At 64.9% G+C, this 52,470-nt stretch carries 69 protein-coding genes and 1 tRNA gene (2 of these 70 only partly in view); 53 read left to right on the top strand and 17 right to left on the bottom strand.

Features of this window, described 5'->3' with window-relative positions; translation table 11 throughout:
- On the top strand, position 1 holds a 1-nt sliver of the coding sequence (locus IQ292_RS11040) for a hypothetical protein (RefSeq protein WP_203310357.1). It extends 383 nt beyond the left edge of the window; a 1-nt sliver of its 384-nt coding sequence is all that appears in the window; its start codon lies beyond the left edge, outside the window; the stop codon is cut by the window's left edge — 1 of its three bases falls inside, at position 1.
- 12 nt (positions 2-13) lie between these two features.
- Here the strand turns inward: IQ292_RS11040 and IQ292_RS11035 are convergent, their stop codons facing one another.
- Positions 14-829 carry a MipA/OmpV family protein gene (locus IQ292_RS11035; RefSeq protein WP_203310356.1) on the bottom strand — a complete coding sequence of 272 codons (816 nt, stop codon included), beginning with the start codon at positions 827-829 and terminating at the stop codon, positions 14-16.
- Positions 830-892: 63 nt separating this feature from the next.
- Here IQ292_RS11035 and miaB point away from each other — a divergent pair, with 63 nt between their 5' ends.
- From miaB to IQ292_RS10990, 9 genes are all read left to right on the top strand, one after another.
- Entirely contained in the window at positions 893-2,263 is a 1,371-nt protein-coding gene (gene miaB, locus IQ292_RS11030) for a tRNA (N6-isopentenyl adenosine(37)-C2)-methylthiotransferase MiaB (RefSeq protein WP_203310355.1), read from the top strand.
- A gap of 129 nt (positions 2,264-2,392) precedes the next feature.
- A complete protein-coding gene (locus tag IQ292_RS11025; protein ID WP_203310354.1) occupies positions 2,393-3,391 on the top strand; it encodes a PhoH family protein in 999 nt (332 codons plus the stop codon).
- A gap of 183 nt (positions 3,392-3,574) precedes the next feature.
- Complete coding sequence (ybeY, locus tag IQ292_RS11020) at positions 3,575-4,084, top strand: rRNA maturation RNase YbeY (RefSeq protein WP_203310353.1); 510 nt, start codon at positions 3,575-3,577, stop codon at positions 4,082-4,084.
- 11 nt (positions 4,085-4,095) lie between these two features.
- Complete coding sequence (locus IQ292_RS11015; protein WP_203310352.1) at positions 4,096-5,001, top strand: hemolysin family protein; 906 nt, start codon at positions 4,096-4,098, stop codon at positions 4,999-5,001.
- Between the two features lie 170 nt (positions 5,002-5,171).
- Positions 5,172-7,388 (top strand): catalase/peroxidase HPI, encoded by a 2,217-nt coding sequence (gene katG / locus IQ292_RS11010; RefSeq protein ID WP_203310351.1) that lies wholly within the window; start codon positions 5,172-5,174, stop codon positions 7,386-7,388.
- Between the two features lie 221 nt (positions 7,389-7,609).
- Complete coding sequence (locus tag IQ292_RS11005) at positions 7,610-8,323, top strand: bacteriorhodopsin (RefSeq protein ID WP_203310350.1); 714 nt, start codon at positions 7,610-7,612, stop codon at positions 8,321-8,323.
- Positions 8,320-9,189: a Brp/Blh family beta-carotene 15,15'-dioxygenase gene (locus IQ292_RS11000; RefSeq protein WP_338057625.1), complete on the top strand. Its 870-nt coding sequence runs from the start codon at positions 8,320-8,322 to the stop codon at positions 9,187-9,189. Before IQ292_RS11005 ends, IQ292_RS11000 begins: the two co-directional genes overlap by 4 nt.
- Positions 9,190-9,212: 23 nt before the next feature.
- Positions 9,213-11,378 carry a TonB-dependent siderophore receptor gene (locus IQ292_RS10995; RefSeq protein ID WP_203310349.1) on the top strand — a complete coding sequence of 722 codons (2,166 nt, stop codon included), beginning with the start codon at positions 9,213-9,215 and terminating at the stop codon, positions 11,376-11,378.
- Positions 11,379-11,430: 52 nt separating this feature from the next.
- Positions 11,431-12,753: a PQQ-dependent sugar dehydrogenase gene (locus IQ292_RS10990; protein WP_203310348.1), complete on the top strand. Its 1,323-nt coding sequence runs from the start codon at positions 11,431-11,433 to the stop codon at positions 12,751-12,753.
- 9 nt (positions 12,754-12,762) lie between these two features.
- Here IQ292_RS10990 and IQ292_RS10985 read toward each other — a convergent pair whose 3' ends face one another.
- Both IQ292_RS10985 and IQ292_RS10980 read right to left on the bottom strand, forming a co-directional pair.
- Positions 12,763-13,281 carry a DUF1440 domain-containing protein gene (locus tag IQ292_RS10985; RefSeq protein ID WP_203310347.1) on the bottom strand — a complete coding sequence of 173 codons (519 nt, stop codon included), beginning with the start codon at positions 13,279-13,281 and terminating at the stop codon, positions 12,763-12,765.
- A 121-nt stretch (positions 13,282-13,402) separates the two neighbouring features.
- Positions 13,403-13,828, bottom strand: coding sequence for an organic hydroperoxide resistance protein (locus IQ292_RS10980; protein ID WP_203310346.1), 426 nt, complete (start codon positions 13,826-13,828; stop codon positions 13,403-13,405).
- Positions 13,829-13,936: 108 nt separating this feature from the next.
- Here IQ292_RS10980 and IQ292_RS10975 point away from each other — a divergent pair, with 108 nt between their 5' ends.
- On the top strand, positions 13,937-14,401 hold the full coding sequence (locus tag IQ292_RS10975; protein WP_203310345.1) for a MarR family winged helix-turn-helix transcriptional regulator: 465 nt from the start codon (positions 13,937-13,939) through the stop codon (positions 14,399-14,401).
- Positions 14,402-14,494: 93 nt separating this feature from the next.
- Here IQ292_RS10975 and IQ292_RS10970 read toward each other — a convergent pair whose 3' ends face one another.
- Positions 14,495-15,571 (bottom strand): catalase family protein, encoded by a 1,077-nt coding sequence (locus IQ292_RS10970; RefSeq protein WP_203310344.1) that lies wholly within the window; start codon positions 15,569-15,571, stop codon positions 14,495-14,497.
- Between the two features lie 318 nt (positions 15,572-15,889).
- Here IQ292_RS10970 and IQ292_RS10965 point away from each other — a divergent pair, with 318 nt between their 5' ends.
- The 4 genes from IQ292_RS10965 to paoC all read left to right on the top strand — a co-directional run bounded on the left by IQ292_RS10965 (position 15,890) and on the right by paoC (position 20,705).
- Positions 15,890-16,678: a Crp/Fnr family transcriptional regulator gene (locus IQ292_RS10965; protein WP_203310343.1), complete on the top strand. Its 789-nt coding sequence runs from the start codon at positions 15,890-15,892 to the stop codon at positions 16,676-16,678.
- Positions 16,679-16,873: 195 nt separating this feature from the next.
- Positions 16,874-17,506: an aldehyde dehydrogenase iron-sulfur subunit PaoA gene (paoA, locus tag IQ292_RS10960; RefSeq protein WP_203310342.1), complete on the top strand. Its 633-nt coding sequence runs from the start codon at positions 16,874-16,876 to the stop codon at positions 17,504-17,506.
- On the top strand, positions 17,503-18,489 hold the full coding sequence (locus tag IQ292_RS10955; protein WP_203310341.1) for an FAD binding domain-containing protein: 987 nt from the start codon (positions 17,503-17,505) through the stop codon (positions 18,487-18,489). The genes paoA and IQ292_RS10955 overlap by 4 nt, the downstream gene beginning before the upstream one ends.
- Positions 18,486-20,705, top strand: a complete 2,220-nt coding sequence (gene paoC / locus IQ292_RS10950; RefSeq protein ID WP_203310340.1) for an aldehyde oxidoreductase molybdenum-binding subunit PaoC — start codon at positions 18,486-18,488, stop codon at positions 20,703-20,705. The genes IQ292_RS10955 and paoC overlap by 4 nt, the downstream gene beginning before the upstream one ends.
- An 81-nt stretch (positions 20,706-20,786) precedes the next feature.
- On the opposite strand, the gene IQ292_RS10945 is transcribed toward paoC, so the two are convergent.
- Positions 20,787-22,346, bottom strand: a complete 1,560-nt coding sequence (locus tag IQ292_RS10945; protein ID WP_203310339.1) for an alpha-N-arabinofuranosidase — start codon at positions 22,344-22,346, stop codon at positions 20,787-20,789.
- Between the two features lie 317 nt (positions 22,347-22,663).
- Between IQ292_RS10945 and IQ292_RS10940 the strand changes: the two genes are divergently transcribed.
- The 17 genes from IQ292_RS10940 (at position 22,664) to IQ292_RS10860 (ending at position 32,570) form a co-directional block, all read left to right on the top strand.
- Positions 22,664-23,371, top strand: coding sequence for a FadR/GntR family transcriptional regulator (locus tag IQ292_RS10940; RefSeq protein WP_203310338.1), 708 nt, complete (start codon positions 22,664-22,666; stop codon positions 23,369-23,371).
- A gap of 251 nt (positions 23,372-23,622) precedes the next feature.
- A complete protein-coding gene (locus tag IQ292_RS10935) occupies positions 23,623-24,864 on the top strand; it encodes a tyrosine-type recombinase/integrase (protein WP_203310337.1) in 1,242 nt (413 codons plus the stop codon).
- Between the two features lie 86 nt (positions 24,865-24,950).
- Positions 24,951-25,643 carry a hypothetical protein gene (locus tag IQ292_RS10930; RefSeq protein ID WP_203310336.1) on the top strand — a complete coding sequence of 231 codons (693 nt, stop codon included), beginning with the start codon at positions 24,951-24,953 and terminating at the stop codon, positions 25,641-25,643.
- 96 nt (positions 25,644-25,739) lie between these two features.
- On the top strand, positions 25,740-25,925 hold the full coding sequence (locus IQ292_RS10925; RefSeq protein WP_203310335.1) for a hypothetical protein: 186 nt from the start codon (positions 25,740-25,742) through the stop codon (positions 25,923-25,925).
- A gap of 209 nt (positions 25,926-26,134) precedes the next feature.
- Positions 26,135-26,332, top strand: coding sequence for a hypothetical protein (locus IQ292_RS10920; protein ID WP_203310334.1), 198 nt, complete (start codon positions 26,135-26,137; stop codon positions 26,330-26,332).
- Positions 26,329-26,646, top strand: a complete 318-nt coding sequence (locus IQ292_RS10915) for a MarR family transcriptional regulator (protein WP_203310333.1) — start codon at positions 26,329-26,331, stop codon at positions 26,644-26,646. Before IQ292_RS10920 ends, IQ292_RS10915 begins: the two co-directional genes overlap by 4 nt.
- Positions 26,643-26,900, top strand: a complete 258-nt coding sequence (locus tag IQ292_RS10910; protein ID WP_203310332.1) for a hypothetical protein — start codon at positions 26,643-26,645, stop codon at positions 26,898-26,900. Before IQ292_RS10915 ends, IQ292_RS10910 begins: the two co-directional genes overlap by 4 nt.
- Positions 26,897-27,190: a hypothetical protein gene (locus IQ292_RS10905; protein WP_203310331.1), complete on the top strand. Its 294-nt coding sequence runs from the start codon at positions 26,897-26,899 to the stop codon at positions 27,188-27,190. Before IQ292_RS10910 ends, IQ292_RS10905 begins: the two co-directional genes overlap by 4 nt.
- Positions 27,180-28,199 carry a DUF7146 domain-containing protein gene (locus IQ292_RS10900; protein WP_203310330.1) on the top strand — a complete coding sequence of 340 codons (1,020 nt, stop codon included), beginning with the start codon at positions 27,180-27,182 and terminating at the stop codon, positions 28,197-28,199. Before IQ292_RS10905 ends, IQ292_RS10900 begins: the two co-directional genes overlap by 11 nt.
- The gene (locus tag IQ292_RS10895) at positions 28,196-29,722 is read left to right on the top strand and encodes an AAA family ATPase (RefSeq protein WP_203310329.1); all 1,527 of its coding nucleotides are present in this window, start codon (positions 28,196-28,198) and stop codon (positions 29,720-29,722) included. The genes IQ292_RS10900 and IQ292_RS10895 overlap by 4 nt, the downstream gene beginning before the upstream one ends.
- Positions 29,722-30,159, top strand: a complete 438-nt coding sequence (locus tag IQ292_RS10890; RefSeq protein ID WP_338057624.1) for a DUF5681 domain-containing protein — start codon at positions 29,722-29,724, stop codon at positions 30,157-30,159. The genes IQ292_RS10895 and IQ292_RS10890 overlap by 1 nt, the downstream gene beginning before the upstream one ends.
- A complete protein-coding gene (locus tag IQ292_RS10885; RefSeq protein ID WP_203310328.1) occupies positions 30,156-30,338 on the top strand; it encodes a hypothetical protein in 183 nt (60 codons plus the stop codon). Before IQ292_RS10890 ends, IQ292_RS10885 begins: the two co-directional genes overlap by 4 nt.
- Positions 30,335-30,547 (top strand): hypothetical protein, encoded by a 213-nt coding sequence (locus IQ292_RS10880; protein ID WP_203310327.1) that lies wholly within the window; start codon positions 30,335-30,337, stop codon positions 30,545-30,547. Before IQ292_RS10885 ends, IQ292_RS10880 begins: the two co-directional genes overlap by 4 nt.
- The gene (locus tag IQ292_RS10875) at positions 30,534-30,749 is read left to right on the top strand and encodes a hypothetical protein (RefSeq protein WP_203310326.1); all 216 of its coding nucleotides are present in this window, start codon (positions 30,534-30,536) and stop codon (positions 30,747-30,749) included. The genes IQ292_RS10880 and IQ292_RS10875 overlap by 14 nt, the downstream gene beginning before the upstream one ends.
- A gap of 276 nt (positions 30,750-31,025) precedes the next feature.
- On the top strand, positions 31,026-31,193 hold the full coding sequence (locus tag IQ292_RS10870) for a hypothetical protein (RefSeq protein WP_203310325.1): 168 nt from the start codon (positions 31,026-31,028) through the stop codon (positions 31,191-31,193).
- 232 nt (positions 31,194-31,425) lie between these two features.
- Complete coding sequence (locus IQ292_RS10865; protein ID WP_203310324.1) at positions 31,426-31,884, top strand: GNAT family N-acetyltransferase; 459 nt, start codon at positions 31,426-31,428, stop codon at positions 31,882-31,884.
- Positions 31,875-32,570, top strand: a complete 696-nt coding sequence (locus tag IQ292_RS10860) for a hypothetical protein (RefSeq protein WP_203310323.1) — start codon at positions 31,875-31,877, stop codon at positions 32,568-32,570. Before IQ292_RS10865 ends, IQ292_RS10860 begins: the two co-directional genes overlap by 10 nt.
- Before the next feature lie 5 nt (positions 32,571-32,575).
- Here IQ292_RS10860 and IQ292_RS10855 read toward each other — a convergent pair whose 3' ends face one another.
- Entirely contained in the window at positions 32,576-33,376 is an 801-nt protein-coding gene (locus tag IQ292_RS10855) for a PDZ domain-containing protein (RefSeq protein WP_203310322.1), read from the bottom strand.
- 69 nt (positions 33,377-33,445) lie between these two features.
- Here IQ292_RS10855 and IQ292_RS10850 point away from each other — a divergent pair, with 69 nt between their 5' ends.
- The 3 genes from IQ292_RS10850 (at position 33,446) to IQ292_RS10840 (ending at position 35,159) form a co-directional block, all read left to right on the top strand.
- A complete protein-coding gene (locus IQ292_RS10850; RefSeq protein ID WP_203310321.1) occupies positions 33,446-33,664 on the top strand; it encodes a hypothetical protein in 219 nt (72 codons plus the stop codon).
- A complete protein-coding gene (locus IQ292_RS10845) occupies positions 33,664-33,927 on the top strand; it encodes a hypothetical protein (RefSeq protein WP_203310320.1) in 264 nt (87 codons plus the stop codon). Before IQ292_RS10850 ends, IQ292_RS10845 begins: the two co-directional genes overlap by 1 nt.
- Before the next feature lie 215 nt (positions 33,928-34,142).
- A complete protein-coding gene (locus IQ292_RS10840) occupies positions 34,143-35,159 on the top strand; it encodes a HupA family protein (protein WP_203310319.1) in 1,017 nt (338 codons plus the stop codon).
- A 195-nt stretch (positions 35,160-35,354) separates the two neighbouring features.
- On the opposite strand, the gene IQ292_RS10835 is transcribed toward IQ292_RS10840, so the two are convergent.
- Positions 35,355-35,789, bottom strand: coding sequence for an HIRAN domain-containing protein (locus IQ292_RS10835; RefSeq protein ID WP_203310318.1), 435 nt, complete (start codon positions 35,787-35,789; stop codon positions 35,355-35,357).
- A gap of 24 nt (positions 35,790-35,813) precedes the next feature.
- Between IQ292_RS10835 and IQ292_RS10830 the strand changes: the two genes are divergently transcribed.
- Positions 35,814-36,089, top strand: a complete 276-nt coding sequence (locus IQ292_RS10830; RefSeq protein WP_203310317.1) for a hypothetical protein — start codon at positions 35,814-35,816, stop codon at positions 36,087-36,089.
- 26 nt (positions 36,090-36,115) lie between these two features.
- Here IQ292_RS10830 and IQ292_RS17915 read toward each other — a convergent pair whose 3' ends face one another.
- Entirely contained in the window at positions 36,116-36,628 is a 513-nt protein-coding gene (locus tag IQ292_RS17915) for an SH3 domain-containing protein (protein WP_420853680.1), read from the bottom strand.
- A gap of 143 nt (positions 36,629-36,771) precedes the next feature.
- Between IQ292_RS17915 and IQ292_RS10820 the strand changes: the two genes are divergently transcribed.
- Positions 36,772-37,401 carry a hypothetical protein gene (locus tag IQ292_RS10820; RefSeq protein WP_203310315.1) on the top strand — a complete coding sequence of 210 codons (630 nt, stop codon included), beginning with the start codon at positions 36,772-36,774 and terminating at the stop codon, positions 37,399-37,401.
- Between the two features lie 44 nt (positions 37,402-37,445).
- Here the strand turns inward: IQ292_RS10820 and IQ292_RS10815 are convergent, their stop codons facing one another.
- Together IQ292_RS10815 and IQ292_RS10810 are read right to left on the bottom strand one after the other, a co-directional pair.
- On the bottom strand, positions 37,446-37,640 hold the full coding sequence (locus IQ292_RS10815) for a hypothetical protein (protein WP_203310314.1): 195 nt from the start codon (positions 37,638-37,640) through the stop codon (positions 37,446-37,448).
- An 88-nt stretch (positions 37,641-37,728) separates the two neighbouring features.
- The gene (locus tag IQ292_RS10810; RefSeq protein WP_203310313.1) at positions 37,729-38,106 is read right to left on the bottom strand and encodes a hypothetical protein; all 378 of its coding nucleotides are present in this window, start codon (positions 38,104-38,106) and stop codon (positions 37,729-37,731) included.
- Positions 38,107-38,224: 118 nt separating this feature from the next.
- Here IQ292_RS10810 and IQ292_RS10805 point away from each other — a divergent pair, with 118 nt between their 5' ends.
- Together IQ292_RS10805 and IQ292_RS10800 are read left to right on the top strand one after the other, a co-directional pair.
- On the top strand, positions 38,225-38,653 hold the full coding sequence (locus IQ292_RS10805; RefSeq protein WP_203310312.1) for a LexA family protein: 429 nt from the start codon (positions 38,225-38,227) through the stop codon (positions 38,651-38,653).
- Positions 38,650-39,918: a Y-family DNA polymerase gene (locus IQ292_RS10800; protein ID WP_203310311.1), complete on the top strand. Its 1,269-nt coding sequence runs from the start codon at positions 38,650-38,652 to the stop codon at positions 39,916-39,918. Before IQ292_RS10805 ends, IQ292_RS10800 begins: the two co-directional genes overlap by 4 nt.
- A gap of 75 nt (positions 39,919-39,993) precedes the next feature.
- Here IQ292_RS10800 and IQ292_RS10795 read toward each other — a convergent pair whose 3' ends face one another.
- A complete protein-coding gene (locus IQ292_RS10795; RefSeq protein ID WP_203310310.1) occupies positions 39,994-40,455 on the bottom strand; it encodes a VOC family protein in 462 nt (153 codons plus the stop codon).
- A gap of 815 nt (positions 40,456-41,270) precedes the next feature.
- Here IQ292_RS10795 and IQ292_RS10790 point away from each other — a divergent pair.
- The 3 genes from IQ292_RS10790 to IQ292_RS10780 all read left to right on the top strand — a co-directional run bounded on the left by IQ292_RS10790 (position 41,271) and on the right by IQ292_RS10780 (position 43,045).
- Entirely contained in the window at positions 41,271-41,669 is a 399-nt protein-coding gene (locus IQ292_RS10790; RefSeq protein WP_203310309.1) for a lysozyme inhibitor LprI family protein, read from the top strand.
- A 753-nt stretch (positions 41,670-42,422) separates the two neighbouring features.
- On the top strand, positions 42,423-42,650 hold the full coding sequence (locus tag IQ292_RS10785) for a hypothetical protein (RefSeq protein WP_203310308.1): 228 nt from the start codon (positions 42,423-42,425) through the stop codon (positions 42,648-42,650).
- 146 nt (positions 42,651-42,796) lie between these two features.
- The gene (locus IQ292_RS10780) at positions 42,797-43,045 is read left to right on the top strand and encodes a hypothetical protein (protein ID WP_203310307.1); all 249 of its coding nucleotides are present in this window, start codon (positions 42,797-42,799) and stop codon (positions 43,043-43,045) included.
- Positions 43,046-43,466: 421 nt separating this feature from the next.
- Here IQ292_RS10780 and IQ292_RS10775 read toward each other — a convergent pair whose 3' ends face one another.
- Entirely contained in the window at positions 43,467-43,712 is a 246-nt protein-coding gene (locus tag IQ292_RS10775; RefSeq protein ID WP_238940994.1) for a helix-turn-helix domain-containing protein, read from the bottom strand.
- 135 nt (positions 43,713-43,847) lie between these two features.
- Here IQ292_RS10775 and IQ292_RS10770 point away from each other — a divergent pair, with 135 nt between their 5' ends.
- The 7 genes from IQ292_RS10770 to IQ292_RS10740 all read left to right on the top strand — a co-directional run bounded on the left by IQ292_RS10770 (position 43,848) and on the right by IQ292_RS10740 (position 46,548).
- Positions 43,848-44,234: a hypothetical protein gene (locus tag IQ292_RS10770; RefSeq protein ID WP_203310306.1), complete on the top strand. Its 387-nt coding sequence runs from the start codon at positions 43,848-43,850 to the stop codon at positions 44,232-44,234.
- A gap of 3 nt (positions 44,235-44,237) precedes the next feature.
- A complete protein-coding gene (locus IQ292_RS10765; protein WP_203310305.1) occupies positions 44,238-44,783 on the top strand; it encodes a hypothetical protein in 546 nt (181 codons plus the stop codon).
- Between the two features lie 3 nt (positions 44,784-44,786).
- Entirely contained in the window at positions 44,787-45,029 is a 243-nt protein-coding gene (locus tag IQ292_RS10760) for a hypothetical protein (protein WP_203310304.1), read from the top strand.
- A gap of 3 nt (positions 45,030-45,032) precedes the next feature.
- Positions 45,033-45,326, top strand: coding sequence for a hypothetical protein (locus tag IQ292_RS10755; RefSeq protein WP_203310303.1), 294 nt, complete (start codon positions 45,033-45,035; stop codon positions 45,324-45,326).
- 1 nt (position 45,327) lies between these two features.
- Entirely contained in the window at positions 45,328-45,558 is a 231-nt protein-coding gene (locus IQ292_RS10750) for a hypothetical protein (RefSeq protein WP_203310302.1), read from the top strand.
- A complete protein-coding gene (locus tag IQ292_RS10745) occupies positions 45,555-45,968 on the top strand; it encodes a hypothetical protein (RefSeq protein ID WP_203310301.1) in 414 nt (137 codons plus the stop codon). Before IQ292_RS10750 ends, IQ292_RS10745 begins: the two co-directional genes overlap by 4 nt.
- Positions 45,969-46,143: 175 nt before the next feature.
- The gene (locus IQ292_RS10740; RefSeq protein ID WP_238940993.1) at positions 46,144-46,548 is read left to right on the top strand and encodes a hypothetical protein; all 405 of its coding nucleotides are present in this window, start codon (positions 46,144-46,146) and stop codon (positions 46,546-46,548) included.
- Between the two features lie 20 nt (positions 46,549-46,568).
- Here IQ292_RS10740 and IQ292_RS10735 read toward each other — a convergent pair whose 3' ends face one another.
- Together IQ292_RS10735 and IQ292_RS10730 are read right to left on the bottom strand one after the other, a co-directional pair.
- The gene (locus tag IQ292_RS10735; RefSeq protein ID WP_203310300.1) at positions 46,569-47,213 is read right to left on the bottom strand and encodes a hypothetical protein; all 645 of its coding nucleotides are present in this window, start codon (positions 47,211-47,213) and stop codon (positions 46,569-46,571) included.
- 37 nt (positions 47,214-47,250) lie between these two features.
- Positions 47,251-47,451 carry a hypothetical protein gene (locus IQ292_RS10730; RefSeq protein ID WP_203310299.1) on the bottom strand — a complete coding sequence of 67 codons (201 nt, stop codon included), beginning with the start codon at positions 47,449-47,451 and terminating at the stop codon, positions 47,251-47,253.
- 470 nt (positions 47,452-47,921) lie between these two features.
- On the opposite strand from IQ292_RS10730, the gene IQ292_RS10725 reads away from it, so the two are divergent.
- Positions 47,922-48,665 carry a TIGR02391 family protein gene (locus IQ292_RS10725; RefSeq protein WP_203310298.1) on the top strand — a complete coding sequence of 248 codons (744 nt, stop codon included), beginning with the start codon at positions 47,922-47,924 and terminating at the stop codon, positions 48,663-48,665.
- Positions 48,666-48,699: 34 nt separating this feature from the next.
- Positions 48,700-49,029 (top strand): DUF7673 family protein, encoded by a 330-nt coding sequence (locus tag IQ292_RS10720; RefSeq protein WP_203310297.1) that lies wholly within the window; start codon positions 48,700-48,702, stop codon positions 49,027-49,029.
- A gap of 11 nt (positions 49,030-49,040) precedes the next feature.
- On the opposite strand, the gene IQ292_RS17805 is transcribed toward IQ292_RS10720, so the two are convergent.
- The 3 genes from IQ292_RS17805 to IQ292_RS10705 all read right to left on the bottom strand — a co-directional run bounded on the left by IQ292_RS17805 (position 49,041) and on the right by IQ292_RS10705 (position 50,461).
- Positions 49,041-49,739, bottom strand: a complete 699-nt coding sequence (locus IQ292_RS17805; protein WP_203310296.1) for a helix-turn-helix domain-containing protein — start codon at positions 49,737-49,739, stop codon at positions 49,041-49,043.
- Between the two features lie 198 nt (positions 49,740-49,937).
- Positions 49,938-50,013 (bottom strand) — tRNA-Ala (locus IQ292_RS10710).
- Positions 50,014-50,137: 124 nt separating this feature from the next.
- Positions 50,138-50,461 (bottom strand): TIGR02300 family protein, encoded by a 324-nt coding sequence (locus IQ292_RS10705; protein WP_115378913.1) that lies wholly within the window; start codon positions 50,459-50,461, stop codon positions 50,138-50,140.
- Between the two features lie 129 nt (positions 50,462-50,590).
- Here IQ292_RS10705 and aroA point away from each other — a divergent pair, with 129 nt between their 5' ends.
- Complete coding sequence (gene aroA / locus IQ292_RS10700) at positions 50,591-51,943, top strand: 3-phosphoshikimate 1-carboxyvinyltransferase (protein ID WP_203310295.1); 1,353 nt, start codon at positions 50,591-50,593, stop codon at positions 51,941-51,943.
- Positions 51,940-52,470, top strand: the 5' portion of a protein-coding gene (gene cmk, locus IQ292_RS10695; RefSeq protein WP_203310294.1) for a (d)CMP kinase. Its footprint extends 93 nt past the window's final position; only the first 531 of its 624 coding nucleotides appear in the window; its start codon is at positions 51,940-51,942; its stop codon lies beyond the right edge, outside the window. The genes aroA and cmk overlap by 4 nt, the downstream gene beginning before the upstream one ends.

Below are 52,470 nucleotides of genomic sequence, written 5' to 3'. Positions count from 1 at the left end.
AAACGGATCCGGCTCAGCGTCCGCCGAACGTATAGCTGAGGCCGATGCCACCCGCCGGCTGGCTCCGCGATCCGAAGCGGCGCGTCACGGGTGAATCCGCGTCATCGCCGACCAGCCGGTCGTAGCGCGCGTAGGTGTAGAGGCCCCATGGACCACCGATCGCGCGGAGGAAGCCCGCGGTGACGCCCACGGCCTGCACGCCGCCACCGGGCCTGTAGACCCCCAGCCCCGAACGCGCCGCATCCCCCGCCGACACGCCGAAATAGGCGCGGTCGAACCGTGCATTGGATAGCGTCACGCGCGGACCGACCGAAAAAAGCCAGCGATCGGCGTCCCGCATCACGTAATCGGCGCTGAGACTCGCGACGAACCCTCTGTGACCACCGATTCCCTGCCGCACCTCCGTCCGCAGCCGCCAGGACGGCGACACGGCATATTGGAGCGACCCGCCAAGTTCGACCGTGCGCCCGACCGTGGGCAGCAGACCGTCGGTGTCACGCGCCAGCCGCCGCCCGACGAGGTTCAGCGCCGGCCCGATCGCGAAGCCGCCACGCTGCCACAGCGCGAAACCCGCGCTTTCGTCCGGCGCCTCGAACGCGATCGGATCGTCGCCCCGCGCCCGCGACACGTCGACCAGCGGGGACAGGCGCACCCGATCGGCGCCGGGAAAGGCGGGGACGAGTTCCGGACCGAGCGTGACGCGCGTCCGCCGCGGCCCTCCCTCGGCGGTCTGCGCCGCCGCCGGCATCGCGGATAGCGCGCCCACCGCCATCATCACCGCGACCGGACGCCAGGCCCGCCAGCGAATAGCGTCGAGACGATCGTGCATTGGCGCCTTCTCCCTGCTTGCGCGATGCTGGCGATGGGACCGCAAACCCGCTATGCGGCGGCCATGCAATTCCCCGGTGAAACTCCCGTTCCTACCCCTGCCGACACGACCGGTGCAGGCGCGCCCCGAACCTTTCACGTCAAGTCGTTCGGCTGCCAGATGAACGTCTATGACGGCGAACGCATGGCCGAACTGATGGCCGCGGATGGACTCGCTCCCACGGACGATGCGCACGCCGCCGACCTCGTCGTGCTCAACACCTGCCACATCCGCGAGAAGGCGACGGAAAAGGTGTATTCCGATATCGGCCGCCTGCGCAAGGTCGCGGGGGAGCAGGGCCGCGTGCCGATGATCGCCGTCGCTGGCTGCGTCGCCCAGGCGGAGGGCGAGGAGATCGTCCGCCGGGCAAAGGTCGATGTCGTCGTCGGCCCGCAGGCCTATCACAACCTCCCCGCGCTGGTCGCGAAGGCGGCGGCGGACGGTGCTGCGGCGCTCGACACCGACATGCCCGCCCTGTCGAAGTTCGGGGCCTTGCCGGCGCGCCGTCGGGTCGGCCCTACCGCCTTCCTGACGGTACAGGAGGGTTGCGACAAGTTCTGCACCTATTGCGTCGTGCCCTATACGCGGGGTGCGGAGATCAGCCGGCCGTTCGCGGCGATCGTCGACGAGGCGAAGGCTCTGGTCGACGCCGGCGCGCGGGAGATCACGCTGCTCGGCCAGAACGTCAACGCATGGGCCCAGGACGGCCAGGATCTCGGCGGCCTGATCCGTACGCTGGATCGCATCCCCAACCTCGCTCGCATCCGCTACACGACCAGCCATCCCAACGACATGACGCAGGGCCTGATCGACGCGCATCGCGATGTCGAAAGCCTGATGCCGTTCCTCCACCTGCCGGTTCAGGCGGGCAACGACCGTGTGCTGAAGGCGATGAACCGCAGCCACGATCGCGACTCCTATCTTCGCCTGATCGACCGTATCCGCGCCGCCCGGCCCGACATCGCGCTGTCGGGCGACTTCATCGTCGGCTTCCCCGGAGAGTCCGAGTCGGAGTTCGAGGATACGCTCAGCCTGATCGATGCCGTCGGCTACGCTCAGGCCTTCTCGTTCAAGTACAGCCCCCGCCCCGGCACGCCCGCGGCGACCATGGGCGACGACATCGCCGCCGAGGTGATGGACGAGCGGCTGCAGCGCTTGCAGGCACGGATCAACCGCGACCAGCATGGCTTCAACGCCGCCAGCGTCGGGCGTGTGTGCCAGGTCCTGGTCGAACGTCGCGGCAAGCTGCCGGGGCAGATGCTGGGCAAATCCCCGTGGTTGCAGTCCGTGCACCTGATGGCCGACGCGGCGATCGGCGACCTGGTCGACGTGGAACTGGTCGCGGCCGGTCCGAATTCGCTGTCGGGATCGGTCAGACTGCGGCAGGCCGCGTAAAACGGGGCTGTCCCAAGGCCTCGCCTGCTGTCAGACTGGAATGCGGGGGCCATGGTTCCCACATCGCCGCAACACCCCTGGCCGTCCGCCATTATGAACGGCAGGGATCACGACCGCCGAAAGGACCGCATGAGCCGCAAGCCTGTCCCCGCCCAGTCCGGTGAACGCAGCCGGGTAGAGGTCCTTTTCGACAAGCCCCAGCTGCTCAGCCTACTCTTCGGCCAATACGACCAGCATCTCGTCGCGCTGGAAAACCGTTTAGGCGTCTATATCACCGCGCGCGGCAATCGCGTCGGCCTGGAGGGAACGGCCGAACAGGTCGCGCTCGCTCGCGACGTGCTCAACGATCTCTATCAGCGGATCCAGCGCGGCGAGGAGGTTGATACCGGGCTCGTCGATGCCTCGATCGCGATGGCCGCGGAGCCGACGCTCGACGGCATCGTCAGCGCCGAACGCGGTGCCGTGCCGTCGGTGATGATCCGCACGCGCAAGAAGACGATCGTGCCCCGCACGCCGGCGCAGGCGCATTACATGCGCGAACTGACCAGCCACGACATGATCTTCGCGCTCGGCCCGGCCGGCACCGGCAAGACCTATATCGCGGTCGCGCAGGCCGTCGCGCAGCTCATCACCGGCTCGGTGCAGCGACTGATCCTTTCGCGCCCGGCCGTGGAAGCCGGCGAGAAGCTCGGCTTCCTGCCGGGCGACATGAAGGAGAAGGTCGACCCCTATCTGCGCCCCCTTTACGACGCGCTGCATGACTGCCTGCCGGCCGAGCAGGTCGAGCGACGCATCGCGAGCGGCGAGATCGAGATCGCGCCCATCGCCTTCATGCGCGGCCGCACGCTCGCGGACGCGTTCGTGATCCTCGACGAGGCGCAGAACACGACCCCCGCGCAGATGAAGATGTTCCTCACCCGCTTCGGCCAGAACAGCCGCATGGTGATCTGCGGCGACCCCAATCAGACCGACCTGCCCGGCGGGGTCGCGGCCAGTGGCCTCGCTGACGCGACCTATCGGTTGGAAGGCGTGGAAGGCATCTCGATGTGCCGCTTCACCGCCGCCGACGTGGTCCGCCACCCGATCGTCGGCCGGATCGTCGAGGCTTACGAGGGACCGGCCGGTTGAACATGGGTGCCGATGGCGCGCGACGATGCCGGTCGTGCGCTGGCGGCGCGCGCCGCGATAAACGATTTCGGTCGGAACGCTGGTCGGCCCATCGCGCATTGCCGTTCGTCCGTATATGCGCGCGCATCGACGACGCCTGCCGCCTTTCCCGCGCGACTCCTTCAGCCTGACGGACCCAGCCCGATGATCCAGATCGAACTTACCCGCGAAGATCCCTGGCCCGACGCGGACTGGGACGGCGTCGCCACGCGCGCCGCCCGTGCGGCTATCGAACGCACCCCGCACGGCGGCCTGCTGACCACCCCGGCCGCGGTGGAAATCTCGCTCCGCCTCACCGCCGACGACGAGGTGCACGCGCTCAACCGCCAGTATCGCGGCAAGGACAAGCCGACCAACGTGCTCTCCTTTCCCATGGTGCAAGCCGACCTGATCGACACGGTCAGCCAGAATTCGGACGATGGGGAACTTCTGCTCGGCGACATCGTCCTCGCGCATGGCGTCTGCGTCGCGGAGGCTGCCGAGCGGGGGATCAGCGTCACCGATCATGCCACCCATTTGATGGTGCACGGCGTCCTGCATCTGCTAGGCTATGACCATATCGAGGATGACGAGGCGGAAGGCATGGAAGAGATCGAGCGACAGGCGCTCGCCGCGCTCGGCATCGCCGATCCCTATCTGATCCAAGAGGACTGACACGAACACCGATGGCCGAAGACCGAAGTAGCGCCGCGCAGGGCGGCGAGCAGGACAGCAGCCTCTGGCGGGTGCTGAAGGGATTCATGTCGGGCGGGCGCGTGGAGGACTCGCTCCGTGCGCAGCTGGAAGAGGCGATCGACCGGCACGAGGGCGATCCGACCCCCGACGTCAAGGGCGACCTGACCCCGCTCGAGCGCCAGATGGTGCGCAACCTCCTGCATTTCGGCGAGCGGGACGCGGGCGATGTCGGCGTGCCGCGCGCGGACGTCATCGCCGTCGAGGAGCAGACCCGCTTCGACGATCTGGTGCGCATCTTCGCGGAAGCCGGCCACAGCCGCCTGCCCGTGTACCGGGGCGAACTCGATACGATCATTGGCATGGTCCACATCAAGGACGTGTTCAACATCCTGGCGACCGACGCGCCGCGGCCGGACAGCATCGCCGCGCTGATCCGCGAGCCGCTGTACGTCCCGATGTCGCGCGGTGCGCTCGACCTGCTCGCCGACATGCGCGCAAGCCATGTCCACCTCGCCGTCGTGCTCGACGAATACTCGGGCACCGAGGGGCTCGTCACGATCGAGGACCTGATCGAGGAGATCGTCGGCGACATCGCGGACGAGCATGACGAGACGCCGGAGCAGCTGCTCGTGCCGATTGACGGCGGCGCCTGGGACGTCGACGCCCGCGCCGAGCTTGAGGACGTCGCCGAGGCGATCGATCCCCGCCTGGGCGAGGCGGACAGCGACGTCGACACGGTCGGCGGCCTGGCCGCGGTCCTCGCCGGCCATGTCCCGCATGTCGGCGACTGCCTCGACCACCCCAGCGGGTGGAAGCTCGAGGTGCTCGACGCGGACGAACGGCGCATCCACCGGCTGCGCCTGCACCCACCGGTGCCCACGCCCGAGGACGCCTGATCGGCTGATCGGCTGATCGGCTGATCGGCTGTTTCGATCACAACTTTCGCGATTACACGTTTCTCCGATCAGACGGCCTGCGCTACCACCAGGCATCGCCGAGGTGGTGGCGCGCGTTGTGCTGCGCGCGACGCAGGCCCGCGACAGGAATTTTCGAGGAGAGATGCGACATGGACGCCATTACCGAAGGCAGCCCGATCAACGATCCCAAGAAGCAGCCGGCCGCGATGCGCCGCCTGCTCGGCCAGACCGCCAAGGACTGGTGGCCGGAATCGCTGTCGATCGACATCCTTCACCAGAAGGGCGTCAGCGGCAATCCGATGGGCGACGACTTCGACTATCGCTCGGAATTCCTGACGCTCGATTATGATCAGTTGAAGGCCGACCTGACCGCGCTGATGACCGACAGCCAGCCTTGGTGGCCGGCCGATTACGGGCATTACGGCCCGTTCTTCATCCGCATGGCGTGGCATTCGGCGGGCACCTATCGCACCGGCGACGGGCGCGGCGGCTCGTCCGCGGGCCAGCAGCGCTTCGCCCCGCTCAATTCCTGGCCCGACAACGGCAACCTCGACAAGGCGCGTCGCCTGCTCTGGCCGATCAAGCAGAAATACGGGCGCAAGCTGAGCTGGGCGGACCTGTTCATCCTGGCGGGCAATGTCGCGATCGAATCGATGGGTGGCCCGACCTTCGGCTTCTCCGGCGGACGCGAGGACGTGTTCGAGCCGGAAAAGGACGTCTATTGGGGCACCGAGGAGGAATGGCTCGGCCAGACGCGCATCGACGAGGAAGCGGGCCTGGCGCTCGAAAGCCCGCTCGCCGCGATCCAGCATGGCCTCATCTACGTCAATCCCGAAGGACCGGGCGGCTGCCCGATGCCGCAGGGGTCGGCGCGCGACATGCGCGAGACGTTCGCGCGCATGGGCATGAACGACGAGGAAACCGTCGCGCTGACCGCCGGCGGCCATACCTTCGGCAAGGCGCATGGCGCCGGCGATCCGAGCCATGTCGGCAAGGAGCCTGAGGGCGCCGACATCGCCAGCCAGGGACTCGGCTGGGCCTCGACGCACGAGAGCGGCATGGGTGATCACACGATCACCAGCGGACTCGAGGGCGCGTGGACACCGACGCCGACGACCTGGGACATGACCTATTTCGACATGCTCTTCGACCATGAGTACGAACTGGTGAAGAGCCCGGCCGGCGCCCATCAGTGGCAGCCCGTGGGCAATCCGGAGGACACGCTCGCCCCCGCCGCGCATACGCCGGGCAAGCGCGTGCCGACGATGATGTCGACCGCCGACATGGCGCTGAAGGTGGACCCGGCATACAACGCGATCTGCCAGAAATTCCGTGCGGACCCGGCCTATTTCGCGGACGTCTGGGCGCGCGCCTGGTACAAGCTGACCCACCGTGACATGGGGCCGAAGAGCCGCCTGATCGGCCCGGAAGTGCCGCAGGAAGAGCTGATCTGGCAGGATCCCATCCCCGCGGCCGACTATCCGCAGATCGAGGCCGAGGACATCGCCGCGCTGAAGGTGGCGATTGCGGACTCGGGCCTGTCCGTCGCCGAACTCGTCACCACCGCCTGGGCTTCTGCCGCGACATGGCGCGGGTCGGATCATCGCGGCGGCGCGAACGGCGCACGCATCCGCCTCGCGCCCCAGAAGGACTGGGAGGTCAACAATCCGGAGCAGCTAGCCAAGGTCCTTCAGGTATATGAGGGCATCAAGGCCGATTTCGACGGGAAGGGTGACCGGAAGGTCTCGATCGCCGACCTCATCGTGCTCGGCGGTTCTGTCGGTATCGAGCAGGCGGCGAAAGCTGCCGGACATGCTCTGGAAGTGCCCTTCACCCCCGGTCGTACGGATGCGTCGGCCGAGCAGACCGACGCCGACAGCTTCGACGTGCTCGAGCCGAAGGCCGATGCCTTCCGCAACTATCTGCAGGTCAAGTTCAACGTGCCGACCGAGGAGCTGATGATCGACCGGGCGCAGCTGCTCGGCCTGTCCGCGCCGGAGATGACGGTGCTGGTCGGCGGTCTGCGCGTCCTCGGCGCCAACCACCCGAAGGCGGCGCGGCACGGCGTCTTCACCGATCGGCCCGGCCAACTGACCAACGACTTCTTCGTCAACCTGCTCGACATGGGCACGGCATGGAAGCAGGTGAGCGACGAGAGCGACGAGGAGTTCGTCGGCACCGACAGGCATACGCACGAACAGAAGTGGACCGCCTCGCGCACCGATCTGGTGTTCGGCTCCAACTCGCAGCTGCGTGCGATCGCCGAGGTCTATGCGTGTGACGATGCGAAGGCGATGTTCGCCGACCATTTCGTCAAGGCATGGACGAAGGTGATGAACGCCGACCGGTACGACCTCAGGGTCTGATCGTCTCCGCCGGGGCCCGCTCCGGCCGGCAGCACGCCCGCTTCACCCTCCCCTGCCCCGAAGCGGGCGACGAGGCCGCCGACAGCGATGTCGGCGGCCTTTCTGCGTCGGGCGCCGATGGCCGCCGCCTTTGGTCGGCGGCCGGCCGGACACAAAAAGTTACAAACCACGTTAAGGCGTCGGGAGCGGCATAGAGCCGTTCCGCCCCAGGACGACACCCTATGGACCAGACCGCCTTTCTGACAGGATTTACCATCATGTCGCTGGGATCGCTCGCGATCTATGCGACGGGCAGGAAAAGCTATCCAGCGGGACACCATACGCTGCTGCACGCCAGCGTGCCGTTCATCGCGGCAACGGCCTATCTCGCCATGGCTTTCGGCATCGGCACGCTCGTCACCGTCGACGGCGCCGTGACCTATGTCGCGCGCTATCTGGACTGGTCGGTCACGACGCCGATCCTGCTCGCTGGCCTCGTGCTCGTCGCCTTCCACGATCGCGGCCGGACGGGCGAAGTCGGCGGTTATCTGACGGCGATCATCACGCTCGACGTGCTGATGATCGTGACCGGGCTCATCTCGTCGCTGGCGCAGGTTCCGCTGGTGAAATGGGTTTGGTTCGCCTGGTCGTGCGCCGCCTTCGTCGGCGTGTTGTACCTGCTCTGGGTCCCCCTGCGGACGGCGGCCAACGCCCGCGGCACCGCTGTCGGCCAGGCATATGGAAAGAACGTCACGCTGCTGACGGTTGTGTGGTTCCTTTATCCCATCGTTTTCGCCATCGGCCCCGAAGGCCTCAAGATGATCAGCGACCCGAGCTCCGTCTGGGCGATCCTGGTCATGGATGTGGTCGCCAAGGTCGCCTACGCCTTCTACGCCGCGAAGAACCTCGACGCGGCGCTGGGAGACGACGGCGAGACGCGCCGCCACGCGGCGTGATCGCGCGCGCGCCCGCGGCCGGGTGGTGCGTCCTGACGGCGGCGGCGTGCCTCGCCGCCGTCGGGCCGCTCGCCGCCCAGCTCGGCTTTGCCGTCCTTGCCGTGGGCGTCATCGGCATGGCGCATGGCGCCAGCGATCTTGCGATCGTCGCGCGTGCGCGCAGGCCCGCGTTCCTTGCGGCCTATGCCGCCGTGTCGCTGCTCTGCCTCGCCTGGTGGATCACGCGGCCCGCCCTTGCCCTGCCGCTGTTCCTCGGCGCCTCCGCCGTCCATTTTGCGATGGAGGACGCGCCGCACGGATCGTGGCGCGAGCGGACGCTACGGGGCATGAGCCTGATCGCGACGCCCGCAACCCTGCATCCGGCCCAATTGCACATGCTGTTGCACGTCGCCGCCGGCGGCGATGCCGTGTCGCCCGCGATCATTGCCGTGATGGCGACGATCGGCGGTATAGCGGCTGCGGTGCTGATCGCGACCGGCGTGGCGCGGCGCGACCTGCGGCTGGTCGGCGGGACGATGGCGCTACTGCTGTTCCCGCCCTTGATTGGCTTCGCGCTCGGCTTTCTCATCCTCCATGCGCTGCCGCAGACCAGCGTCCGGCGCGCGCGCATCGGCTGCGCCACCATGTCCGGCTATCTGCGCGCGACCGCGCCGATCATGGCGGCAGCGATCGCCGTGTTCGCATTGGTGACGACGATCGTGCTGCGCTTTGACGACAGCGGCATACGTGGATTGTTCGCCGCGATCGCGGCACTCGCCATGCCGCACCTGCTGGTGACCCCGTGGTTCTCCCAGAAGGCACACGCCCTCACGAAACACAACATGCGCGGTCACATTGCTATTGATAGTTTGTCGCAATATCACTAGCCGGGCCCCGAAAGGGATCATCCATGTCGTCTTCTCCTATTTCCAACGCGCTGTTGATCGGTGCTGCCGCGGTCGGCACGCCCGCCCTGGCCGCCGCGCAGGATCTCGCGACGCAGCGCGCGCGCGACGCCGACCGTGGCGACATCGTCGTCACCGGCCAGCAGAACTCGAATCAGGCCGCGTCGGGCACGAAGACCGCGACGCCCCTGGCCGAGACGCCGCAGTCGATCAGCCTGATCACGGGCGAGGATATCGCCGAACTGGGGCTGCAAAACCTGAACCAGTCGCTGCGCTTCGTCGCGGGCGTGACGCCCGAGACGCGCGGGGCGAGCGCGGAAGTCTACGACCAGTTCAAGCTGCGCGGCTTCGACGCCCCAGTCTTCCTGGATGGCCTCAAGCTGTTCCAGAGCCCGACCGGCTATGCCGTGCCGCAGGTCGACGTATCGCGGCTCGACCGGGTCGAGGTGGTCAAGGGGCCCGCCTCCGTTCTGTACGGCCAGTCGAGTCCCGGCGGCCTTGTCGCGGAGAGCAGCAAGCTGCCGATCGACGCCGCGTTCTATGGGGCGGTTGCCGGTACATATGGCACCTACGACCTGTACCGGATCGACGCCGATGTCGGCGGCCGTGCCGGCGCGGGCATAGCGTGGCGGCTGTACGGCAGCGCGAACGGCGCCTCCACGCAACAGACGTTCGGCAAGCGCGAGCGCGAAACGGTGTCCGCCGCCGTCACGGCGGGCGCGGGCAGCGCGACCAGCTTCACCTTGCTCGGCGCCTATTCGCACGATCCATACAACGGCACCTATGGCGTCTTTCCGACGCTCGGTACGCTGATCGCCAGCCCGAACGGGCGGCTGCCGACGCGCTTCGACGCGGGCGAAGCGGGCAACCGCTTCCGGCGGGAGCAGGCGGCGCTCACTTATATCTTCCGCCACGATTTCGGCGACGGCTGGGCCTTGCGCGCGTCAGGGCGCTATCAGCATGTCACCGCGCGGCTGGGCCTGGTCTACACCACGGGCGCGCCGCTCGATGCGGCGCTCCGCCGCTTCGGCCGCGCCTCCTACGCAACCGACGAACAGCTGGACAATTGGACCTACGACAACCAGCTGACCGGCAGTGTCCGGACCGGCGCAGTGTCGCACACGCTGCTGTTCGGCACCGATCGGCAGGTGGCGCATGCAAGGGAGGCGTTCGCGTTCGGATCGGCGACCCCGATCGACGCCTATGCCCCCGTCTATGGCACGATGCCCGTGCCGCAGACGCCGGCGGCGGTGCCAGACCCCTTTGCCGGCAACTATGTCGTGCGCCAGCGGCAGCAGGGCCTCTACGCGCAGGATCAGATCGCCGTCGGCGCGCTGCGCGTCCTGCTCAGCGGACGCCACGACTGGGCGCACGCGGAGCAGGCCGGGCTCGGCGCGAAGGACGATCGCAAGTTCACCTGGCGGGCCGGCGCGCTCTACACGCTGCCGTTCGGCCTTGCGCCCTATGTCAGCTATTCGACGTCGTTCGAGCCGCAATCGTCGCTGGTCCGCCGGGCGGACGGCAGCACCGGCATCGCCGATCCGTCGCTCGGCCGGCAGCTGGAAGCGGGCGCCAAGTTCAGCATACCGGGAACGCCAATCCTGCTGTCGGGCGCGTGGTTCCGCATCGACCAGACCAACGTGCTCACCTCGACGCCCGATTTCAGCGTGTCGCGGCAGACCGGGCGAGTGCGTTCGACCGGCGTCGAGTTCGAAGGCAGCGCGCCGCTGCCGCATGGCTTCGCAGTCCGGGCGGCCTATAGCCGGCAGAGCGTCAAGGTGACGGCGGATGCCGACGATCCCGCGCGCATCGGTCGGCGGCTGGAGACGGTCGGCCGCGGCGGCGCCTCGCTGGCGCTCGACTGGGCGCCGACTGCCGGCCCGCTGGCGGGCCTGACGCTTGGCGGAGCCGCCCGCCACGTCGATCGCATCTACGCGGGTATCTCGCCGATCGACGGCATCGCGCGCGATACGCCCGCCTATACGGTGTTCGACGCGCTCGTCCGCTACGAACTGGCCGAAGCCACGCCGTCGCTGCGCGGCGTCACCCTCGCGGTCAACGCCACCAACGTGTTCGACAAGCGGTACCTGACCAGCTGCTTCGCCAACTACAATTGGTGCTGGTACGGCAACCGCCGCACGATCCAGGCGACGATCGGCTATCGCTTCTGAACGGGGGCAGAGGCTTATTGTGTCGGTCCCGCCCCTCCCCTAGCGTGATCGCATGAAGCACCTGCTCCGCGTCGCGTTGATCGTCCTGCTCGTCGGCATCGCCGCCGTCGTCTATCTCGCCTGGCCCGACACGGCGCGCGTGCCGTTCGACGAGGTGACGGGCAAGCGTCCGAAGATCACCGATCCGCGCGACCAGACGATCCCGACCTTCAAGGTGGCCGATGCGGTCGGCTGGCGAGACGGACGCACCCCGGTGGCGGCCGCGGGGTTGAAGGTGCAGCCTTTCGCCGCCGGGCTGGACCATCCGCGCTGGCTCTATCAGCTCCCCAACGGCGACATCCTCGTCGCGGAGGCGAACAGCCCGCCGCGTGACGTCGGCGGCATCCAGGGCATGGTGATGGGGTGGCTGATGGGCAAGGCGGGTGCCGGCGTGCCCTCCGCCGACCGCATCACGCTGCTGCGCGACGCCAATGGCGACGGCGTGGCGGAGGAGCGGCACGTCTTCCTTACCGGCCTCCATTCGCCGACCGGCATGGTGCTGTTCGAGGGCCAATTGTACGTCGCCAACACCGACAGCATCGTCCGCGTCCCCTATCGCGACGGCGCGACGCAGATCGCCGCCAAGCCGGAACTCGTCGTCAAGCTCAACGGGGGCGGCAACCACTGGGCGCGCACGCTGATCGCGGCGCCGGACGGCCGCACGCTGTTCGTGGGTGTCGGCTCCTCGTCCAACATCGCCGAGAACGGCATGGCCGCGGAGAAATTCCGCGCCAACATCCTGCAGGTCTGGCCGAAGGAAAAGACGTTCCGCATCTATGCCTCCGGCCTGCGCAATCCGCAGGGGATGGCGATCAATCCCGCCAACAACCAGCTGTGGACGGTCGTCAACGAGCGCGACATGCTCGGCAGCGACCTGGCGCCCGACTATCTGACGCAGGTCGAGTTCGGCGACCAGTTCGGTTGGCCCTGGTATTACTGGGGCGGCTATCCGGACCGTCGCGTCGAGCCGGCGAACCCCGACCTGCAGCAATATTCGAAGCGTCCCGATTATGCGCTCGGGCCGCACGTCGCCGCGCTCGGCCTCGCCTTCTCGAACGGCATGAAGCTGGGCGACCGCTTCGCCAACGGTGCGTTCGTCGGCGAGCACGGGTCGTGGAACCGCAAGCCGGTGTCAGGCTACAAGGTCGTGTTCGTCCCCTTCGGCGCGCGGGGCTTCCCGGCCGAGGGCGCTAAGCCGGTCGATGTTCTGACCGGCTTCCTCGATGCGGACGGCAAGGCGCAGGGGCGTCCCGTCGGCGTGATCGGCGACCGGACGGGCAGCCTGCTGGTCGCCGACGACGTCGGCAACACGATCTGGCGCGTATCGACGAAGTGACGCGATCGATCACCGCTTCGGCGTGAGTCCGGCGGCAACCCGCCGACGGACCATTTCGGTCACGGTGCCGAAGACGAGGTGCGACGCCACGCCATAGGCGTGGCTCGACAGCGGCGACCGCCATGGCGCGTCACCCAACCCGGCCGCGGGGACGGCGGCCTCGTCGAGCACGGTGGCGGTGGTCAGGCCGAAGGCGACGCCATAGCCCTTGGTGACGCCGGGCCGCACCGCGGCCGCCATGCCATAGGCAACGCCAAGCGCGGCGCCGAGCGCGTAATGCACCGCCTGGCCGGCGAGCGGCTTGTCCCCGTCCGCGATGTCATGGCCGATGGTGGCCTTGGCGATCGAGTCGGCGGCCTTCACCGTGGCAGGCTCGCCGTCACCCTGCGAACCGCGGTTTTTGGACAAAGCGGCGATGCCCGCCTGGAACGCATCCATTGCGGCCGACGCGGTCAGTCCGCCGACGAGCCCCGCAAGCGCGCCTCCCAACAGACGGCTGGTGACGGATTGCTGCTGGTCTCGGGACATGGGGTGGCTCCGTAGCGGTGTATACCAGGGCCAACCCTCGTGCCGGGCCGGCGATCCCCCGTGCGGGACCGCCGGCCTCGTCCGTACGGCAGCGAACCGTTGAGTCGCCGCCGCGCCTCGATCAGGCCAGCGTCAGCCCGACGTCGACATTGCCGCGGGTCGCGTTCGAATAGGGGCAGATCTGGTGCGCCGCTTCCACGAGCTGCTGCGCCTGCTCCCGGTCGACGCCCGGAAGATCCACAGTGAGATCGGCGGTGATGCCGAAGCCGCCTTCCGCCTTGGGGCCGATACCTACCTTGGCCGTCACCTTGACGTCGTTCGGCACCTTTACCTTCAACTGCTGCCCGGCAACCTTCAGCGCGCCGATGAAGCAGGCCGAATAGCCCGCCGCGAACAGCTGTTCCGGGTTGGTGCCCTCGCCGCCCGCGCCACCCAATTCCTTCGGCGTCGAGAGCTGGACGTCGACACGGCCGTCTTCGGAGCGTGCATGCCCGTCACGACCGCCCGTGGCCGTCGCGCTGGTGCTGTACAGGACGCTGATCGTCATGGACTTTTCCTCTGCAATTTAGTTATCGCGATAATTGAATTAGCCGTTCGCCCGTTCATTGTCCAGATAAAAATTATCGCGAAACATATTTTGTGCTATGCCGCTGCCATGACTGCCGATCCTCCCCCCCTCCCCATCCCCCTCGACGAGCAATTGTGCTTCTCGCTCTACACCGCGACGATCGCGATCAATCGCGCCTACAAGCCCGTGCTCGACCGACTCGGCATCACCTACCCGCAGTTCCTCGTCCTCCAGGCGCTCCACGAGCAGCCCGACCGTACGATCGGCCAGATCGCGGAACGCCTGTCACTCGAGTCGAGTACGATCACGCCACTGATCAAGCGGCTGGAGGCGGCGGGCCTCGTGTCGCGCAGCCGCGATCCGAAGGACGAGCGACAGGTTCGCGTCCGCCTTACCGACCTGGGGTCGGTGCGGTGGCAGGAGACGGGGTGCCTCGGCCCGCTCATCCTGGCGCGAAGCGGCATGGATGCGGCGGAAGTTCGCGCGCTCAACGACCGGCTTCACGCGCTTAACGCCGCACTTACCCTGCCGCCCGGCGACAACGCTGGCTGATCCGCCTGGCGGCCCCGCAGCCGGGCACGGACTGCATGCGGGACCGCGTCGGCATCGGCGGATCACTCCAGGTCGCCGCTGCGACCGATGCGCTCAGTCCCCCGCCGGCTCATGATAGGGACAGCCGTTGAACCGCGCGCGGAAGTCGGCCGAATGGCGGTAGGTGTCGCGCCGTGCCCGGTTGATGTTGCCGAGCGGGCGATGCGCGGCAAGGCCCGTCCAGACGCTGAACCGCATGCGCTCGTTCACCGACTCGACGAGCGCCGGATCCCAGCTGTCCTGCGCCTGTGCCCGCACCGTCGCGACCCGGATGAAAGGCGCCTCCTTCTCATCCCACTCGATCGTGGGGTCCTCGACCGGCTGGCGCTCCAGATCGCGGCACAGCTGGACCCTGAATTCCCATTCGGCCGCCATGCCCAGCATCTCGCCTCGCACCTCTTCGCGGATGGCGTCTTCCCGCCCGTCGACCGCGATCGTCTTGCCCGTCAGCGCGACCTGCGCCGGAGCGACGGGAACCAGCGAGAATTTGGCGATATGGTCGCCGTAGCGGAAGGCGGTGGCGCTGTAATAGGTTTCGCCGAGCGGCTCGACGTTCGGTGCGCCGCCCAGCGAATCGACCGCCGGGATTTGCGTGCCGACCGCGTCCAGCATGGTGTGCACGCCGCGCAGCACCGCCGAGATGACCTTCTTGCCACCCTCCATCCGGTCGGTCGTCTTGGCGAGCAGCTTGAGGTTGCCGAGGAACTTGTCGGCGGTCCTGGCCTGGAAGACGGCGCCGTTGACCATCACGAAATCCTGCGTCCGCCCCTCGGCACCCGCAAGCCGCTCGCCGTCGACGTCCAGCACCTTCATCGCGAGGCCGCGCGGCAGGCTGATCGCGTCGGGAAGGATGTCGCCGGCATTGGTCGACATGCGGATCAGCACCCTGTGCGTGCCCGGCGTGGCGAAGAGACCCTGCGCCAGTTCGGGCGGCAGATGATCGTCGATCGTCATCTCGCCCTCGAGGATGCCATGCGATTTCGCATGCACCGAGCGCACCGCATGGCCGTAATCCTCCGCGGTCCGCTCGAGGATGGTGTCGAACGTCTCGTTCAGCTCGCGGTGCGTCTCTTTTTCCGTCGAATCGATGGTCTCGACGGAGTTGGCGTAGCGGACGGCAGCTTGGGGCATGTCTCGATTATCCTGAAGAGTGCTGGAGCACCCGACAACGAACGAGCCGTCGCATAGGCTGCCGCTTGGGTCTTAAATGGTCGGAAAACGGTTACGCCTACGGCAAAAGATTTGATCTGCATCAACTTCCAAGGTCAATACTGCTGTCCGGGTAAGCTTTGCCGCCGTATTGCCACGCATTAGCAAATTCTTGCGCCGTGGCTCCCCATTCCCAACATTCGGTAGACCGGCGTAGTTTCTGTACGAAACCGTGCAGAACGAGGCCGGACTGGACCAGATGCTGCCGCCTATTCTAGGCACGGAGCGATGAACGCCGACATGACCGATCCACGCTCAGGCCAATTCCGCATTCCCGTCGCAGTCACTGCCGATGGCATCCGCAACACCTTTCTCGCCAGCCTCGACCGCGCCGACTTCGCGGCGTTGGCGCCGCATCTCGAACGCGTACCCTTTGCGATCGGCGACGAATTGGCGACCACCGGCGCACCGATCGACTGTCTGCACTTTCCCGAAGGCGCGGTGGCCGCGATTCTCGACTCCCGGTCGGATGGCCGCCGGCTGGCGGTGGGCCTGGTCGGGCTGGAGGGCTTCACCGGATGGCCGCTTCTTCTGGGCGAGACGCACTGGCCGCATGATGTCGTGATGCGCGCCGAAAGCGGCACCGCGCTGCGCATTGGTCGCGATGCGTTCCTCGCCGCTGTTGCGCAAAGCGAATCCCTACGCGCCATGCTGTTGCGCTTCGTCGGCGTCATCAACGTCCAGATGGCGAGCACGATCGTCTCCTCGCTCGTCCATCCGGTCGAGCGCCGCATGGCGCGCTGGATCCTGCTGTATCACGACCGGATCAGCGGCGAGGACATCTGCCTGACGCACGAGGAATTCCGCCTCATGCTGGGCGTGCGCCGGTCGAGCATCACCGAGGCGCTGCACCGGCTGGAGTCGGAACAGGCGGTGCGGGGCCTGCGCGGCCGGGTCGTCGTGCGCGACCGGACGAAGCTGATGGCCATCGCGGGCGACACCTACGGGCAGCCCGAGCATACCTATGCCCGTCTGATCCTCGGCGGCGCGGATGAGGGGCGGTCTCGCGGGGCGCAGCAGAACGGCTGACCCGCGCGTCCCTGCCGGCAGCCTCGGCACTAAAGGCATCCTCCCCCGTAAGAAATCCAGGGAACGTTGCGCGTTGCAACGGAACATTCCCTGCGGCACGGTCGTTATCCCGAATCAGTCGGAGGTGCGCCTGGCCGCGTTAGGGCTGCGTGCCACATGGCCTGCATGTCGGGCCTTGCAGGGGAGCAATGAGATATGTCCTTGGGGGACGAAGCCCAGGTGTCGCGGCGCGGCCTGATCGTCGGCGGCGCGGCGTCTTGCGCATTGGCCGCAGTACCGCAGGCGGAGGCGCAGGCGCCTGCCGGGACGATGCCGTCGACCATGCCGGTGACGCTGACGGTCAACGGCCGCAAGCAGACGCTGGACGTAGACACGCGCACCACGCTGCTCGACGCGCTGCGCGAGCATCTTCATCTGACCGGGACGAAGAAGGGCTGCGATCACGGCCAGTGCGGCGCCTGCACGGTCATCGTCGAGGGTAAGCGGATCAACAGCTGTCTGAGCCTCGCGGTCCAGCATCAGGGCGATCGCGTCACGACGATCGAGGGATTGGGGACGCCCGACAAGCTGCATCCGATGCAGGCGGCGTTCGTGAAGCACGACGGCTATCAGTGCGGCTATTGCACGCCGGGCCAGATCTGCTCCGCCGTTGCGGTCCTGGACGAGATCAAGGCAGGCGTGCCCAGCCATGTGCAGGCCGACATCACCTCACGGCCCCAGGCGACGAACATGGAGATGCGGGAACGGATGAGCGGCAACATCTGCCGCTGCGGCGCCTATTCCAACATTGCCGAGGCAATGGCCGACGTCGCGGGAGGACGCGCATGAAGCCCTTCACCTATACGCGCGCCAAGACACCGGCGGAGGCGGCCGCCGCCGTCGCGTCGACGCCCAACGCCAAGTTTCTCGCCGGCGGCACCAACCTGCTCGACCTGATGAAGCTGGAGATCGAGACCCCCGCACATCTGGTCGATGTGCAGGACCTGAAGCTCGACCGCATCGAGCCGACCGACGACGGCGGCATCAGGATCGGCGCGCTGGTCAGCAACACCGCGCTTGCCAGCGACCCGCGCGTCCGCCGCGACTATGGCGTGCTGACGCGCGCGATCGTCGCGGGCGCGAGCGGGCAGTTGCGCAACAAGGCGACGACCGCCGGCAACCTGCTGCAACGGACGCGGTGTCCCTATTTCTACGACACCAATCAAGCGTGCAACAAGCGGCGGCCGGGCTCGGGCTGTGCCGCGATCGGCGGCTATTCCCGCCAGCTCGCGGTGATCGGCACGTCCGATGCCTGCATCGCCACCTATCCCGGCGACATGGCGGTCGCGATGCGTGTGCTCGATGCGACGGTGGAGACGATCGACCCCGCCGGACAGACCCGGCGCATAGCGTTCGGCGATTTTCATCGGCTGCCGGGGGATTCGCCGCACATCGACACGAATCTAAAACCCGGCGAGCTCATCACCGCGGTGACGCTGCCCAAGCCGCTCGGCGGCACGCATATCTATCGGAAGGTGCGCGACCGCGCCTCCTACGCTTTCGCCCTCGTGTCAGTCGCCGCGGTGATCCAGCGCGACGGTTCCGGTCGCGCCGCCATCGGCGGCATCGCGCCGCGTCCATGGCGCGACGAGGCGGCCGAGGCGGCGATGCCGCAAGGGGCAAAGGCCGTCACCGACCGGCTGCTCGCCGGTGCGCGCCCGACCCGCGACAACGCCTTCAAGGTCCCGCTGGTCGAGCGGACGCTCGCCGCCGCGATCCATGATGCGAAGACGATGACCCAAACGCCCGGCACGCAGGAGCGCGGCGCATGAAGTTCGACACGCCAGCAGGCACCAATCCGATCGACCGGATGCAGGTGGTCGGCAAGCCGACCGACCGGATCGACGGCAAGTACAAGACGACGGGCACCGCCCCTTATGCCTATGAACAGAACAGGGCGGCGCCGAACGCGGCCTATGGCTATGTCGTCGGCGCGGGCATCGCCAAGGGGCGGATTGCCGGGATCGACCTTTCCGCCGCCAAGGCGGCGCCGGGTGTCCTCGCCATCGTTACGGCGGACAATGCCGGCAAGCTGACCAAGGGTAATTTCAACACCGCCAACCTGTTGGGCGGCCCTGCGATCGAACATTACCATCAGGCGGTCGCCGTCGTCGTCGCCGAGACGTTCGAACAGGCCCGCGCCGCCGCCGCGCTCGTGCGGATCGACTATGCCCGTACCAAGGGTCGCTTCGACCTGGCCGCCGAACTCGATCATGCGCCGCTGAAGGGCGACGACAGCGGCGAGGGGTCGAAGGCGCCGCCGGTCGACCGGGTCGGCGATTTCGAGAAGGCCTTTGCCGCGGCGCCGGTGACGCTCGACGCGCGCTACACCACGCCGGACCAGAGCCATGCGATGATGGAGCCGCACGCGTCGATCGCGGCGTGGCAGGGCGACGAGCTGACCATCTGGACGTCGAACCAGATGATCAACTGGGGCAAGGGCGACGTCGCGCGCACGCTCGGCATCCCCAAGGAGAAGGTGCGGCTGATCTCGCCCTATGTCGGCGGCGGCTTCGGCGGCAAGCTGTTCGTCCGCTCCGATGCGATCATGGCGGCGCTGGGCGCGCGCGCGGCGGGGCGACCGGTCAAGGTGGCGCTGCAGCGCCCGCTGATCGCCAACAACACGACGCACCGCCCGGCGACGATCCAGCGCATCCGCATCGGTTGTCAGAAGGATGGGCGCATCACAGCGATCGCGCACGAGAGCGGATCGGGCGACCTGCCAGGCGGCGGTCCCGAGACGGCGGTGTCGCAGACCAAGCTGCTCTACGCCGGGGCGAACCGGCTGACGGCGATGCGGCTCGCGGTGCTCGATCTGCCGGAAGGCAATGCGATGCGCGCACCGGGCGAGGCACCCGGACTGATGGCACTCGAGATCGCGATGGACGAGATGGCGGAGAAGCTGGGCATGGACCCGGTGGAATTCCGCATCGTCAACGACACGCAGGTCGACCCGGCCAAGCCCGAACGCAAATTCTCGCAGCGCAACCTCGTCGGCTGCCTGCGCCAGGGCGCCGACCGTTTCGGCTGGTCACGGCGCAACCCGAAGCCAGGCACGACGCGCGACGGCCAGTGGCTGGTCGGCATGGGTGTCGCCGCCGGCTTCCGCAACAACATGACGATGAAATCCGCCGCGCGCGTCGGCATCGATCGCAAGGGCGTCGTCACCGTCGCCACCGACATGACCGACATCGGCACCGGCAGCTACACGATCATCGCGCAGACGGCCGCGGAGATGCTGGGCGTGCCGCTGGACAAGGTCGTCGTGCTGCTCGGCGATTCGTCCTTCCCGGTATCGTCCGGGTCGGGCGGCCAGTGGGGCGGCAACAGTTCGACCGCGGGCGTCTACGCCGCCTGCGCTAAGCTGCGCGAGACGATCGCCCAGAAGCTCGGCTTCAATTCGGCCGACGTGACGTTCGAGGGCGGCAAGGTCCGCGCGGGCAACCGCAGCGTCAGCCTTGCCGAGGCGGCGGGGGATGCCGGCCTGTCGGCCGAGGAGATGATGGAATACGGCGATCTCGCGAAGAAGTATCAGCAATCGACGTTCGCCGGCCATTTCGTCGAAGTCGGGGTCGACGCCTGGACGGGCGAGGTGCGCGTGCGCCGCATGCTCGCGGTTTGCGCCGCGGGCCGCATCCTCAATCCCCTTACCGCGCGCAGCCAGGTGATCGGCGCGATGACGATGGGCGTCGGCGCGGCGTTGATGGAGGAACTGGCGGTCGACAAGCGCTTCGGCTTCTTCGTCAACCACGATCTGGCCGGCTATGAGGTGCCGGTCCACGCCGACATCCCACACCAGGAGGTCGTCTTCCTCGAGGAGGCCGATCCGATGTCGTCGCCGATGAAGGCGAAGGGCGTCGGCGAGCTAGGCCTGTGCGGCGTCGGCGCGGCGATCGCCAACGCGATCTACAACGCCACCGGCGTGCGCGTGCGCGATTATCCGATCACGCTGGACAAGCATCTGGAGAAGTTGCCGCACGTGGCATGACGCAACGCCGGGCCCGCGCATCCGCGCGCAGGCCCGGCATCATCGCGAACCGGGAGAGGAAACCGCCCTCCCCCGCCCGGATCAGCGCAGGTCCAGCATCACCACCGACTTCGGCGGCAGGATCACCGACAGCGTCCCCCCCGACAACGTCGCGCCGGTGAAGGCCGCGGGCTTCACGGCATCCGGCGCATCGAAGGTGTTGTGCGCGTCCATCGCCGGCGCGGTCAGGATGCGACCCGACACGCTGCCGCCGGTGATGCCGTCCAGCCTGACGCTGACCGTCGCCGGACGGTTCGGGTCGACGTTGGTCAGCCCCATGTGCACGACGCCGTCCGTTCCGCGCACCGCGCTGGCGCTGACCGCCTTCAACGTCCACTCGTTCTTGTTGTACCAGTGCGACTGGACGTCGACGGGCAGGACGGCGCCGTCCTGATAGTCCTTGTACATGTCGAAGACCCAATAGGTCGGCGTCTTCACCATGCGAATGCCGTCGGTGAGCAGCATCGCCTGCAGCACGTTGACCATCTGCGCGATGTTGGCGCCGCGCAACCGATCCGTGTGCCGAGCGAAGATGTCGAAGTTCAGGCTGGTGACCAGCGCGTCGCGCAGCGAATTCTGCTGATAGAGGAAACCGGGGTTGGTACCCGGCTCGACATCGTACCACGTGCCCCATTCGTCGACGAGCAGCGCGACCCGCTTGGCGGGATCATATTTGTCCATGATCGCGGCATGGCGCGTGACGATGTCGTCCATCCGCACGGTCTTGGCGAGCGTCCGCGCCCAGCCGTCCTCGTCGAAACCGGTCGCCGCACCCTTGTGCGCCCATTCCACCGGGATGGTATAGTAATGGACGCCGATGCCGTCGAACGCGTCGCGTGCGTCGCGCATCATCACGTCGGTCCAGGTGTAATCCTCCGAATTCGCGCCGCTGGCGATCTTCATCACCCTTTGGCCTTCGGGCATCTTGATGAACGTCGAATAGCGTCGCGTCACGTCGGCGGCATATTCGGGCTTCATGTTGCCGCCGCAGCCCCACAATTCGTTGCCGAGGCCGAACATGCCGAGCTTCCAGGGCGCCTTGCGGCCGTTGGCGGCCCGCTCCTTGGCCAGGCTCGAGCCCGTCGGCGAGGTCATGTACTCGACCCACTCCGCCATCTCGTATGGCGGCGCGGACCCGACATTGCCGGAGACATAGGGCTCCGCCCCCACCATCTCGGCATAGTTCATGAACTCGGTGGTGCCGAAGCTGTTGTCCTCCGTCACCCCGCCCCAGTTGGTGTTGATCTTCACCTTGCGCTTGGCCTGGGGTCCGATTCCCTCCCGCCAGTGATATTCGTCCGCGAAACAGCCGCCCGGCCAGCGGATGACGGGCACGCGGATCGCCTTGAGCGCGTCGATGACGTCGCGCCGATAGCCGTCGATGTTGGGGACCTTGCTGCCCTTGCCCACCCAGACGCCGCGATAGATGCCGCTGCCCAGATGTTCGGCGAACTGGCCGAAAAGCCGCTTGTCGAATTTCGGCGCCGGGCGGTCGCCATGGACGACGACGCTATCGGGCGCACCCTCCGCCGGCGCGGACGCGCCTTGCGCCAGCGAGGGGGACGCGAGGACGAGCGCAAGCGCGCTCAGCAGGATACGCATGGGGCGGTTCTCCGTCATGCGGGCGCAGGCCCGCGCCAGTGGGTGGAATTCGGGTCGGGCCGGATCGGATTCGGAATGTGCGGCGAATGCAAGGCATGCCGGCCGCGGCGACGCCGCGGCGCGCATCGGGCTCGGATCGCGAAACCTCGGCTTTTCGCTCGCCATGGCGACGCGCCCCTCCCTCTTCTTCGACGCATCTTGTCGGACAATAGAAGGCAAAGTCAAGCGGGGCTTTTCAGGACAGGCTTCGCGACGAAGCGCTTGCCGCAGGCGCCGGACGCCGCCTAGGATCGATGCTCGGGAGGATCAGCGCGGCGATGGAAGACGGACTCAGGCGGCAACCCGCCCATACGCTGCTGGCGCACCGCCTGGGGGTGGCGATCGCGACGGGCCGCTATGCACCGGGATCGGTGCTGCCCGGCGAGCTTGAACTGGCCGAACAATTCGGCTTGTCGCGCAGCGTCGTGCGCGAATCGCTGCGCATGCTCGCTGCCAAGGGGCTGGTCGAGAGCCGTCCGAAAGCGGGTACGCGCGTGCGGGACCGCAGCCGCTGGGCGATGCTCGACCCCGACCTGCTCGCCTGGATGTTCGAAGGTTCGCCGCCGCTGGATTTCGTCCGCAGCCTGTTCGAACTGCGCATGATCGTCGAGCCCGCGGCGGCCGAATTCGCGGCGGAGCGCCGCGATGCCCGTCACCTGTCGCGCATGGGCCATGCACTCGAATCGATGGGCACGCATGGTCTTGCGACGACCGAGGGGCAGACCGCGGATCAGCTCTTCCATGCCGTGATCCTGGAAGCGGCCGGGAACGAGTTGCTCGCGAGCCTCTCGGGCAGCATCACCTCGGCGGTGCGCTGGACGACCTTCTTCAAATACAAGCAGAACCGCCAGCCGCGCGATCCCATGCCGCAACACCGCATCTTGTTCGAAGCGATCGCGAATGCCGATCCGGTAAGCGCGCGCGAAGCGACGGTGGAGCTGTTGCGCCAGGCGCAGCAGGATACGGAGATCGCGCTGGAGGGGTGACCGCTACGCGAGGCGCCGCGCGCCAGGCATAGCAGCCGCTGCTGCGGCCGAAGCCATTATGCCAAGATGTCGGGTTCAGGGACGAAATGGTGGAGCCGAGGGATACCTAACTCGTGACCGCTGACGTTCGCTGATGTTTACGACTCGCTGAAAAACCTCAGCTTTTCCGCCAACTTCATGCCGCCGATGTTCGTTGATGACCTCACACATCCACGTTATGGTGTGGGACACAGTGAGGGACGGACACGGCCATGGCGAAGCTGTCGGCGCTCAAGATCAAGACTGCTGGTCCTGGACGGCACCCGGACGGCGATGGGCTCTACCTGATCGTCAGGCCGACAGGATCGCGGCAGTGGATGCTGCGCATCCAAGCTGACGGGAAGCGACGCGACCTTGGCTTGGGAACAGCTGAAACCTCCCCCCGCAGCCCGGCAGAGATCCAACAGGCCAAGCTGATCCCGATCGTTGAGCGACGGTCGCTGACGCTGGCAGAGGCGCGCGAAAAGGCTGACGCCTACCGTCGAATGATCATCGCAGGTCTCGACCCCACAGATGATCGCAACAAGGCCCCTGCCCCGCCGCCGACATTCGAGAAGGCGGCACGGGCATGTCACGAGGAAATGAAGTCCGGCTGGCGGAACGAGAAGCACACGAAGGGGTGGTTGGCCTGCATGGAAACGCACGTGTTCCCCATCATCGGCAGCAAGCCCGTCGATGCGATCGACAGCGTCACCGTCCGCGACATGCTCGCGCCGATCTGGATGGAGAAGCCCGAAACGTCGCGGCGCATACTGCAGCGTACCGGCGTCGTGCTCGACTTCGCCCATATCAAGGGCTGGCGGCCCACAGAGACGAGCCTGAAGTCGGTGCGCAAGGGCCTGCCTCGCCACAAGCGCGACGACAGCCACTTCACCGCCATGCCCTATCAGAATGTGCCGACGTTTGTGGCCGAGCTGCGTTCGAAAGTTCGGACAGTCGGGCGTGACGCACTGGAGTTCACGATCCTGACTGCCGTCCGCTCGAACGAGACGCGGTTTGCCCGCTGGCCTGAGATCGACATGAAAAAGGCGACTTGGACCATACCCGGGGAAAGGATGAAGACCGGCGTCACCCACGTCGTGCCGCTGTCGCCCGCAGCCATCAAGGTGCTAGAGGGCCGCTGGGAAGGCCGAACCGAAAATGACGGCCTCGTCTTCTTCTCGGCGCCCAAAAAGCCGATGTCCGATATGACCATGACGAAGGTGTTGCGCGACATGGGCGAGGACGACGTGCACGTTCACGGCTTCCGCAGCACGTTCACTGATTGGGCGGCGGAGACGACCAGCGTGCCGAAGGAAGTCGTTGACAAGGCACTGGCCCATAAGCTGCCGGATCGGGTCGAGGCGGCATATCGACGCACCGACTTCTTTGATCGACGGCGCACACTGATGACGATGTGGGCGGACTATCTCGCCGGAGAGAGCAAGATCGTCCGGCTGGCGGCTAGATCGTGAGACAAGCAGTGCCGACTAGCGCCGCTCGCTGGGCAGACAAAGCCGCAGAAGAGATATGGCAGGTTCGCCTGCGAGAAATGATCCGGATGCGCAGAGATCTTGAACAAGGAATTGCTCAACGCGGAGATAAGCCAAGCAACAACGCGCGGCTGCAGGCGGATGAACAAGCATCCATTGAGCTAATACAAGCTGCTATAGCTTTTGTGGTAGATGTGCTTGGCCCTATACCAATTGCGTGGGGAGCCCGTATACCAAATAGTGACGATCGTGAGACGCAATTAGACGCCCTTCAAAAGCGCCTTGTATTACTTTCACCGCTACTTCGTATCGGCATTCCGGAGGTTGATTGGCACCCCTCATCTATCGATAGCGCCATCAACGAAATTCATGCCATTCGTATGGGCGACGAACCACAGCTTTTCGCACGGCTAAGTAAGCGCAAGCTCGACCATCGAGTGCGCGTCAATCAGTGGCGCGCTTTAATCCTTGATGCTTACGGCAAAGGAATGGGTCTGAAAGCGATGGACCGACAGGCAGTTATTGCCGAGGCATATTGCGAGACATGGGGCACGATACGAAAATGGAAGCGTCTACAGCCGGTCAAATCGACACCGGGAAGTTACAACCCTGATTTTGACGCTGACCTTGAGGAAGCGGAAGAGCGGGGGAAGCGGGTTTCATGGGAAACTTGGATTGAAGCAGTGCAAGAAGCGGGGCTTGCCCATCGGGAGGCAAAGCGACAGGCACGCTCACGTCGAAAAAAGTGCTCCTCCGGATAATTTGCGAGCAAAAGGTCCTTGGACCAAGCCCGAACTGCAGGACTAATCCCCCTGTTGCCCGCTGGCGTTCGCCAGCATCCATACGGAGGCAACGACGTGGACGAACCCTTCTTCTCTGTCGCCCAAGCCCGGCAGGACCTTGGCGGCATCGGCCGCACCAAGCTATATCAGCTTGTCGCTCGTGGCGACCTTGAGTTGCTGAAACTCGACGGCAAGTCCGTCATCACGGGCCGTAGCGTCCGTCGCTTCAAAGAAAAGCTGCTGACGCAGCTTGCCGCGTGATCCGTAGTGATCAGCGCAAAGGTTGCGCTTCGGCCTGAAAACGAAGCACCCCGCGTGACCTGGCAGGGTCCGCGGGGCACCACGAATTACATCAGCAGCAGCGACGCAGATACCACTTCTCTCCTTCGTCTTCAACGATTGTCCACACTGTTCGGGATCGCTGGACCGCGAGCGCGACTGATCTGCCCGCTGATTTGGGGAGAGATGGCATGATCGCTTTCTCCGATCACCGCGCCGCCGCAATGGCGGTGCTGACCAGCGGCGCCAACCTTCGGCCTCGTGAGGGTCAGTTCTTGGGCGGCCTCGCCTTCGACGCCAACCCGCCGACGGAGAAGCAGGCCAACTGGCTGCGCATCCTGCTGAACAAGCACGGCCTTCCCCCTCTCGCCGACGGAGGCGACGCATGAGCAAATACCCGAGCGAGCCCGGCTTCAAGGGTGACGCCGACACTAGCCGCGAGGCAGCCGAGGCGATGCAATCGAAGTGCGGGCGCCTACAGCAGTTGGCGTTGGCGCACATCCGCGCCGTCGGCGCTGACGGCTATACCGCCGACGAGCTAGCGGCGGCCATGGGCATGGACCGGTGGACGGTGCAGCCCCGCACGAGCGAGCTTAAGGCGAAGGGCCTGATCGTCGACAGTGGCCTTAGGCGTCGGAACGTGACCGGCAAGCGCGCCGTCGTCTGGACGCTGCCTGAGTATCGCCAAGAGGATGCAGCATGACGGCGTCCACCATCATGATCGTGTTGCGACAGGTCGAGGGGCCGCGCTGGTGTGTTGTCCGGCGCGTGCTGCGCGATGGTCGCTCGCACTTCCTTGATCGCTTGGCAACCGCCCGGCCGTATCCGGCCGCCGTGCGCGTCGCAGTCGAAAGCGCGAAGCGGTCCGGCCTGATCCTCGCGATTCACGCGGATGGCAAACGACCTCGCCGGTTCCATCCGGTGTGCGATCTGCCCGAGAACGGAGGTGGCCGATGACCGCCTGCATCCTGCCGCTACGCCGCCCCCTTCCCACCCTGCCGTTCCGTGGCACCGTGGTCGTGATGGGCGACAAGGAGACCGGCTTTCAGGTCGGGCACGAAAGCCCGTCCGGCAATAGCTGGGGCCACTTCTCCGGCCCATATGCGAATGGCGTCGATGCCATCGCCGCGGCCTTCGCGCTGAACCGCGACGTCTACATGGGCGGGTGCGATGTCGAGATCTGCGACGGGGCATTGGCCGACCAGCGTGCCAATGCCAAACCGATGGGAGGACGTGATGAGTTCTGATCCGTTTTCCGCGCACGGGCGTCGGAGCCGCCGCATCGATGATGCGGAGCTGTCCCGCATCGTCAACAGCATCCAAGACCGTTTCCCGCTGTCGGGCGTCGCGACCAAGGCAGGGGTGAAGCTGCAGCGTGCCGGGCGGGAGTGGAAGGCATGTTGCCCGTTCCACCCCGACCGCACGCCGTCCTTCACGATCTACGCCGATGATCGCCGGGCGCATTGCTTCGGCTGTGGCTGGTCGGGTGACGTGCTGGACTTCGTGAAGCAGGCCTATGGCGTGAAGCTGCTGTCGGCGATCGAAATGCTCGACGGCGGCGCCTTGCGCGAGCTGGAGCAGCAGCGTGCGCCGGCGAAGCCCAAGGCCGATCTCCGGCGAGTCGCGCAGCGCATTGTCGACGCCTCGTCGCCCATCGAGGGGACGCCCGCCGCTGTTTATCTGCGGTCGCGCGGCATCACCATGGACCCGCCGCACACGCTGCGCTTCGCCCGTATCGCGCCGCCGCAGATCGAGGGCAACGGGCTGGTCAACGCCAATGGCACCGACCCGCTTCCCGCGCTCATCGCGATCGTCACGGACGCCGCTGGCCAGCTTGTCGGGCTCCAACGCACCTATCTCACTGAAAAGGGCGAGAAGGCGGCAACGAAGCCCACCGAGACGGACCGCAAGCCGAAGGTGAAATACAGCCTCGGCAACGTCGTCGGCGGCGCGATCCAGCTTGGGCCGCCGTCCGCCAGCATGATCGTGACCGAAGGCCTCGAAGATGGCCTGACGATCGCCCAAGCGCTCGGCCGCTCGGTTTGGGTCGCGGCCGGCACCTCGATGCTGCCGCAGATGGTGTTCCCCAACGTCACGCGCGCCGTCGTTATCGGCGCCGACGGGGACGCCGCCGGACAAGCCGCAGCGGGTAAGGCGGCGGCGGCGTTCACGTCCCGCGGCCTCGCCACCCGGGTCATGCGGCCGGCGGCGGGGTACAAGGACTTCAACGCCGAGCTGATGGGGGTGCGGTCATGAACGCCGCCTCCTTCCAGCAGCGCTTCGACGATGCCCGGCCTTTCGCGCCGGTGCCGCTCGATAGCGGTCGGACCTTCGTGCGGCCTGTCGAGATCAAAGCCAGCCCATTCCGTTGGCCCAACGCCAAGACACTGCCCCGCCGACCTTGGGTTTGGGGCCGGTGGCTGCTGCGCGAGACGGTGACAGCCATCGTCGCACCAGGCGGTGTCGGCAAATCCTCGTTCGTCGCGTCGATGATGCTCGCCCTTGCCAGCGGTAGGGAAGACATCCTTGGCAAGACGAGCTGGGGCGGCCCGAAGACCGTATGGTATTGGAACCTTGAAGACAGCCTCGGCGAGTTGGAGATGCAGCTGACCGCTGCGGCTCTGTTCCATGCCGTGTCTGCCGCAGAATGCGACTCCCGTATCTTCGTCGACAGCGGGCCTGAGGGGGCCGAACTGTGCATTGCACTGGAGGGCGAGGCTGGCTTTCAGGTGGCCGTGCCGGTTGTGGAAGCCTTGGTCGCCGAGCTACTTGCCCGCAAGGTTGACGTGTTGGTCATCGACCCGTTCGTCTCGTCGCACAGCGTCAACGAGAATGACAACGGCGCGATCGACGCTGTTGCAAAGACCTGGGCTCGGATCGCCAAGCGCGCAAACTGTGCAATCGTCCTCGTCCACCACAGCCGGAAGCTGGGCGGCGAGAAGGTGTCTTCCGAGTCAGCCCGCGGGGGCAGTTCGTTGATCGCGGCTGCGCGCGTTACGCTGGTCCTCAATCGCATGGATCCTCGCGAGGCTGAGACGTTCGGGATCACCGACGAGGGCGAGCGGCGGCGCCTGTTCACCGTCCAGGACGACAAGTCCAATCGTGCCCCTGCTGCCAACGCGGAATGGTTTAGGATTGCATCACAGGATGTCGGCAATTCGACGGGCCCCGATGACCCCTATGGCGACTACGGCGATAACGTGGGCGTCGTCATCCGCTGGACGCCGCCCGACGCATTCGAGGGGCTGACCGCCGATCATCTCCTTCGGGTGCAGCGTCGGATCGACGGCGGCTCCTGGAAAGAGAGCGTGCAGGCGAAGGATTGGGTTGGGTATGCCGTCGCCGACGCGCTCGGGCTCGACGCCAGCAAGAACGACAACAGTGACCGCAAGCGCATTGGCCGCCTTGTCCGCACGTGGATCACCAATGGCGCGCTGGTCGTCGTCAACCGACGCGATCCCGTGAAGCGCGAGGATAAGCCCTTCGTCGAGGTGGGCGAATGGGCCGATCAAGCAGGCGCCCCACTTTCGCGAGGTGGGGCGGTTGGAGTGGGGCAAGGTGGGGCACCGCAAGCGCCCCGCCCCACTTCCCCCCCTTTAGGGGAAGTGGGTGGGGCAGGCGGCGCGAAGGCCTGCGTGAAGGTAGGGCAAGGTGGGGCGGGCGGTCGCGCACCGCGGGTCATGTTCCCTGCCGGCAACCCTGCTTTCCGGCCGATCCTCGCACCTGGCGAGGCTGTCGCCGATCCGATCCCCGACGATCCTTTCGAAGGAATTGACTGATGACCACACCCCGTAATGCGTCCGAAAAAACGGGGGACGGCCGGTTCAAACCCGGAAACCCCGGCAAGCCTAAGGGCGCCCGCTCGATGGTCACACGCGCGATGGAGGCGCTGCTGGAAGGACAACATGTCGCCCTGACGCAGACAGCCATCGATAAAGCGCTGGAGGGGGACACTGTCGCCCTGCGCCTATGCCTCGATCGGCTCGCCCCAGCCCGGAAGGATGCACCGATCACCATCGAATTGCCGCCGATCGCTTCCGCGGCCGATGCGGTGGCAGCATCATCGGCGGTGCTAGCCGCGGTGGCGACGGGTGATGTGACACCGGGCGAAGCGGGCGCGGTGATGTCGCTGCTGACCGCTCACAAGACGATCGTCGAAGCGGGCGATCTGGAAGCGCGGGTTGCCGCTCTGGAAGCGCGGGGAGCGGAGGCATGAACATACGTCAGCGCGTCCGCTCGCTGGAGGAGCGGCACGGACATGCCGGAATCGGAAGAGTGATCGATGCGCTCGCCGCCGCCGATGCAGGCGAGCCGGTCGATTGGAAAGCCCTCGCCCCTGCCCCCGCGCTGGTCGCGGCCCTGGCTGCTCTTGATGACGGAAGGACGATTCGATGAAGCTCGAAACACGCGTGGAGAGGCTGGAGGGCGAGACGGCGACGGTTGCCCGCCGGCACGTCATACTGAAGGCAGACTATCAGACGGACCTCGAGGCGATCGATCTATACGGGCGTGACCGCATCGCCGACGGCGAAGACATCTTCTTCGTCGAGCTCGTGGCGCTGACGGCTGCCGATAGCAAGGGTTGGGCAAATGACCGCGGCTAAGCGGCTATACCGCCTGCGCTGCCGTCTGAGGCTGACACAACGCGCGTTCGCGGAGCGCTTCGCCCTGCCCTACGGCGTTATCAAAGACGTCGAGCAGGGCCGCTTTCAGCCAGTACAGTCCTTCGTGGTATTATTGGCAGCGATTGAAGCAGCACCAGAAACTGTGGCCGAGGCCGCTGCGAACCTAGCAAAATACGGGTAGCCCGCAATTTTGCCAGTCAGTCTACGCGACGACGAATATCACGCGTGAGACAACTGATAGACAATTGTGTTGTAGTGCAGACATAGATGTACTATAAGCGATAGCAGATCGTCAGCACCCGATTGCTGATGAAAGGCGGATAGACCGCATAGACCCGAAGACCGGATAGCGGCCTTCATGGTTCGGCTAGACCGAACAAAGGCTCCATTGGAGCGCGTGGCGCAGATGCCCGCTTAGATCAGTCGCCGAGAGTCGGCTTTCTTCGGGACAAGCATCATGAACACGCGCGCAAAGCGCCGCCTGACTCATTCAGAGGCAATCCATTTCCGCATCAATGCTGGGCTGCTCGATCGCGTTCAGCATGCCGCCGTGTCGCAAGGCATGAGCGTCGCCGAGTTCGCCCGCGCCGCGCTTCGGGCAGAGCTGAGCAAGGTGGCGGCGTGAACACGGCTGACCTTCCGCCCGACGTGCTCGCCTTCCTGACGCACCTGTCCTGTGTCGGCCTATTTTGCACGAAGTTGGCGCACCACGCTGACGTCAGCATCGAGGACGCTGCCAATCGGCTGAACGTTCTCGGCCCAAATCTCCGCTGCCTTACCGAAAGTCCCCAAGGATGGACGGCCCTAAGCCAGCTCGTTGCGCCGGATCGAACCCCGATGGCTGCGGTCACCCACTGATGTCTAGCGAAGCCTTGGTTGATCGCGCACTGGACGCTTCCGCAATCAACGTGATCTGCAATCATCCGTCCGTTCTACCCGGCGTCGGCCTGGGTGCTGATCGGGTCGACGTTTCGGCTCTGATCGCTGACCCCCGCAACATCGCATTGCTCGGCGAGCATGGCGGCGCGCTTTTCCATCGCACCGGCCCCGGCGTCTACGCAGCGCACGACTTCTTCCTGCCGGAAGGCCGCGGACAGTGGGCTTTGCGCGCGTCGCGCGAGATGCTGGCCCGCATGTTCGGCGAGTTCCGCGCGCGCCTGATCTGGGCGGAGACGCCGGTCGAGAACCGCGCCTGCCGCATGTTTAACCGCTGGCTTGGGTTCAAGAGCGAAGGTGTGTCGCGGCACGCCGCATATCCAGGTGCCGAGCCTGCTGACTACGAAACCTTCGTGTTGGAGTACTACCAATGCCGCTAGCCATTGCGATCGGGGCGGTTGCCGCTTCCGGCATTTCCGCTGTCGCCAACATATCCGCCAGCAACAAAGCGGCGAAGACAGCGCGGGACACCGCTGCCGCCAACAATGCGCTTCAAACGAACATTTACAATCAGAACAAGGAAACGCTGCAGCCGTACGTCAACACCGGCACAAAGGCGACACAGTCGATCGAGGCGCTGCTCGGGCTGGGCGGCGACACCACGGCGGCAAATTCGGCCTTCGACGCTTACAAAGGCTCAACTGAATATACGTCGCGCTTCAACGAGGGCCAGCGCGCCGTCACGGCAGCGCTTGGCGGTAAAGGCCTGCTAGACAGCGGCGCGGCGCAGAAGGCCATCTTGAAATATGGTCAGACCTTCGCGTCGAATGAATTCGGCAATTACCTCGGCAATCTTCAGACGCAGCAAGGCGTCGGGCTGAACGCGGCGTCGGCACTGGCGGGCAACGGCCAGAATTACGCTAACGCTGTGTCGAACAACAATAATATCTCGGCCGATATTCAGTCCCGTGCAGCCATGTCGAACGCGGCCTCGATCAGCGGCGGCCTCTTCAACGCCCTGTCAGCCTACGGCACTGGGCAAGGCTTTAGCTCCAGTTACGGCGGCGGCGTGCTTGGCGGTGGCAGGAAGGCCTATGGCGTGTTGGGTTCGGACGGCATCTACTAAATCGGTTAGTTCCAGCCTGCCGGGATTTTGACAGAGACGGTCCTGATCGCGCCGCTGCGGCTGATCCCGATTGAGGCGGCCTCACCTGGGGGCCGCCTCATCGCCGCGTTCCAGGCGTCCAGCGCGAAAGGCTGACCGTTCACCGTCGTAATTACGTCGCCCGGCACGATGTCCGCCTCATAGGCCGGCGAACCGTCTCGCACCGAAAGGACCTTCAGCCCTCTGTTGGTCCCCAAGGTGACGCGCTCGGCATCATCAAGCGCGCGCCCGAATACTCCACTGCCCTTCCGTTCCACAGCGCAGAAGAACGCGGCCACCTGGTCGGCCCGCCGAACGGTGAATGGGATTCCCGTCGTCTGCGTGCCAGTCGTTGTCGTTCTCGCCCCGAACGTTCCGCCGACTTGGCCGCCCGGCCCATGCATCTCGACGTTGCCATTGGTGGTTGACTGCGTGACCGTCGGCATCGTGAACGGGACCTCTGCTCGCGTCTCTGCAACGTCGCCACTGGCAACAATCACATATCGAGCGCGGATCTGACGCGCGAACTTCAAAGCCTTGGCCGGATCGCGGACGGTGCCATTGAAGGACGACGCACCGACCATGCCGTAACCCTGCTGCCAGAGGCGCAAGCGATCGGCATTCAGATCGCCCGTGCTAGGCAACAGCTCCGGCGGCGTTGTAGACGGCAGCAGCGCCACCGATCCCACCGGTGCGGCTTGATAGAACTTCGCATAATCGTCCGCCGCCGCTGGCGACGCCCAGACCGAGACACAGGCCACAGCTATGGCTGGCGCAATCTTGTACATGTTCATCCCCTCGGGAACGCATCGTATCGGTGACACGCTGGGGGCATCAATTCGATTGCGAGGAATATTATGCGCTTCGTGCAGATTGACATCCTGCCAGACGGCAAGGCGCTGGTGGACATCGACAAGCTGACCCACGCCGTGCCCGAAGGCGAAGGATCGCGCCTGTTCCTCGGGGCGGAGCACCTCGACGCGCCGCATACGCTGGATCAGCTTGAGAACGTGCTGGCCGTCCGCGATCGGTTCGACGATGGCGAAAATAGCAGGGCGGGGTTTGGCATTCGCTGATGGACCTGGACGATCAACTCCGCCGCTACTTCGGCACCAACGACCTCGCGGCCGTGCCTGCATCAGCTCTCGCCGCCGGGTTGGAGCACATGCGTGTCGACCTAGGGCTTGAGAAAGATCGCTCACGCAGGTTCGCTCTGTGGACGCTCATGCATGCGCTCGGCGCCGCCCCCGATCTAGACGTTGCATTCAAGGATCCGGCTGACCGTGACGCGGCGAGAAACTGGATGAACTTGTCGGAACGGCTGATGGCCGACGACTAGCGGACGCATGTCGATCACGCGGTGACTGCCCTGCCGCCCCCGATCAACGAGACGTTTGGGCAGAGGGTATAAATTGACCAATCCTCCAGCTTAGCGGGTCAGGCCTGAAATTCAGGGCTTGCTCGCAACCAGCTACCGATCACCGCTAAAATGGTAGCTAGATTGACCTGACGTAGCGTGGCATCCAACTGGCATATCTGGTGAGGGGGTTAGTAATGCGTCGGTTTGGTGGCCTGCCATTGGCAGCATTGGCGTTGCTCAGCGCATGTGGCGGCGATGGCGGCAATTCAGCGTCCACTGTCGCGGGCGGAACAGCGCCGACACCGACACCGACACCTAACCCTAGTTCAGGAGCCTTGAATACCGGCGAGGTTAAGCCGGCGATTGGAAGCACGTTCCTGGCAGCAACCCTGAGCCTGACTACCATGGGAGGGGTAAGCCAAACCAATGGGATCATCACGGGAGGTTCTACCGCCGATAGAGTGACAACGATCGACACACCACAGTTCCAAGCCAGCTATAGCCCGTCCAATGGCTACTTTCTTACCGACGCCCTCACGTCCGCCATGTTCGGCAGTCGTCAGCTTTCAGGTGATTCAACCTATCCAAACGGCAACGGCGAAGTGCTATTTATAAACACATCGGGTGCAATTGAAGACTATTTGGCCCTTTATCAGCGCACTACATACACATCGAGCGTTAAGGGAAGCGGCTACACATCGGCAAAATACGCTGGCTCGGCGGGCTGGCAGCACACTGTCGTAAATGGATCCACCCGGACAACACGCCTCGACTATTTTGGATATGGCCCAGCGACCCCAGTTGCCGCGATGCCTAGCTCAGGGGTTGTAAATTTCACTATCCTATCATCAGGTAATTACGCGACAGATACCGATCTATGGTTTCTCTCATCAAGCTCCGGCAACTATATAAGTGTTGATTTTGGCACGGGACAAATCTCGGGATCTGTAGGTTTGTCTGGTCAGAATTTCTACAAGAACATGGTTGGTGGAATCGGCAGCTTACCGCTAAATGGCTCGATTGCGGGTAACGCGGCAACCGGCTCCTTTTCCAACGGCAGCCTCAACACCTCAGGTCGGGTCGCCGGTCAATTCCACCTCATGTTCGTAGGCCCCAATGCCGACGAATTGGTGGTCACCTTTGTGGCGAACGACGGGACGCAGGCCGCAGTAGGCGCGGCCGTCGGGATCCGCGATCCCTATGCCCTATAGTGATTGTAAGTTGCTTTGCCGCTTGTCTGGCGGCGCACGTTGCTAGCGGACCGCGACGCGCCGAGAAGCTGGGTATGCGTGCCGGAACGACCAAAGCCGGACGACTAGGAATCGACGGCCGGTGATTGGATGACCACCGCCCCTCGAGCCACCACCGGTCAGGCGAGTGCTTGATCGATCTAGGCCACCGACGTGTCACGCCCCAAACTCCGGCCCCTCTTCGTCGGGGTAAAACGCGTGCGGATCGTAAGGCCCCGTTCGTCGCGCCGGTCTGTGCGGTCGCGATGACGTGGCAGCCTTCGGCGGAAAGGACGGGAGCGTCGGCGCTCCGCCTCCGAACCGCACACGAATGAACGCCGCGCCGCCGTCCATCCCCTGAAAAATAGCCTCGACGTCCTCACCACGGGACACGCGGCTGCCAATGTAGGGTGCGCGCTCGGCGTTCACGTATCCGATCTGTACCCCGCGCGGGCTGATCACCGCTATGGCATTGCTGTCGTGCTTGTTCTTGGGCTCCGGGACCAGCTCGACGGGCTCGCCAGGTAGGGTCATCATCGCCTCCGATCGACGATTGCTGCCGTCCTCGTTTTGGAAGTCGATGCCGACAACGGCCAGAGTTAGCTCCTGCATTCCGCCGGCTTAGAGGCTTGCCGCATGAGCCGGAAGGCCTACGTTCAAGAGATGGCAGCCTTCGACGACGCGTACGATCCCGAACTTGCAGCGGCATGCAATCGCCTTGCGGCATGGGTCGAGCCACTGCCCGAGGGCATGTTGATCGACCCGGCCTCGCGGCTTACCGAAAGTGATCTCGCGCTGATCCTGCGCCGGCTTTACGCTACACGACACGTCAACCAAGACGTCCCGCGTCCGCTCGATGACGACCAGCCGCGCCAGGCACGGTCGTCAGTGCCGCTGACTGCCAAAGATTGACCAACGACGTGGCACATCCCTGTGCCTCAAACTCCGTACCGCTTGTTTCCGCCGGACGTGATGCAGTACCGGCCGCCCCGCGGGCCGATACAGATATTGCGGCCTGAACATGGGCATGAGCCACCGTAGCTGTAGCTGGGGATGCGACGCGAACGGCTGTATCTTCTGGCCGCGCGATGACCGTGGCCGCCCCATTTGCTCAACCTGGGCACGTGGTGGCGCAGTCGGGCGGCGGTGAGCCCCCTTGGCCTAGATACCGATCGCACTTCGGCCAAGCTCACGCGGTTTGCTTCTGCCGCACCTTGTTCCGAAAGATACCGAGCGCTGACCCAGCAGCCACGGCCTGTATGCAGCACCCGCGCCCACGAAGACCGCCGCTCCATGACAGCCACCCTAGTTCCCGCCTGAAGCCGGGCAACGACCCTAGCGGATGTCATAGGCCGCGCCCTACAGTTCACGTTCCTTGCCGTAGTCGTGGCGTGAGCTTGTGAGCAGATAGATCCGAAAAGGAGCAATATTGCCCCGATGGCGTACCGCATTGCGACCCCTGATTCTCGTTACTCTCACAGCATGTCCCTTGATGGTCACAGCGTGCAAGCGATTATGCTTGACGAACAAAGTTCTACACGGTCCTTTCATTGTAGCGACTGGGGGCAGTCGAATCAGACCAGGGGAGAAGTTCATGGATATTTTTGTGCGTGCGCTGGCAACGGCGGCGATCGTTGCCATGCCGGCTGGCGCTCAAACCGGGGCGCCAATCGTGGCGGGTGCACCTGATGCTGCCGTACTCCGGTCCGGTACGTCAGTGCCTTTGAAGATGGCGGAAAGCCTGACGACGAACGGAAAGAAGCTGAAGGTCGGTCAGCGTTTTCAGATGGAAGTTGCCGAGCCAGTCATGGTCAACGGCGTGGTCGTCATTCCGGTCGGCAGCCCAGCGACGGGTGAAGTTACCGAGGTTCGCAACAAGGGGATGTGGGGCAAGTCGGGGCGTATCAACGCGCGGGTGCTCTATGTTCGTGCCAACGGTCGTCAGATCCGCATGAGTGGGCAACTCGACGATAAAGGCACAACCGGAACTGCCGGTGTGGTTGGTGCGATAGCCGTGCTTCCTGTCGCAGGCTTCTTCATGACGGGAACCAGCGCCAATATTCCGCTCGGTGCACCAGTTACGGGCTTCATTGACGAGGACGTGCCTGTCGCGTTTGCCGGCGGCGCGCCTGCCCCGATGGTCGTGGCGCCCGTTGCGCCAGCGGCTGTGGAAGCTCCTTTGAAGGTTTCTGCGACGGCGCCGACCACGCCCGCAAAAAAGTAAATTGAAGGGAGCGGCGCCGACTGATCGCCGCTCCCCCCGCAATGCTACATCGGCTTGGCGCCAGGTGTGCCGCACTTCGCAAACTTGCCCTTCGCGTCCTTACACCGAACGGCCTTTGCGGCGGCCTTCGGAGGACATTTGATGAACTTTCCGGTTTTCGCGTCTTTGCAGGGCGCGGCGAACACAGGGGCGCCTGCCATGAGGCTCAGTGTGGCGGCGGCGAAGAACAGCTTGCGCATCTGACATTCTCCCACCCGATTATCGGGTTGCGCGATGCTGCGACGCTCGCGACGCGTCGTCAACGCGGCGAACGCCTCATTTCCGTCGTTACAGTCCGCGCTGGAATTGAAATGCGAAGCGAGAGGGCGTGGTACGCGCCGTCTCGCCCTTCTTGCGAGCTGGCGTGACTGAGACGAGTGTAAGCGTACCGTCGGCGACATCGGCCGGGACGCTGAGAATAAGGTTCATGGGCTTCGACCAAGAACCGCCGCTGACGGTCGCGCGCAGAACGACCCAGCCCACCCATACGCATGTGACGCCGACGGGGCATCGGCTGTCTTCGATCACCCGATCGGGATGCACGTGCAGTCCACCGACCACCGCCGTCTGACCGATGCCAACTGGCCCGTCGATCGCTGGTGCGGCTGCACAGGCGGACATCATCAATGCCAGGGTGATGAGGATGGCGTGGCGTTGAGCGGTCATTTGACCGGCATAGCGCGGACCAGACGAGACGCGAGACGGCCATGCGACAAGCTGTTTCGATTCTATGTTCCGTTTTCGTTCCGGCGGGCGTTACAATGCGCGCGACTGAGGATTCGAGATGAACACGCTGCGCCTGCACGAAATACCCTATGAGCTTGTCCCGCGTGAGACGCCCCTGCTCCTGCTTCGAACGCCCGCCGGGTTTCCGTCGCCGGCGCAGGACGACATGGAAGAGCCGATCGATCTGGGCGCCTGGCTCGTCGAGCATCCCGCGGCGAGCTACACCATGCGCGTCGATGGGCATTCCATGTCCGGCATCGGCATCAACGACGGTGACCTGATCGTCGTCAATCGCGCCAAGACCGCCCGCGCGGGATCGATCGTGGTCGCGCTGGTGCATGGCGAGCGGACGTTGAAGCGCCTGCGTTACATGGACGGGCGGCACTGGCTGGTGCCCGAAACGGAGGGCTACCCGCACATCCTCGTCGATGAGTTTGTCGAGATCTGGGGTGTCGTCGTCGCCGTCGCCCGCCGCGTCGCTCCATGAGCACGCCAATCGCGCTGATCGACTGCAACAACTATTACGTCTCGTGCGAACGGGCGTTCGACGCCAGCCTGGTCGGGGCGCCCGTCATCGTGCTCTCCAACAACGACGGCTGTGCCATTGCTCGATCTGCCGAAGCAAAGGCGTTGGGCATCAAGATGGGTGATCCCATCCACCACCTGCGTGACCTCGTACGCCGGCATCACATCCGGGTCCTGTCGTCCAATTACACGCTGTACGGCGACATGCAGCGCCGCGTACTCGCCGCGTGCGAGGCGTTCGCCCGCGACTTTGAGATCTATTCGATAGACGAGACGTTCCTCGACCTCGCCGGCTTCGAAGACCGGGACCTTGTCGCTCACGCCCACAAGATGCGCGATCAGGTGCGCCGGTGGACGACGATCCCGACGTGCGTGGGGATCGCGGAAACCAAGACGCTGGCGAAGCTGGCGAACGCCGCCGCCAAGAAGAACCCCAGCTTTGACGGCGTGGCCGATCTTCGCGACGAGCGGCTCCGGCATGAGGTGATGCAGGCGTTCCCCGTTGAGGATGTGTGGGGTATCGGCGGCGCTACGGCGCGAAAGCTAAACGACCTCGGCATCACGACGGCCGGCATGCTGCGCGACATGCCCATGAAGCAGGCACGGGCGGTCGGCACCGTCGTGCTGGAGCGCTTAGTCGCCGAGTTGCGCGGGGTGCCCTCCGCTGCGGTGGAGATGGTCGAGCCGCAGAGGAAAGGCATGGCGGTGACCCGCTCCTTCGGGACGCCGGTGACGACGTTCGATCTGATGATGGGCGCGCTTAGCCAATATGCCATGCGTGCTGGCGAGAAGCTGCGGCAGCATGGCCTCGTTGCTGCCCGACTGACCATCTTCTTCCACACCAACCGTCACAAGCCTGAGCGGCCTCAATACGCCGGATCGCGCACGGTGACGTTGCACCCGATGACCAATGACAGCCTGGAGCTGATCGCTGCTGCCCGTCGCGGTGCTGAACGAGCCTGGCGAGATGGTTACGCGTATACGAAGGCCGGCGTCATGCTGGACGACCTCTTCGCCGCCGACCGCCGCCCCCGCACGCTGTTCGAAGGCGACACCGCAAGACGTGATCGGCTGATGAGCGCGCTCGACGAGATCAATGGCAAGTTCGGCAAGTGGACCGCAGTCACGGCGTCGCAGGGATTTAAGCGCGAGTGGAAGCTGCGCTCTGCAATGCGCTCCCCTGCTTGGACAACAAGGCTGGCCGAGGTGCCCACAGTGAAAGCATAGGTCGGCATCATGCGGAGATCGACCCGTAAGCGGCTCCTAATGTCCGCTATTGGGAGGGAAGTTGCTGCCAGCCCATTAACTGCCTGACGGCTGCATAAATTCTATCGTGACATGATCGGGGCCCGACACGTAGACCACCAAGGTTCCCATGCGTGGACCACCAGGGATCGGCAGCGGTCTCCCCTTTGCTCTCCATCCTGCCGCCTCGACACGGGCGATGGCGGCATGAATATCTGTAACGGTCAGAGCTAGATGGGCCGCTCCGATCGAGCCTGCGCTGTCGGAAACCGTCCCGTTCTGCAACCCAGTCGAATATTCTAACAATTCGACCAAGAAGCCGTCGGGTGCCCTGACAATCGCTGTACGCACCTTCGGGTCAACGACACCTGTCACCTGGTGCAGGAAGTCGCCGCCCATCTCCGATTGTCGCTCAAGGGTAAAATCGAGCGCCTCTGTCCAGAACTGGACGGCCGTGTCCAACGACGACACAGCGAAGCCTACGTGGTCCAAGGCAATTACGTTTGCGGCGTCAGTCATGATCGAACGTGTGCGGCCGCCGCAGACAGTACGCAAGTGGCCGGATGCGGACGTTGGGTAGCGCCATAGCGCGAGCGGGTACCGATCGCTGGCAAGCGGCTGACTAGCGGCGCGACGGCAGAGCTACCCGTGCAGGCCGTAGGTTCGATCGCCATCTTGGCCAACAGCTGCCATTGGCGACGCGTCAGGTGTGCAGGGTGTGACAAAGCGAAGATGATCTGCCGGGTAGCAGTAATCGCCGTGCGCACAGTAGCTTACATGTCCGTCAGCCAGATTCGTCCGCATCTGCGTAGCTGGCCCCCACGACGTTCCTTTTGCCATCGTGGCTTTCGGATTTTCGATGGCGCGCGTCGGGGCGAGCACGGTCATCATGCAGGCCGGGCGGGAGGAGCTTGAGCCGGCCTGCGCGGCGGACGTCAGGAGCAGACCAGCAGCAATTGAGAAGGCGAGCCGTACCATAGCCATCGTTTCCTCGAAGTATGGGCCGCTGTTATCTGCAGGTCACATCCTGCACCAATGACAAACGAGTCATCGCCTGTGGCTCGATTGGGTACGGGTAGCTCCGAAGCGGGTACCGCGGCTCCCCTGCCGCCGCGATATTCGTGACCAGGGCGAAGGACGTCTCCGCCGCGAACGTCCGCTATTGGGAGGAAAGTGGAATGTCTGCTTACGGGGACGCCGAGGGCCTTAGCCGACATCTCGTAGCACCGCCATTTCCCAAAAACGATCGGGTTTCGGGAAAGCGGAGGCGTTGTCGAAATACACTAATCAGATATGGTGGCCTTCGCGTCAGTCGCAAGAATAGGGATAGCATCATGTTGTTGGCTGCTCTTCTGCTTCAAGCCAAACCGGTTCCCACTTCCCCATGTGACAACGCAGGTGGCGACGTCGAAATCGCGCAATGTTGGACAGGTGCTTATGACCGAGCGGATGCTGAGCTAAATCGGCGGTGGCCGGACGTGCTCAAGGCTGCCAGCGAAGCGGATCGGGCGTTTGTCCCCAACCAAAGACGGGGCGCACCCGCTGCCGTGCAAGACCTGAAGAACGCTCAGCGTGCATGGCTGAAGTATCGCGATGCTCAATGTGAACTAGAAAGTGACTATGCTCAAGGCGGGTCCCTTCAAGCGATAATTGCCAGCCGGTGCGAAACGGAACTGACCTTGGCGCGGATCAAGCAGCTTCAGGACATAGCTGCCGGGTTTCGGGACGGGTGAGGACGCCGACATATTTTCCCATTTTGTTGGGCGGCCAAGCTTCGTCACCCTTCCCAAAAAACCGACCCGTATCGTGGAAGCGGCCTTTCTGACCGTGCCGAAACGCGCCAAAGGCATCGCCTCTCCCAAAATATGTTCACACTTGCTCTTTCCCGAAATTGGCCTTCGAGGAGGGGGAACCGGGAATGGTTAGGCTGAACGTATGGCGGCTCTCGGGAACAGCGATGGTTCGCCTCAGCGTCCGGGCTTGGGCGGAAGCGGAATGTCCGCTCCTGGGCGAAAGCGGAACGTCCGCTTCGGGGGAAAGCTGCCACCCGCCCGTAAGGCCAAAGGCAGTCTAGATGTGACGCTCTGCGATAATCCATCCGGCGATCACGGTCAGGAAAATGCGCAGGAATGGCCAGCTATCCGCCCCCGCGACGCCAGCAACTCGCAGGAGCCACTGGCCTACGCTTAGACAGCAATGGCAATTACCTCAGGCGGAGCACCGGCTGCCGCAAGTTCGCGGATGAGGAGTGCAATGCTCACCAGCCGTAAACCTTAGCAGTGCCATCAAAACCTGCGACGACCAGCCGCATCGCCGGCACACGCGGGAGACGACCGATGGCCTTCTACATGAGCATGTCCGTTTTCATCGCAGCGAACCTCGGTGTCATCGCCTATGAGCTTCGCGCCGGCCGCTGACCGGTTCGCGAACGTAGGACACTTCCACCAGTTTGATCCGTTGAGCGATGGCTTCACGGAGACGACCAGATGCCCGGACTGCTGCACGATCGCGCGACGCTTTACCGCCGCCTGCCGGACGGTGCTGACGGTAAGCCGCAGCAGGAAAGCACTATGGAAGGCACGTTGTTAGAATGCGCTCGATATTTGCGGAATGAGCCGGACGACGGGCGAGACTGCTTCTTCGCGGAATTGACTGACGGCAAGCGCCTGTCGGCCGTTGAAATTGAGCGGATCGCTGTCGAAGAGGGTGCTTAGCCTCATCGCTGCCCCGCCTTGAGATAAAAGTTGCGGGCAGGGGCATCCAAGCGTGCTGTGCGCTCCACGATTCGAGCCTTGCCTTCTCTTCCAAGCGCAAGCGGAATGCTGCTAGGCTTGAGTCGAATCTCCAGAAGGATTGCCTAATGAAGCTCGCTGCTCTTGCCCTCGCCACCGTTCTCCTGCCGGGGGCTGCATTGGCGCAGCAGTTGCAGCCGGCAAATGAGAAGCCGGCCAAGCCTGCGAAGGCCAAGCAGGTCTGCCGGCGCGACCCCAATACCGGGACACGAATGGCCCAGATGATATGCCACACGTCGGAGGAATGGGCGCAGATTGATAACGCGAGCAGCAGTGCTGCTAGCGACGCAATGGATCGTCAGCGTCGCGGGAACTGATCGCGGTCTCACGCCTGATCCTCTTGGTTTAAGTTGCTAGCGTGATCGATCAGCCGCGTGGCTCTTGCCGCTCGCGCAACCACGCCGGTTAGGGCGGGCGGCTGTAAGGGTTCAGGCCGTTGTTGGGGGCGGCCAGTGTTTGTGGGTCCGCGGAATGCGATAGCAACTCGTGCTTTGACTCGGAAAACGCGGACCGACGGATGGAGGCGGTGGCAGATGCAAGCTCACCACCCCGAGTTAAGCTGAGTCCGCACGTCCCTCCACCGAGGCTTCGTGGCGACGTGATGGGCAATCCGTTTTAGCGTGGCCGCCCTGTAACCTGCCGACCCTGCGTCGTTACCGACGAACTTGGAGGCCACAAAAAGACACTGCAGCGGAGTGTCACCCTAGCGCACCAGGCAGCGTAAGCTGGTTGACGTCATCAGCCGCTGGTCGGGGTGAATCGCACACCTTCTCCGCCGCCCGCCGACGCCTCCCCGGCGCCGATAAAGGTGATACCGGCGATCGTCAGGCAGCGGGCCATGCTTTCTACGGATGTAGGGGCTACGGCGCTGCCGCTCTCAAACCGGCGGACCGTCGCCACACCGATGCCGGCATGCTGCGCCAACTCCTGCGCCGACCAATTCAGCAATGCCCTTGCGGCTCGGCATTGCTCAACGTTCATCATCTGATCGCAATTATATCAGTTCGCACTTGTTCGCCAACGTTCGTGGTGATATGAAAGCGATCACCAAGCGGCTGGGTACGGAGATTAGGCCCTCCAAACCCAGCCTGACCACAACCGATCATGGAAGGATCTGTCATGGCTACCGCTGCTCTTATCACTACTGCGCTGGCAATCGCCAGCCCGCTTGCGACCACGTTCCTCGCGAACGACAACACCGCTTGCTGGACCGATGATGCCCGCGCCAAGATGCTACTCGCGTCCTGCGCTTCCCATCCGCCGGCTGGCGAATGGTCAAAGGCCTTCCACGCTTACGGCGAAGGTGAGGCGTTCCGCTACACCGGCTATCGTGCCGAAGCGCTGTCGGCGATCCGCGACGCGTACGGTCAGCGTGCGCTCGATGCGTACCACGCCCACGGCGAAGCCGCTTATCCGCAGTTCGATGCCTGGTGCCGCTCGATCAGCGTCAACGACGCGATCGACGCCGCCGCCGCTGACGTCTACGCCGTGAAAATGGAGGGCTGAACGATGAACGCCATCAGCCTGTCCAACGTCTTCTCGACGCTGCTGACCCGCTATCGGCGCGAGATCACCGCGCTCGACGGCGCCGACGACGAGCGGGAGATCAACCGCCTCACCAACGCCTCGCAGGAAACGCTGACGCAGCTTGTCGAGAGGCGGCCGAGGACCGCCGCCGCCATGGCGGACAAGATCGACGCGCTGATCCGGCGCTACGACGACTTCGGCGTCATGCCGCTGGCGCACGTCCGCCAGCTGCTGCTCGACGCCCATCACCTCGCGACGGAGCCGGGAACCATCATGGCATGGGTCAGCCAGTGGCACGATCTGGGCGGCAGCCTGATCGTCCAGCCTGACGGCACCAAGATCATCGGCCTGCCGGAGCCGCTGCGGATCGGCGACGCCTATACCGACCAGCTTCCGGCCAACTTGCGCCTCTACAGCCAGGAAGAAGCACTTGGCGCCGCAAAGGCCTTGCAGGCGATGCTGAAGCTCGCCGGGCAGCGCATGATCGACGGCGTCTTCGCCTTCGCCCGCGTCGCGAAGGAGGGCTGATCCATGGCCGACCACACCATAGCGCAGCTAAACCTTCTTCAGGAGGGCGTGTCCTGCGCCGCCGCCACGCTGTCCGCCATCGAGGGCGCCGAGCTGTTCCGCATGCTGCCGGAGGGCGCAATTGCGAAGGATCACCACAATCACGGCTGCTTCCTGCTGTCGATGCTGGGGGAGCACCTGCGGAGGCTTCAGCAGCAGGTAGACGCAATGGATGCCGCGGCTTCGGCCGTGCTGGCGGAGGGCTGACCGATGTCGGACACGACCACCTTCGCCGCCGCGATGTCGGCCAACGAAGCCGCCCGCGATCATTTCACCAGCCTGCCAGCAAACCTGGAGAGCGTCGACCCCGCCGCCTTCGAAGCCGAGACGGCTAAGCTGTTTGAGGCGCTCCGCGTCGCCGATCATGCCGTGCCGAACACCTGGGCGGAGTTCGTTCGCCTGCTCGATCACATGTGTGACGGTGGCGCCTGCAACATCGACGGGGACAATGCCGAGCGGCTGCTGATCCATGCGCGCCGCATCCTCGCCGCGGAGGGCCGCTGAGATGGCAACGAACCCGATCGACTCGCGACCGTTCAACCCCACCGCTTGGCTGCACAACCTCGTCCAGATCGGTGGCGGCTATGCCCTCGCCTCCGGGCGCAAGCTGTGGCTGGTGGTCGAGCATTGTCCCGCGGACGAGCTGACGCCGCTGATGGCTCAGATTGTCGGGCATCCTGATCGCGCCGAGGCGCTGCGCGTCACGATCGAGCGTCGGCAGAACGGGGAGGCATGATCATGGGCCTGATGCACCCCGCCCGCCCCGGTCAGCATCGTACTGGCTCGCCCTGGCCACGCCGCCGGCGCCGGGAGTGGGCGCGGCGGGATGATGCAGTGACGCTGGGCCAGTTGCTGGCGGCCATACCATCGCTGCCCCGCGCCGAGCTAGCCCGCCTCACCGAGCGGCTGATCGATCGAATGGACGAGATCGACGGCGACCCTGACCTCGAGCCGGAAGTCGACATAGACATCACCGGCGACGACGGCTGCGGCCCAATAATGCGGAGCGGCCAAGTCCTCTGGGGCGCCGCCGACGATGACCCCGGTCGCGGTTACATCCCGATCTACGGCGACGATCAATCCGCCGGCCCGCTCAAGGACCGGTTCGGCGGCTACCGCTACAAGCAGGAGACACCCCACGAATAGCCTCGCATCATGGCAGCCGGCATCGCCTCGGCCGCTGAAGCACCAGCCCGTCGCCCGCAGATCGCGAGCGGCGGGCTTTGGCCGTGTTCATCGGTTTCAGGATAGCCACGACCTCGCGGAGCAATACGGCCCCGACTGGTGGCTGCCGATATACAGGCGCGCATTCCCGACGCTGATGTCCGCGGTGGCCGTCAAGCACGACGGTTGGGCACAGCGCGGCGGTATCGATCGTCTGCTGACGCTGTCCTGCGGCCGGACCTACACCGTCGACGAGAAGATCCGGACGCAGGACTGGCCTGATGTGCTACTGGAGCGCTGGTCGGACGAGACGCGGCAATCGCCCGGGTGGGTGCAGAAGCCGCTGGCATGCGACTTCATCGCCTATGCCCATGCGCCCGCAGCCACGTGTGTCCTGCTACCGGTCCCGGCGCTACAGCGTGCCTGGCGCCAGCATGGGCGGTCGTGGATCGGCCTGTATGGCCAGCGCCGTGCCGAGAATCAGGGCTACACGTCGGTCAGCGTTCCGGTGCCTCGGGGCGTTCTGATGCAGGCGATCGTCGAGGCGATGTTCGTCAGTTGATCAACCTATCCGGATTTTTGTCATCCGAGATTAGGATCGTTTTCCGGCGCTTCGATGACGACCTTCGTCACCGGCTTCATCACCTTTTCCATCGCAATGGGGTAATATGCCCCCATGGCTGCCGAGACGACACTTTCCGGCAGCCACCAACGCGCGACCAACTCGTGAGCCTTCACCGTGCCAGCGCGCCATTGATCGATAAACTCATCGCGAATCCACGGCGGCACAAGCGCGATCGTCGCCTTCCAAAGCGCGAATCGATCAGCCTTGTACGGTTCTGACGAATCCTCGCTTAGAGGCTTCGAATTTATCTCTTGGATAAGCTTCCTCACCAAAGCGGGATCGCTTGCTCGCTGTCCAGGAGCATCAAAGACGTGCATCAGCTCTTTTGCCGCCACAATCCGGCGCATAGCCCGGTCAGGCGCAAACTTACTATTCACGAAAATCAACGCATCGTTGTATGGTTCTTCATGAGGGCTGGTCCTATCTTCATCCAACCAGATGAAGTTGCCAAGTTGCGCGCCATCAAAATCAGGAAAATACCTGATCTTAACAGATCCAACGCCCGTATGATGAAGATTGATCAACTCGCGGAGTAATTCAACTTCGACACGAGTCTGCGGCGCTTTAGCTTCAAGACACCGGAAAAAATCATGAAACTGCAATTGCTGGCGCCCATCAAAATGAGGGGCGCCAGCTAACTTAAGCTGCTAACAGCGTCAAGCCTTGGTCGACGTTGGTGATCGTTAGCGAGTCATCATCAAGCGATGCCATGCAAACGAGAATTTGCTCGGCCAACGCTTCCTCGGTCGCGTCGCCCTGGAAGAAAAACTTGACGTCCAGAGCCTGTCGCCCCTGCTGGGGGAACAGCAACGAGATCGCGCGATCGAGCTGCGTATTCATCGTGATGCCTCCTTCTGCCTGAGCCACCGAGTCACCTAAAGTTGTATTGGCCATACCCACTCCAAGGGGGCGCCCTCGACGACGCCGCCTTCTACCTGTCTGATGCTGCACCTGAACGATTAACAAACCGGAAAGTTCGCGATCTATCGTCTCTCAGAGGATCATATGGGCTCATTGCGGCAAATTTAAAGCGAGCGCAATAACCAGTTTGCATGAAGGATGGGACGAAACGCATGGCATACATGCTAACGAACGATGGAAGCAACGGACCAAACCGACCCTAACGCCCACCCTCACGCAACGCCAGCATCATCGATTGGACGCTTGCGAATCATACCTCGATTGTGGGCGCGTGTCACAGCGAAGATAGGCCCGAGATTCGGCGGCATCAGGCCGCGGAACGCGAGCCGCCCCGCCGATAAGCTACGGTTCACGACGCCTATTTCGTTGTGCCATGCTACCGGAGCCATATGGACCCCATCGTTCACCTCCGCGACCTCGTCCCCCAGCCGACCGACCTTCTGGAGATGGAGGCTGAAGAACTAGCCGGTATTCTGCTCGCGGCGATCCAGCGCAGCGGCCATACGCAAGTCAGCCGGCACAACACGATGCTCGCGATCAGCAGCAGCACACCACAAATCTTCGATCTTCAAGTGGCGCGGGAGCTGCCGCCTATTTTGGCGGAGGCATGGGCCTGGCTGGAGCGCGAGTGCCTGTTGATCACCAAGCCCACCGATCCGCACTGGCAGGTGCTGAGTCGCAGGGCCAAGAAGATCACGACCCCGGCGGACTTCGAAGTTTACCGAGGTGCCAGCTCGTTTCCACGATCGCTGCTGCACCCCCGAATTGAGCGGGAAGCTTGGCCTAGTTTCAGTCGGGGAAGATTCGACACCGCCATATTCGAGGCATTCCGGGAGGTTGAGATTGCTGTTCGGGACGCCGCCGAGTTCGAGCAACACGACCATGGCGTCCCGATGGTGCGGCGGGCCTTCCACAAAGACACAGGCCCCCTGACAGACCGGAGCGTAGACGACGGGGAGCGCGAGGCGACCAGCGCGTTGTTCGCGGGAGCGATCGGGTCTTACAAAAACCCTAATAGTCACCGGCACGTCGGTCGGGAGGACGTCGCGGAGGCTGGCGAACTTCTGGTCTTGGCGAGCCATCTGCTGCGTGTCGTCGAGCAGCGTCATCGGCGGCGACCGACGCGCGGTTAAGCGGGTCTAAATGCCGTCCTGCTAGACAACGGGGATGACATTCATCGTCCAGCGCCCTCCCATCCGTGCCATTCAATTCGAAGAAGCCGGCGAGGCGCTAGACCGTCTGATTGCTGCCGCTCAAAGCGACACCGGCGGCGCGCGTCGCGTCGCCTCGTTCCTGCTCTCCTGGTGGGACGGAGATGACGGGCAGTGGGCAATGATCGACATCGCCAACGTCGACGCAGAGATCGGCGAGGACATACTGATCATCATCGCCTATCTCGCGCAAACCGGCGTGTGTTACGCAGACGCATGGGGCCGCGAAAAGGAGATGGGCGAGCTCATCGACAAGTGGAATTGGAAAGGCCGCGGCGGCGCCTGACCCTGAAGCGGTCAGGACATCAACGCCCTGACGCTATCCGCCTGCACCAACACCCGCCTGCCAATCTTCTTCACGACCAGCTCACCGCGCCTGATCATGTTATTCACGGTGCCCAACGACACGCCCAAGACGGCGGCCGTCTCATCCTTGGATAAGGCAACGGTGTTTGGGGCGAGCACTGGACGCGCTGCAGGCTTGGGGATCGGCGCCTCCGGCACGGCGTCAATCGCGACCACATCCAAGCCGCTATCCTCATCTAGCGGGAGAGATGCCTGTTCAGGCTTAGGGGCCGGCTTCTTCGTTGCCTTCGCCCCCCTCACCGCCTTCGCTGGCGCTGCCGGAAGCGGCGCTGGGGGTACTTGGCTATGGTCCTGAGCCGCACTGGCGACCGACGCCTGATCAAACCTCACGCCGATGACGCTTATGCGCTGGCCAGCAACGGGGCCCTCTAGATGCACTGACCCTGCTCCAAAGACATCAGCCGTCTTGTTCTCGGCAACGATGCGGCGCCAGATCGATCGATCAATGCGACTATCGCGCACCTCGTGGCGGGGGGCGCCAGGAACATCCGTCTCGATAAGACGGGCATAGCCCTTCACCACCCCGGCCATCGCCAGATCCGCTAATAGCTGTTCCCGCCCTACGCCGACGCTAGCCGCGTCGAGAATCTGGATAGCGGCGGATGGTGAAATAGGGCGGTGAGCGGTCACGTGACCTCAGTGGCATTGTCAGATCGCCACGCCTGCAGCCGCAACGGTGAAGATATGCCTACCGCCTGCCATCTGAACGTCGCCGACGTTCACTGATGTCCACCAGCATGCAAAGTGCAGTGTGGGACACAATGAGGGACGCAATTATCGCAAGATGGGAGATTTTGCAGCTAACTCAACACGTTAGCTAAGGACGAATGGTGGAGCCGAGGGGGATCGAACCCCTGACCTTCGCAATGCCATTGCGACGCTCTCCCAGCTGAGCTACGGCCCCATCCGTCCGGGAGGCGCCCCACTAGCGGGGGCGCCGGAGTATGGCAAGCGGTGTTTTCACCGCCGGCCACACCTTTTTTCGCGTGGTTGCTTCCCGCCGCGCGCGAGGCGCGACGGGACGCGCATCAATGCTCGTCGTCCTCGTTGGACGTCTCGACGCCCAGATCGTCGTCGCCGCCCAGATCGACCTCGTCGTCCGCCGACGGCTCCTCGTCCTCGGCGCTCAGCGCCTCCAGGTCCTCGTCGCCGCCCTCCAGATCGGAATCGGCCTCCTTGCCTTCCGGCTTGACCTGCTCGAACGGCAGCGGCTGCTTGGACTTGAGGATCGGTTCCGGCACCCACTGCGTATTGCAGTTGATGCAGGTCACGGGATCGTCCTTTTCGAGGTCGTAGAAGCGCGTGGCGCATTTCGGGCACGTACGCTTCGTGCCCCATTCCGGCTTGATCATGCCGCCAGTGTGCCTTTCGGAAAAATGGGTCGTCGCGGCCGAAGGTGGCCCCCTCGCCCGTTTCGTGGCCAGTTACTTTGGGGGCGCCTTGCCATAGCGCAAGGGGACTGTCAAAGCCCGCGGCCAGCCATGTCGAACGCCCCCGCCCGCCCCCTTTCGATCGCCGCGACCGGACCATTGCGCGGCTCCATCACCGTGCCCGGGGACAAATCGATCAGCCATCGGTCGCTGATGTTCGCCGGCCTCGCCGTCGGCGAAAGCCGCATCCGGGGGCTGCTGGAGGGCGAGGACGTGCTCGCCACCGCCGCTGCAATGCGCGCGATGGGCGCCGACATCGCGCGCGGCGACGACGGGACGTGGACGGTGCATGGCGTCGGCGTCGGCGGCCTGCTGCAGCCACAGACCGCCCTCGACATGGGCAATTCCGGCACGTCCACGCGACTGCTGATGGGACTGGTCGCCAGTCATCCGATTACCGCGACCTTCGTCGGCGACGCCAGCCTGTCAAAGCGTCCGATGGCGCGCGTCACCGAGCCGCTAGCCAGGATGGGCGCCGACTTCACCACCAGCCCTGGGGATCGCCTGCCCCTGACGATGCGCGGCCTGTGCCCCGCAGTGCCGATCACCTACACGCTTCCCGTCGCCTCCGCGCAGGTAAAGTCGGCGATTCTGCTCGCCGGCCTCAACACGCCCGGCATCACCCGCGTGATCGAACCGGTGCCGACGCGCGACCATAGCGAGCGCATGCTGCGCGGCTTCGGCGCCGAACTGACGGTCGAGGAGACGCCCGAGGGGCGGCTGATATCGATCACCGGCGAGGCGGAACTGAAGCCGCAGGACATCGAGGTGCCCGGCGACCCCTCGTCGGCGGGCTTCTGGATGGTCGCCGCTTCGGTGGTCCCCGGGTCCGACGTGACGATCCGCAACGTGCTGATGAATCCGACACGGACCGGGCTCGTCACCGCGCTGCGCATGATGGGCGCGTCGATCGACGCCGTCGATGCACGCGACGTCGGCGGAGAGGCGGTCGCCGACCTGCGCGTCCGCCATGCGCCGCTTTCCGCGATCGAGGTGCCGGCGGCACTCGCCCCCAGCATGATCGACGAATATCCGATATTGTTCGTCGCCGCCGCCTTCGCCCAGGGGACGACGGTGGCGCGGGGCGCCCATGAACTGCGCGTCAAGGAGTCGGACCGGATCGCGGCGATGGCGGCGGCGCTCGGGCTGGCGGGCGTGACGGTCACCGAGCATGAGGACGGCCTGTCGATCGAGGGCCGCGACGGCGAGCCCCTGAAGGGCACCGGCGGCGCGCGCATCGCGTCGCTGCTCGACCACCGGATCGCGATGAGCATGGCAGTCGCGGGCATGCACAGCAATGGCGACGTCCTGATCGACGACGCCGCGCCGATCGCCACCAGCTATCCGTTGTTCGTCGACACGGCGTCGCGCCTGGGCGCCGCGCCGCGGTGGATCAACCGATGATCATCGCCGTCGACGGTCCCGCCGCGAGCGGCAAGGGCACGATCGCCAAGGCGCTCGCGCGGCACTACAAGCTGCCGCATCTCGACACCGGCCTGCTCTATCGCGCGGTCGCGCTGACGGTGCGACGGCTCGACCTCGATGCGGAAAAGGAGGCGGACGCGGTCGCCGCCTGCGGCTTCGACGATCTGACGCTGGCCGATCCGGCGCTGCGGACCGACGAGATCGGCCAGCTCGCCTCCGTCGTCTCCGCGCATCCATTGGTGCGCGCGGCGCTGCTCCAGCGACAGAAACGGTTCGCGCACCAGGAAGGCGGCGCGGTGCTGGACGGGCGCGACATCGGCACGGTGATCGCGCCGGACGCGACCGCCAAATTGTTCGTAAAGGCGACGCCGCAGGTGCGCGCGCAGCGGCGCCATGCGGAACTGAAGATGCACGGATCGACGGTCAGCTTCGACAAGGTGCTCGCCGACATCCGCGCGCGCGACGCGCGCGACAGCGGCCGGTCTGCAGCGCCGCTGGTCCAGGCG

It is taken from the genome of Sphingomonas beigongshangi (assembly GCF_016820445.1).
Taxonomy (GTDB): domain Bacteria; phylum Pseudomonadota; class Alphaproteobacteria; order Sphingomonadales; family Sphingomonadaceae; genus Sphingomonas; species Sphingomonas beigongshangi.
Note: the sequence above shows the minus strand (reverse complement) of the source record. Positions and strands in the feature narration are given on the sequence as shown.

Bases quoted from the DNA above. Each gene is read 5' to 3' on its own strand.
- IQ292_RS10775 (WP_238940994.1), bottom strand. From the start codon at position 43,712: ATGATGAACGTTGAGCAATGCCGAGCCGCAAGGGCATTGCTGAATTGG.
- IQ292_RS10865 (WP_203310324.1), top strand. From the start codon at position 31,426: ATGTCTAGCGAAGCCTTGGTTGATCGCGCACTGGACGCTTCCGCAATC.
- IQ292_RS10765 (WP_203310305.1), top strand. From the start codon at position 44,238: ATGAACGCCATCAGCCTGTCCAACGTCTTCTCGACGCTGCTGACCCGC.
- paoA (WP_203310342.1), top strand. From the start codon at position 16,874: ATGTCCTTGGGGGACGAAGCCCAGGTGTCGCGGCGCGGCCTGATCGTC.
- IQ292_RS11035 (WP_203310356.1), bottom strand. From the start codon at position 829: ATGCACGATCGTCTCGACGCTATTCGCTGGCGGGCCTGGCGTCCGGTC.
- IQ292_RS10980 (WP_203310346.1), bottom strand. From the start codon at position 13,828: ATGACGATCAGCGTCCTGTACAGCACCAGCGCGACGGCCACGGGCGGT.
- IQ292_RS10760 (WP_203310304.1), top strand. From the start codon at position 44,787: ATGGCCGACCACACCATAGCGCAGCTAAACCTTCTTCAGGAGGGCGTG.
- IQ292_RS10970 (WP_203310344.1), bottom strand. From the start codon at position 15,571: ATGCCCCAAGCTGCCGTCCGCTACGCCAACTCCGTCGAGACCATCGAT.
- IQ292_RS11005 (WP_203310350.1), top strand. From the start codon at position 7,610: ATGGACCAGACCGCCTTTCTGACAGGATTTACCATCATGTCGCTGGGA.
- IQ292_RS10915 (WP_203310333.1), top strand. From the start codon at position 26,329: ATGAGCAAATACCCGAGCGAGCCCGGCTTCAAGGGTGACGCCGACACT.
- IQ292_RS10850 (WP_203310321.1), top strand. From the start codon at position 33,446: ATGCGCTTCGTGCAGATTGACATCCTGCCAGACGGCAAGGCGCTGGTG.
- IQ292_RS10750 (WP_203310302.1), top strand. From the start codon at position 45,328: ATGGCAACGAACCCGATCGACTCGCGACCGTTCAACCCCACCGCTTGG.
- IQ292_RS10885 (WP_203310328.1), top strand. From the start codon at position 30,156: ATGAACATACGTCAGCGCGTCCGCTCGCTGGAGGAGCGGCACGGACAT.
- IQ292_RS10835 (WP_203310318.1), bottom strand. From the start codon at position 35,789: ATGCAGGAGCTAACTCTGGCCGTTGTCGGCATCGACTTCCAAAACGAG.
- IQ292_RS10725 (WP_203310298.1), top strand. From the start codon at position 47,922: ATGGACCCCATCGTTCACCTCCGCGACCTCGTCCCCCAGCCGACCGAC.
- IQ292_RS10805 (WP_203310312.1), top strand. From the start codon at position 38,225: ATGAACACGCTGCGCCTGCACGAAATACCCTATGAGCTTGTCCCGCGT.
- IQ292_RS11025 (WP_203310354.1), top strand. From the start codon at position 2,393: ATGAGCCGCAAGCCTGTCCCCGCCCAGTCCGGTGAACGCAGCCGGGTA.
- IQ292_RS10730 (WP_203310299.1), bottom strand. From the start codon at position 47,451: ATGAATACGCAGCTCGATCGCGCGATCTCGTTGCTGTTCCCCCAGCAG.
- IQ292_RS17915 (WP_420853680.1), bottom strand. From the start codon at position 36,628: ATGCGGTACGCCATCGGGGCAATATTGCTCCTTTTCGGATCTATCTGC.
- IQ292_RS10860 (WP_203310323.1), top strand. From the start codon at position 31,875: ATGCCGCTAGCCATTGCGATCGGGGCGGTTGCCGCTTCCGGCATTTCC.
- IQ292_RS10940 (WP_203310338.1), top strand. From the start codon at position 22,664: ATGGAAGACGGACTCAGGCGGCAACCCGCCCATACGCTGCTGGCGCAC.
- IQ292_RS10770 (WP_203310306.1), top strand. From the start codon at position 43,848: ATGGCTACCGCTGCTCTTATCACTACTGCGCTGGCAATCGCCAGCCCG.
- IQ292_RS10990 (WP_203310348.1), top strand. From the start codon at position 11,431: ATGAAGCACCTGCTCCGCGTCGCGTTGATCGTCCTGCTCGTCGGCATC.
- IQ292_RS10840 (WP_203310319.1), top strand. From the start codon at position 34,143: ATGCGTCGGTTTGGTGGCCTGCCATTGGCAGCATTGGCGTTGCTCAGC.
- IQ292_RS10790 (WP_203310309.1), top strand. From the start codon at position 41,271: ATGTTGTTGGCTGCTCTTCTGCTTCAAGCCAAACCGGTTCCCACTTCC.
- aroA (WP_203310295.1), top strand. From the start codon at position 50,591: ATGTCGAACGCCCCCGCCCGCCCCCTTTCGATCGCCGCGACCGGACCA.
- IQ292_RS10965 (WP_203310343.1), top strand. From the start codon at position 15,890: ATGACCGATCCACGCTCAGGCCAATTCCGCATTCCCGTCGCAGTCACT.
- IQ292_RS11015 (WP_203310352.1), top strand. From the start codon at position 4,096: ATGGCCGAAGACCGAAGTAGCGCCGCGCAGGGCGGCGAGCAGGACAGC.
- IQ292_RS10895 (WP_203310329.1), top strand. From the start codon at position 28,196: ATGAACGCCGCCTCCTTCCAGCAGCGCTTCGACGATGCCCGGCCTTTC.
- IQ292_RS10935 (WP_203310337.1), top strand. From the start codon at position 23,623: ATGGCGAAGCTGTCGGCGCTCAAGATCAAGACTGCTGGTCCTGGACGG.
- IQ292_RS10795 (WP_203310310.1), bottom strand. From the start codon at position 40,455: ATGACTGACGCCGCAAACGTAATTGCCTTGGACCACGTAGGCTTCGCT.
- IQ292_RS10930 (WP_203310336.1), top strand. From the start codon at position 24,951: ATGCGCAGAGATCTTGAACAAGGAATTGCTCAACGCGGAGATAAGCCA.
- IQ292_RS10755 (WP_203310303.1), top strand. From the start codon at position 45,033: ATGTCGGACACGACCACCTTCGCCGCCGCGATGTCGGCCAACGAAGCC.
- IQ292_RS10955 (WP_203310341.1), top strand. From the start codon at position 17,503: ATGAAGCCCTTCACCTATACGCGCGCCAAGACACCGGCGGAGGCGGCC.
- IQ292_RS10830 (WP_203310317.1), top strand. From the start codon at position 35,814: ATGAGCCGGAAGGCCTACGTTCAAGAGATGGCAGCCTTCGACGACGCG.
- IQ292_RS10745 (WP_203310301.1), top strand. From the start codon at position 45,555: ATGATCATGGGCCTGATGCACCCCGCCCGCCCCGGTCAGCATCGTACT.
- IQ292_RS10815 (WP_203310314.1), bottom strand. From the start codon at position 37,640: ATGCGCAAGCTGTTCTTCGCCGCCGCCACACTGAGCCTCATGGCAGGC.
- IQ292_RS10800 (WP_203310311.1), top strand. From the start codon at position 38,650: ATGAGCACGCCAATCGCGCTGATCGACTGCAACAACTATTACGTCTCG.
- IQ292_RS10890 (WP_338057624.1), top strand. From the start codon at position 29,722: ATGACCACACCCCGTAATGCGTCCGAAAAAACGGGGGACGGCCGGTTC.
- IQ292_RS10985 (WP_203310347.1), bottom strand. From the start codon at position 13,281: ATGTCCCGAGACCAGCAGCAATCCGTCACCAGCCGTCTGTTGGGAGGC.
- ybeY (WP_203310353.1), top strand. From the start codon at position 3,575: ATGATCCAGATCGAACTTACCCGCGAAGATCCCTGGCCCGACGCGGAC.
- IQ292_RS10740 (WP_238940993.1), top strand. From the start codon at position 46,144: ATGTCCGCGGTGGCCGTCAAGCACGACGGTTGGGCACAGCGCGGCGGT.
- IQ292_RS10870 (WP_203310325.1), top strand. From the start codon at position 31,026: ATGAACACGCGCGCAAAGCGCCGCCTGACTCATTCAGAGGCAATCCAT.
- IQ292_RS10975 (WP_203310345.1), top strand. From the start codon at position 13,937: ATGACTGCCGATCCTCCCCCCCTCCCCATCCCCCTCGACGAGCAATTG.
- IQ292_RS10880 (WP_203310327.1), top strand. From the start codon at position 30,335: ATGAAGCTCGAAACACGCGTGGAGAGGCTGGAGGGCGAGACGGCGACG.
- IQ292_RS10785 (WP_203310308.1), top strand. From the start codon at position 42,423: ATGCCCGGACTGCTGCACGATCGCGCGACGCTTTACCGCCGCCTGCCG.
- miaB (WP_203310355.1), top strand. From the start codon at position 893: ATGCAATTCCCCGGTGAAACTCCCGTTCCTACCCCTGCCGACACGACC.
- IQ292_RS10845 (WP_203310320.1), top strand. From the start codon at position 33,664: ATGGACCTGGACGATCAACTCCGCCGCTACTTCGGCACCAACGACCTC.
- IQ292_RS10945 (WP_203310339.1), bottom strand. From the start codon at position 22,346: ATGCGTATCCTGCTGAGCGCGCTTGCGCTCGTCCTCGCGTCCCCCTCG.
- paoC (WP_203310340.1), top strand. From the start codon at position 18,486: ATGAAGTTCGACACGCCAGCAGGCACCAATCCGATCGACCGGATGCAG.
- katG (WP_203310351.1), top strand. From the start codon at position 5,172: ATGGACGCCATTACCGAAGGCAGCCCGATCAACGATCCCAAGAAGCAG.
- IQ292_RS10705 (WP_115378913.1), bottom strand. From the start codon at position 50,461: ATGATCAAGCCGGAATGGGGCACGAAGCGTACGTGCCCGAAATGCGCC.
- IQ292_RS10720 (WP_203310297.1), top strand. From the start codon at position 48,700: ATGACATTCATCGTCCAGCGCCCTCCCATCCGTGCCATTCAATTCGAA.
- IQ292_RS10810 (WP_203310313.1), bottom strand. From the start codon at position 38,106: ATGACCGCTCAACGCCACGCCATCCTCATCACCCTGGCATTGATGATG.
- IQ292_RS10875 (WP_203310326.1), top strand. From the start codon at position 30,534: ATGACCGCGGCTAAGCGGCTATACCGCCTGCGCTGCCGTCTGAGGCTG.
- IQ292_RS10920 (WP_203310334.1), top strand. From the start codon at position 26,135: ATGATCGCTTTCTCCGATCACCGCGCCGCCGCAATGGCGGTGCTGACC.
- IQ292_RS10820 (WP_203310315.1), top strand. From the start codon at position 36,772: ATGGATATTTTTGTGCGTGCGCTGGCAACGGCGGCGATCGTTGCCATG.
- IQ292_RS10995 (WP_203310349.1), top strand. From the start codon at position 9,213: ATGTCGTCTTCTCCTATTTCCAACGCGCTGTTGATCGGTGCTGCCGCG.
- IQ292_RS10855 (WP_203310322.1), bottom strand. From the start codon at position 33,376: ATGTACAAGATTGCGCCAGCCATAGCTGTGGCCTGTGTCTCGGTCTGG.
- IQ292_RS10905 (WP_203310331.1), top strand. From the start codon at position 26,897: ATGACCGCCTGCATCCTGCCGCTACGCCGCCCCCTTCCCACCCTGCCG.
- IQ292_RS10780 (WP_203310307.1), top strand. From the start codon at position 42,797: ATGAAGCTCGCTGCTCTTGCCCTCGCCACCGTTCTCCTGCCGGGGGCT.
- IQ292_RS10910 (WP_203310332.1), top strand. From the start codon at position 26,643: ATGACGGCGTCCACCATCATGATCGTGTTGCGACAGGTCGAGGGGCCG.
- IQ292_RS10900 (WP_203310330.1), top strand. From the start codon at position 27,180: ATGAGTTCTGATCCGTTTTCCGCGCACGGGCGTCGGAGCCGCCGCATC.